The organism is Streptomyces sp. NPDC088254, assembly GCF_044740925.1.
In the GTDB taxonomy this organism is placed as follows: Bacteria; Actinomycetota; Actinomycetes; order Streptomycetales; family Streptomycetaceae; genus Streptomyces.
This window is the reverse complement of the sequence record NZ_JBIURQ010000010.1, coordinates 57,672-113,527: the sequence shown is the minus strand read 5'-3', so window position 1 is coordinate 113,527 and position 55,856 is coordinate 57,672. Positions and strand designations below refer to the sequence as shown.

51 protein-coding genes and 2 pseudogenes (2 of these 53 cut by a window edge) are annotated in these 55,856 nt (G+C 72.2%); 28 read left to right on the top strand and 25 right to left on the bottom strand.

What is annotated here, in order from left to right; all coding sequences use genetic code 11:
• The 3 genes in view from ACIOC0_RS27570 to ACIOC0_RS27560 are tightly spaced (at most 1 nt apart) and all read left to right on the top strand, a layout consistent with a single transcriptional unit that may run on beyond the window.
• Positions 1-705, top strand: the 3' portion of a protein-coding gene (locus ACIOC0_RS27570; protein WP_402158378.1) for a glycine betaine/L-proline ABC transporter ATP-binding protein. It extends 423 nt beyond the left edge of the window; only the last 705 of its 1,128 coding nucleotides appear in the window; its start codon lies beyond the left edge, outside the window; the stop codon is at positions 703-705.
• Positions 705-2,645: an ABC transporter permease gene (locus tag ACIOC0_RS27565; RefSeq protein WP_402158376.1), complete on the top strand. Its 1,941-nt coding sequence runs from the start codon at positions 705-707 to the stop codon at positions 2,643-2,645. The genes ACIOC0_RS27570 and ACIOC0_RS27565 overlap by 1 nt, the downstream gene beginning before the upstream one ends.
• A 1-nt stretch (position 2,646) precedes the next feature.
• Positions 2,647-3,606, top strand: a complete 960-nt coding sequence (locus ACIOC0_RS27560) for an ABC transporter substrate-binding protein (protein WP_402158373.1) — start codon at positions 2,647-2,649, stop codon at positions 3,604-3,606.
• A gap of 689 nt (positions 3,607-4,295) precedes the next feature.
• Here ACIOC0_RS27560 and ACIOC0_RS27555 read toward each other — a convergent pair.
• The 3 genes and pseudogenes from ACIOC0_RS27555 to ACIOC0_RS27545 all read right to left on the bottom strand — a co-directional run bounded on the left by ACIOC0_RS27555 (position 4,296) and on the right by ACIOC0_RS27545 (position 8,993).
• Positions 4,296-5,819 carry an AMP-binding protein gene (locus ACIOC0_RS27555; RefSeq protein ID WP_402158371.1) on the bottom strand — a complete coding sequence of 508 codons (1,524 nt, stop codon included), beginning with the start codon at positions 5,817-5,819 and terminating at the stop codon, positions 4,296-4,298.
• Positions 5,816-8,389 (bottom strand): chorismate-binding protein, encoded by a 2,574-nt coding sequence (locus tag ACIOC0_RS27550; protein ID WP_402158369.1) that lies wholly within the window; start codon positions 8,387-8,389, stop codon positions 5,816-5,818. Before ACIOC0_RS27550 ends, ACIOC0_RS27555 begins: the two co-directional genes overlap by 4 nt.
• A 29-nt stretch (positions 8,390-8,418) precedes the next feature.
• Positions 8,419-8,993 (bottom strand): annotated as a pseudogene (locus ACIOC0_RS27545) (hypothetical protein).
• Between the two features lie 420 nt (positions 8,994-9,413).
• Here ACIOC0_RS27545 and ACIOC0_RS27540 point away from each other — a divergent pair.
• The gene (locus ACIOC0_RS27540) at positions 9,414-10,865 is read left to right on the top strand and encodes a glycine hydroxymethyltransferase (protein ID WP_402158367.1); all 1,452 of its coding nucleotides are present in this window, start codon (positions 9,414-9,416) and stop codon (positions 10,863-10,865) included.
• Positions 10,866-10,891: 26 nt separating this feature from the next.
• On the opposite strand, the gene ACIOC0_RS27535 is transcribed toward ACIOC0_RS27540, so the two are convergent.
• From ACIOC0_RS27535 to ACIOC0_RS27525, 3 genes are all read right to left on the bottom strand, one after another.
• Entirely contained in the window at positions 10,892-11,620 is a 729-nt protein-coding gene (locus tag ACIOC0_RS27535) for a hypothetical protein (protein ID WP_402158365.1), read from the bottom strand.
• Positions 11,621-11,744: 124 nt separating this feature from the next.
• Positions 11,745-12,668, bottom strand: a complete 924-nt coding sequence (locus tag ACIOC0_RS27530; protein WP_402158363.1) for a hypothetical protein — start codon at positions 12,666-12,668, stop codon at positions 11,745-11,747.
• Complete coding sequence (locus ACIOC0_RS27525; protein ID WP_130441263.1) at positions 12,661-13,221, bottom strand: RNA polymerase sigma factor; 561 nt, start codon at positions 13,219-13,221, stop codon at positions 12,661-12,663. Before ACIOC0_RS27525 ends, ACIOC0_RS27530 begins: the two co-directional genes overlap by 8 nt.
• 143 nt (positions 13,222-13,364) lie before the next feature.
• Here ACIOC0_RS27525 and trpS point away from each other — a divergent pair, with 143 nt between their 5' ends.
• Positions 13,365-14,378 carry a tryptophan--tRNA ligase gene (gene trpS, locus ACIOC0_RS27520; protein WP_402158361.1) on the top strand — a complete coding sequence of 338 codons (1,014 nt, stop codon included), beginning with the start codon at positions 13,365-13,367 and terminating at the stop codon, positions 14,376-14,378.
• A 166-nt stretch (positions 14,379-14,544) separates the two neighbouring features.
• Positions 14,545-15,123, top strand: coding sequence for a 2'-5' RNA ligase family protein (locus ACIOC0_RS27515; protein ID WP_130441267.1), 579 nt, complete (start codon positions 14,545-14,547; stop codon positions 15,121-15,123).
• On the opposite strand, the gene ACIOC0_RS27510 is transcribed toward ACIOC0_RS27515, so the two are convergent.
• On the bottom strand, positions 15,124-15,879 hold the full coding sequence (locus ACIOC0_RS27510; RefSeq protein WP_402158359.1) for a decaprenylphospho-beta-D-erythro-pentofuranosid-2-ulose 2-reductase: 756 nt from the start codon (positions 15,877-15,879) through the stop codon (positions 15,124-15,126).
• 212 nt (positions 15,880-16,091) lie between these two features.
• Here ACIOC0_RS27510 and ACIOC0_RS27505 point away from each other — a divergent pair, with 212 nt between their 5' ends.
• Complete coding sequence (locus ACIOC0_RS27505) at positions 16,092-17,045, top strand: YihY/virulence factor BrkB family protein (protein ID WP_402158357.1); 954 nt, start codon at positions 16,092-16,094, stop codon at positions 17,043-17,045.
• Here the strand turns inward: ACIOC0_RS27505 and ACIOC0_RS27500 are convergent.
• Entirely contained in the window at positions 16,999-18,387 is a 1,389-nt protein-coding gene (locus tag ACIOC0_RS27500) for a D-alanyl-D-alanine carboxypeptidase family protein (protein ID WP_402158355.1), read from the bottom strand. The two genes, ACIOC0_RS27505 and ACIOC0_RS27500, sit on opposite strands and share 47 nt — an antisense overlap.
• Before the next feature lie 91 nt (positions 18,388-18,478).
• Between ACIOC0_RS27500 and ACIOC0_RS27495 the strand changes: the two genes are divergently transcribed.
• The 5 genes and pseudogenes from ACIOC0_RS27495 (at position 18,479) to ACIOC0_RS27475 (ending at position 22,620) form a co-directional block, all read left to right on the top strand.
• Positions 18,479-18,718 (top strand): SCO4848 family membrane protein, encoded by a 240-nt coding sequence (locus ACIOC0_RS27495; RefSeq protein ID WP_402158353.1) that lies wholly within the window; start codon positions 18,479-18,481, stop codon positions 18,716-18,718.
• A gap of 39 nt (positions 18,719-18,757) precedes the next feature.
• The gene (locus tag ACIOC0_RS27490) at positions 18,758-20,032 is read left to right on the top strand and encodes a metallophosphoesterase (protein ID WP_402158350.1); all 1,275 of its coding nucleotides are present in this window, start codon (positions 18,758-18,760) and stop codon (positions 20,030-20,032) included.
• A 143-nt stretch (positions 20,033-20,175) separates the two neighbouring features.
• Positions 20,176-20,379 (top strand): annotated as a pseudogene (locus ACIOC0_RS27485) (SDR family NAD(P)-dependent oxidoreductase); the annotation flags it as partial.
• 189 nt (positions 20,380-20,568) lie between these two features.
• The gene (locus tag ACIOC0_RS27480; RefSeq protein ID WP_402158348.1) at positions 20,569-22,122 is read left to right on the top strand and encodes an ABC transporter substrate-binding protein; all 1,554 of its coding nucleotides are present in this window, start codon (positions 20,569-20,571) and stop codon (positions 22,120-22,122) included.
• Positions 22,123-22,212: 90 nt separating this feature from the next.
• Positions 22,213-22,620 carry an ATP-binding protein gene (locus tag ACIOC0_RS27475; protein WP_402158346.1) on the top strand — a complete coding sequence of 136 codons (408 nt, stop codon included), beginning with the start codon at positions 22,213-22,215 and terminating at the stop codon, positions 22,618-22,620.
• Between the two features lie 37 nt (positions 22,621-22,657).
• On the opposite strand, the gene ACIOC0_RS27470 is transcribed toward ACIOC0_RS27475, so the two are convergent.
• The 4 genes from ACIOC0_RS27470 to ACIOC0_RS27455 all read right to left on the bottom strand — a co-directional run bounded on the left by ACIOC0_RS27470 (position 22,658) and on the right by ACIOC0_RS27455 (position 24,926).
• Entirely contained in the window at positions 22,658-23,452 is a 795-nt protein-coding gene (locus tag ACIOC0_RS27470; RefSeq protein WP_402158344.1) for a TetR/AcrR family transcriptional regulator, read from the bottom strand.
• Between the two features lie 11 nt (positions 23,453-23,463).
• The gene (locus ACIOC0_RS27465; RefSeq protein WP_402158719.1) at positions 23,464-23,973 is read right to left on the bottom strand and encodes a thiol-disulfide oxidoreductase DCC family protein; all 510 of its coding nucleotides are present in this window, start codon (positions 23,971-23,973) and stop codon (positions 23,464-23,466) included.
• Between the two features lie 5 nt (positions 23,974-23,978).
• Entirely contained in the window at positions 23,979-24,383 is a 405-nt protein-coding gene (locus ACIOC0_RS27460) for a hypothetical protein (protein WP_130441281.1), read from the bottom strand.
• Between the two features lie 135 nt (positions 24,384-24,518).
• Positions 24,519-24,926 carry a VOC family protein gene (locus tag ACIOC0_RS27455; protein WP_402158342.1) on the bottom strand — a complete coding sequence of 136 codons (408 nt, stop codon included), beginning with the start codon at positions 24,924-24,926 and terminating at the stop codon, positions 24,519-24,521.
• 152 nt (positions 24,927-25,078) lie between these two features.
• Here ACIOC0_RS27455 and ACIOC0_RS27450 point away from each other — a divergent pair, with 152 nt between their 5' ends.
• From ACIOC0_RS27450 to ACIOC0_RS27440, 3 genes are all read left to right on the top strand, one after another.
• A complete protein-coding gene (locus ACIOC0_RS27450) occupies positions 25,079-25,507 on the top strand; it encodes a TM2 domain-containing protein (protein ID WP_402158340.1) in 429 nt (142 codons plus the stop codon).
• 58 nt (positions 25,508-25,565) lie between these two features.
• Entirely contained in the window at positions 25,566-25,967 is a 402-nt protein-coding gene (locus ACIOC0_RS27445; protein WP_402158718.1) for a DUF2752 domain-containing protein, read from the top strand.
• Positions 25,968-26,170: 203 nt separating this feature from the next.
• The gene (locus tag ACIOC0_RS27440) at positions 26,171-26,434 is read left to right on the top strand and encodes a TM2 domain-containing protein (RefSeq protein WP_351095269.1); all 264 of its coding nucleotides are present in this window, start codon (positions 26,171-26,173) and stop codon (positions 26,432-26,434) included.
• A gap of 78 nt (positions 26,435-26,512) precedes the next feature.
• Here the strand turns inward: ACIOC0_RS27440 and ACIOC0_RS27435 are convergent, their stop codons facing one another.
• The 5 genes from ACIOC0_RS27435 to ACIOC0_RS27415 form a co-directional block, all read right to left on the bottom strand.
• On the bottom strand, positions 26,513-27,283 hold the full coding sequence (locus ACIOC0_RS27435) for a succinate dehydrogenase iron-sulfur subunit (RefSeq protein ID WP_351095267.1): 771 nt from the start codon (positions 27,281-27,283) through the stop codon (positions 26,513-26,515).
• Positions 27,283-29,037 carry a succinate dehydrogenase flavoprotein subunit gene (sdhA, locus tag ACIOC0_RS27430; protein ID WP_402158337.1) on the bottom strand — a complete coding sequence of 585 codons (1,755 nt, stop codon included), beginning with the start codon at positions 29,035-29,037 and terminating at the stop codon, positions 27,283-27,285. The genes ACIOC0_RS27435 and sdhA overlap by 1 nt, the downstream gene beginning before the upstream one ends.
• Positions 29,038-29,056: 19 nt before the next feature.
• Positions 29,057-29,539: a succinate dehydrogenase hydrophobic membrane anchor subunit gene (locus tag ACIOC0_RS27425; protein ID WP_130441293.1), complete on the bottom strand. Its 483-nt coding sequence runs from the start codon at positions 29,537-29,539 to the stop codon at positions 29,057-29,059.
• A gap of 5 nt (positions 29,540-29,544) precedes the next feature.
• Positions 29,545-29,925: a succinate dehydrogenase, cytochrome b556 subunit gene (sdhC, locus tag ACIOC0_RS27420; protein WP_130441295.1), complete on the bottom strand. Its 381-nt coding sequence runs from the start codon at positions 29,923-29,925 to the stop codon at positions 29,545-29,547.
• A gap of 258 nt (positions 29,926-30,183) precedes the next feature.
• A complete protein-coding gene (locus ACIOC0_RS27415; RefSeq protein WP_402158335.1) occupies positions 30,184-30,744 on the bottom strand; it encodes a 2-oxo-4-hydroxy-4-carboxy-5-ureidoimidazoline decarboxylase in 561 nt (186 codons plus the stop codon).
• 214 nt (positions 30,745-30,958) lie between these two features.
• On the opposite strand from ACIOC0_RS27415, the gene ACIOC0_RS27410 reads away from it, so the two are divergent.
• The 3 genes from ACIOC0_RS27410 to ACIOC0_RS27400 all read left to right on the top strand — a co-directional run bounded on the left by ACIOC0_RS27410 (position 30,959) and on the right by ACIOC0_RS27400 (position 33,892).
• Positions 30,959-32,602, top strand: coding sequence for a glycoside hydrolase family 20 protein (locus tag ACIOC0_RS27410; RefSeq protein WP_402158717.1), 1,644 nt, complete (start codon positions 30,959-30,961; stop codon positions 32,600-32,602).
• A gap of 150 nt (positions 32,603-32,752) precedes the next feature.
• On the top strand, positions 32,753-33,313 hold the full coding sequence (locus tag ACIOC0_RS27405) for a hypothetical protein (RefSeq protein WP_402158332.1): 561 nt from the start codon (positions 32,753-32,755) through the stop codon (positions 33,311-33,313).
• Positions 33,314-33,460: 147 nt separating this feature from the next.
• Complete coding sequence (locus ACIOC0_RS27400) at positions 33,461-33,892, top strand: hypothetical protein (RefSeq protein ID WP_402158331.1); 432 nt, start codon at positions 33,461-33,463, stop codon at positions 33,890-33,892.
• 97 nt (positions 33,893-33,989) lie between these two features.
• On the opposite strand, the gene ACIOC0_RS27395 is transcribed toward ACIOC0_RS27400, so the two are convergent.
• The 3 genes from ACIOC0_RS27395 to ACIOC0_RS27385 are packed head-to-tail and all read right to left on the bottom strand — an operon-like array spanning position 33,990 to position 37,744.
• Positions 33,990-34,253: an alpha/beta hydrolase gene (locus ACIOC0_RS27395; protein ID WP_402158329.1), complete on the bottom strand. Its 264-nt coding sequence runs from the start codon at positions 34,251-34,253 to the stop codon at positions 33,990-33,992.
• A 45-nt stretch (positions 34,254-34,298) separates the two neighbouring features.
• Positions 34,299-35,351: a LacI family DNA-binding transcriptional regulator gene (locus tag ACIOC0_RS27390; RefSeq protein WP_402158327.1), complete on the bottom strand. Its 1,053-nt coding sequence runs from the start codon at positions 35,349-35,351 to the stop codon at positions 34,299-34,301.
• Complete coding sequence (locus ACIOC0_RS27385; RefSeq protein ID WP_402158324.1) at positions 35,348-37,744, bottom strand: glycoside hydrolase family 2 protein; 2,397 nt, start codon at positions 37,742-37,744, stop codon at positions 35,348-35,350. The genes ACIOC0_RS27390 and ACIOC0_RS27385 overlap by 4 nt, the downstream gene beginning before the upstream one ends.
• A 267-nt stretch (positions 37,745-38,011) precedes the next feature.
• Here ACIOC0_RS27385 and ACIOC0_RS27380 point away from each other — a divergent pair, with 267 nt between their 5' ends.
• The 6 genes from ACIOC0_RS27380 (at position 38,012) to ACIOC0_RS27355 (ending at position 45,597) form a co-directional block, all read left to right on the top strand.
• On the top strand, positions 38,012-39,331 hold the full coding sequence (locus ACIOC0_RS27380) for an ABC transporter substrate-binding protein (RefSeq protein WP_402158322.1): 1,320 nt from the start codon (positions 38,012-38,014) through the stop codon (positions 39,329-39,331).
• Between the two features lie 87 nt (positions 39,332-39,418).
• Positions 39,419-40,372, top strand: a complete 954-nt coding sequence (locus tag ACIOC0_RS27375; protein WP_402158319.1) for a carbohydrate ABC transporter permease — start codon at positions 39,419-39,421, stop codon at positions 40,370-40,372.
• Positions 40,369-41,223, top strand: coding sequence for a carbohydrate ABC transporter permease (locus ACIOC0_RS27370; protein ID WP_351333310.1), 855 nt, complete (start codon positions 40,369-40,371; stop codon positions 41,221-41,223). Before ACIOC0_RS27375 ends, ACIOC0_RS27370 begins: the two co-directional genes overlap by 4 nt.
• A 120-nt stretch (positions 41,224-41,343) precedes the next feature.
• Entirely contained in the window at positions 41,344-43,353 is a 2,010-nt protein-coding gene (locus tag ACIOC0_RS27365; RefSeq protein WP_402158316.1) for a glycosyl hydrolase, read from the top strand.
• Positions 43,354-43,690: 337 nt separating this feature from the next.
• A complete protein-coding gene (locus tag ACIOC0_RS27360; RefSeq protein ID WP_402158314.1) occupies positions 43,691-44,353 on the top strand; it encodes an RNA polymerase sigma factor in 663 nt (220 codons plus the stop codon).
• Complete coding sequence (locus ACIOC0_RS27355; protein ID WP_402158311.1) at positions 44,353-45,597, top strand: hypothetical protein; 1,245 nt, start codon at positions 44,353-44,355, stop codon at positions 45,595-45,597. The genes ACIOC0_RS27360 and ACIOC0_RS27355 overlap by 1 nt, the downstream gene beginning before the upstream one ends.
• Before the next feature lie 227 nt (positions 45,598-45,824).
• Here ACIOC0_RS27355 and ACIOC0_RS27350 read toward each other — a convergent pair whose 3' ends face one another.
• Positions 45,825-46,760, bottom strand: a complete 936-nt coding sequence (locus ACIOC0_RS27350) for a L,D-transpeptidase family protein (RefSeq protein WP_402158716.1) — start codon at positions 46,758-46,760, stop codon at positions 45,825-45,827.
• 164 nt (positions 46,761-46,924) lie between these two features.
• On the opposite strand from ACIOC0_RS27350, the gene ACIOC0_RS27345 reads away from it, so the two are divergent.
• Positions 46,925-48,508 carry a methylmalonyl-CoA mutase gene (locus ACIOC0_RS27345; RefSeq protein ID WP_402158310.1) on the top strand — a complete coding sequence of 528 codons (1,584 nt, stop codon included), beginning with the start codon at positions 46,925-46,927 and terminating at the stop codon, positions 48,506-48,508.
• Between the two features lie 22 nt (positions 48,509-48,530).
• Here the strand turns inward: ACIOC0_RS27345 and ACIOC0_RS27340 are convergent, their stop codons facing one another.
• Positions 48,531-49,940 (bottom strand): FAD-dependent oxidoreductase, encoded by a 1,410-nt coding sequence (locus tag ACIOC0_RS27340; RefSeq protein ID WP_402158308.1) that lies wholly within the window; start codon positions 49,938-49,940, stop codon positions 48,531-48,533.
• Between the two features lie 71 nt (positions 49,941-50,011).
• On the opposite strand from ACIOC0_RS27340, the gene ACIOC0_RS27335 reads away from it, so the two are divergent.
• From ACIOC0_RS27335 to ACIOC0_RS27325, 3 genes are all read left to right on the top strand, one after another.
• Complete coding sequence (locus ACIOC0_RS27335) at positions 50,012-50,677, top strand: TetR/AcrR family transcriptional regulator C-terminal domain-containing protein (RefSeq protein ID WP_402158306.1); 666 nt, start codon at positions 50,012-50,014, stop codon at positions 50,675-50,677.
• A gap of 136 nt (positions 50,678-50,813) precedes the next feature.
• On the top strand, positions 50,814-51,797 hold the full coding sequence (locus tag ACIOC0_RS27330; RefSeq protein WP_402158303.1) for a glycosyltransferase family 2 protein: 984 nt from the start codon (positions 50,814-50,816) through the stop codon (positions 51,795-51,797).
• On the top strand, positions 51,794-53,137 hold the full coding sequence (locus ACIOC0_RS27325) for a polysialyltransferase family glycosyltransferase (protein WP_402158302.1): 1,344 nt from the start codon (positions 51,794-51,796) through the stop codon (positions 53,135-53,137). The genes ACIOC0_RS27330 and ACIOC0_RS27325 overlap by 4 nt, the downstream gene beginning before the upstream one ends.
• Positions 53,138-53,245: 108 nt before the next feature.
• Here the strand turns inward: ACIOC0_RS27325 and ACIOC0_RS27320 are convergent, their stop codons facing one another.
• The 3 genes in view from ACIOC0_RS27320 to ACIOC0_RS27310 are tightly spaced (each overlapping or abutting the next) and all read right to left on the bottom strand, a layout consistent with a single transcriptional unit that may run on beyond the window.
• Complete coding sequence (locus tag ACIOC0_RS27320) at positions 53,246-54,394, bottom strand: acyltransferase family protein (protein ID WP_402158301.1); 1,149 nt, start codon at positions 54,392-54,394, stop codon at positions 53,246-53,248.
• Positions 54,391-55,767, bottom strand: coding sequence for a polysialyltransferase family glycosyltransferase (locus ACIOC0_RS27315; RefSeq protein WP_402158299.1), 1,377 nt, complete (start codon positions 55,765-55,767; stop codon positions 54,391-54,393). The genes ACIOC0_RS27320 and ACIOC0_RS27315 overlap by 4 nt, the downstream gene beginning before the upstream one ends.
• A protein-coding gene (locus ACIOC0_RS27310) for a glycosyltransferase family 2 protein (protein WP_402158298.1) crosses the window boundary here: on the bottom strand, positions 55,767-55,856 show its end. Its footprint extends 891 nt past the window's final position; the window shows 90 of its 981 coding nt (coding positions 892-981); the start codon falls outside the window, past its right edge — the gene reads right to left on this strand; its stop codon occupies positions 55,767-55,769. The genes ACIOC0_RS27315 and ACIOC0_RS27310 overlap by 1 nt, the downstream gene beginning before the upstream one ends.

Here is a 55,856-nt window from a genome sequence, read left to right as displayed (position 1 = left end):
GTCGGCAAGGCCGAGCGCCGCGAACGCGCCCGCGAGATCGTCGCCAAGGTCGGCCTGGACGGCATGGAACAGCGCCGGCCCGGCCAGCTCTCCGGCGGCCAGCAGCAGCGCGTCGGACTGGCCCGCGCGCTCGCCGTCGACCCCGAGGTCCTGCTGTTCGACGAGCCGTTCAGCGCGCTCGACCCGCTCATCCGGCGGGACATGCAGGAGGAGGTGGTCCGCCTCCACCGCGAGGAGGGCCGCACGATGGTCTTCATCACCCACGACCTCAACGAGGCGCTCAAGCTCGGCGACCGCATCGCCCTGATGCGCGACGGCCGCGTCGTCCAGCTCGGCACCCCCGAGGAGATCGTCGGCTCGCCCGCCGACGAATACGTCCGCGAGTTCGTCCGCGACGTGCCCCGCGAACAGGTCCTCACCGTCCGTTCCGCCATGCGCCGGGCCTCCGCCGACGAGGCCGACAGCGGCCCCGCCGTCGCCCCCGACGCCACCGTGTCCGAGGCGATCGAGGCGGTCGCCCGCGCCAAGGCCCCGGCCCGGGTGGTCGACCACGGGCGCTGCGTCGGCGTGGTCGACTCCGAGGCGCTGCTCGGTGTCGTCGCCGGCACGACCGGCGAGACCGGCACTGACGGCACGGGGCGGCACGCCGCCGCGCCGGAGCCGCGTAAGGAGGCCGCCCCCGAGCCGCGTAAGGAGGCCGTGTGATGGCGACGGTCACCGCACCCGCGTTCCGCCCCGGCGTTCCCGCCTTCCTCAAGCACCGGGCCGTGCACAAGCTGCTCGCCCTCGCGGTCGCCGCCGCTGTCCTCGTGCCGCTCGCCGACGCCCGCTGGGCGAGCGGCAGCTGGCCGCAGGCCCTGACCGTCGACCTCACCAAACCGCTGACCGGCGTCAGCGACTGGATCATCGACAACCGGGACAGCCACCCGCTGTTCCTGTATTTCTTCGGCCACATCAGCAACGCCGTCGTGCTGTCCGTGCGCGCCGTCTACCTGGTGCTGCTGGGCGTCGGCTGGGCCGGCGTCACCGCGCTGGGCGCACTCGTCGCCTGGCGGGTCGCCGGAGCCCGGCTGGCGCTGGGCACCGCCGCCGCGTTCCTCGCCTGCGGGGTCCTCGGCATGTGGGTCCCCACCATGCAGACCCTCGCGCTCATGGTGGTCGCCGTCCTGGCCTCCGTCGTCGTCGGCGCCCTGCTCGGCCTCGCCGCAGGGCTCTCCGACCGCATGGAACGGATCCTGCGACCGGTCCTGGACACCATGCAGGTGCTCCCCGCCTTCGCCTACCTGCTGCCCGTGGTCCTCATCTTCGGCATCGGCGTCCCGGCGGCCGTCCTGGCCACCGTCGTCTACGCCGCCCCGCCCATGGCCCGGCTCACCGCGCTCGGCCTGCGCTGCGCCGACAAGGGCGTCCTGGAGGCGGTGGAGTCGCTCGGCGCGACCGCCCGCCAGCGGCTGCTGACCGCGCGGATCCCGCTCGCCCGCAAGGAACTCCTCCTCGGCCTCAACCAGACGATCATGATGGCGCTGTCCATGGCCGTCATCGCCTCCGTGATCGGCGGCGGCGGTCTCGGTGACCGCGTCTACCAGGCCCTCGCCTCGGTCGACGTGGGCGCGGCCCTCGCGGCCGGCATCCCGATCGTGCTGCTCGCCGTCGTCCTGGACCGGGTGACGGCCGCCGCCGGGCAGGGCACCGGCGAGAACCACCGCACCCGGGGCGTCTACGCGCTGCTCGCCGTCGCTGTGGCGGTCGCGGTCGGCGGCCGGCTGATCGGCCGCCTCGACTGGCCCGACGCCTGGACGATCTCCATCGCCGAGCCGGTCAACCGCGTCGTGGACTGGATGACGGCACACCTCTACTCCGGCGTCCCCGTCGTCGGCGGCACCGCCGACTGGGCGGGCCACTTCACCACCTGGGTCCTCGACCCGCTCCGGGACGGCCTGCAGGCGCTGCCCTGGTGGTCGGTGCTGCTCCTGGTCGCCGCGCTGGCCTGGGTCATCGGCACCTGGCGCACCGCGCTCACCGCCGTCCTCGCCATGGCCGCGATCGGCGTGCTCGGCGTGTGGGAACCCTCCCTGGACACGCTGTCCCAGGTCCTCGCCGCAGTCGCCGTCACCCTCGTCCTCGGCTTCGGGACCGCGATCGCCGCCGCCCGCAGCGACCGCGTGGAGCGGCTGCTGCGGCCCGTCATGGACGTCTTCCAGACGATGCCGCAGTTCGTGTACCTCATCCCGGTCGTCGCGCTGTTCGGCGTGGGCCGTGCCCCGGCGGTCGCCGCGGCCGTCGTCTACGCCCTGCCGGCCGTCATCCGCATCACCACCCAGGGGCTGCGCCAGGTCGACCCGGCCGCCATGGAGGCCGCCCGCTCCCTCGGCGCCACCGGCAGCCAGCAGCTGCGGGGGGTGCAGCTGCCGCTGGCCCGCCCGGCGCTGCTGCTCGCCCTGAACCAGGGCGTCGTCCTGGTCCTCGCCGTCGTCATCATCGGCGGCCTGGTCGGCGGCGGCGCGCTCGGATACGACGTCGTCTTCGGCCTCGCCCAGGGCGACCTGGCGACCGGTCTGGTGGCCGGCGCCGCGATCGTCTGCCTCGGCCTGATGCTCGACCGGGTGACCCAGCCGACCGACCGGCGCGCCCAGAAGGGAGCGTGACATGCGACTCCGTACGACGACCGCCGCGGTGAGCGGTGCCTGCGCGCTCGCGCTGCTGACCGGGTGCGGCGCCGCCGACATGACCAAGCAGGCCTCGCCGTTCGCCAACGCCCAGGGCTCCAAGTCCGTCACCCTGTCGGTGCAGTCCTGGGTGGGCGCGCAGGCCAACGTCGCCGTCGCCCAGTACATCCTGGAGCACGAGCTCGGCTACCGCGTCGACACCGTGCAGGTCGACGAGGTCCCCGCCTGGGACGCCCTCAGCCAGGGCCGCGTCGACGCGATCCTGGAGGACTGGGGCCACCCCGAGCAGGAGAAGCGCTACGTCGACGACAAGAAGACCATCGCGCGCGGCGGCGAACTCGGCGTCACCGGGCACATCGGCTGGTTCGTGCCGACGTACTTCGCCAAGCAGCACCCCGACGTCACGAACTGGAAGAACCTCGACAAGTACGCCGAGCAGTTCCGCACGCCCGAGAGCGGCGGCAAGGGCCAGCTGATGGACGGCTCCCCGTCCTACGTCACCAACGACAAGGCGCTGGTGAAGAACCTCAACCTGAACTACCAGGTGGTCTTCGCCGGCTCCGAGGCAGCCCAGATCACCCAGATGAGGCAGTTCGCCAAGGAGAAGAAGCCCTTCCTGACCTACTGGTACGCCCCCCAGTGGCTGTTCGAGAAGGTCCCCATGACGGAGGTCAAGCTGCCCCCGTACAAGGAGGGCTGCGACGCGGTGCCCGACAAGGTGGCCTGCGGCTACCCGCACACCCCGCTGGAGAAGTACCTCAACGCGGACTTCGCGAGGAAGGGCGGCAAGGCGGCGGCCTTCCTCAAGAAGTTCAAGTGGACCACCGAGGACCAGAACGCGGTCTCCCTGATGATCGCCGACCAGAAGCTCGCCCCCGAGGACGCGGCGAAGAAGTGGGTGAAGACCCACGAGTCGACCTGGCGCTCCTGGCTGAGCTGACGCGGACGGGGCCGCCCCACCACGGGCGGCCCCCCGCCGGGTCTTCCGGCGCCCGATAATGCCGAATGAAAAAAGTGCGGGCGTCGAAGTTCTTCTCACCGGAAGTGAAAACGTCCTGTCGTCCGTCCAGCTCGTCACCGGGCGGATGCCGTGCAGCGCGTTCACGAGCCACACCTCCCGGCCGGCCAGCTCGGCCACCGTGCGCCTGCGGTGGGCGACGGGGACCGCCGAGCGGGCGGCCCGCTCCTGGATCAGACCGGCCGTCACCCCGGGCAGCACGGGCGCCCCGTCCGGGGGGGGCAGAGGGTGTCGCCCTCCCACCACAGCACGCTCGCGGGCGCCGACTCCGGCACCGTCCCCGACGCGTCCACGAGAAGCGCCTCCTGGCCCCCTCGGCGACGGCCCGCGCCCACGCCCCGGCCAGGGCGTCCAGGTCAGCAACCCTCTCGCGCGGTCAGTCGTGCAGTCATCCTTGCCTCCCGCTCAGTACTTGCCGCCCGCCACTGCCACCGCCGGCGCCCCGTGCCGGAAACCGTACGGCGCGTGCTCCAGCCACGAACCGCACGACGGCAGCACCGGCGCGAGAGAGGGAACCCGCGGTCGGCGAGCAGGGACTGCTGGGACATGCGGCTGGTTCTTTCACTTCGGTCGTGCGGCTGCCAGGGGGGCGCGCGTCCGGCCGCGCCGGGTCACCACGCGCCCTTGCGGACCAGCTGGCGGCGGAGCTTGCCGGTGGGGGTGCGGGGCAGCGACGGGACGAAGCTGACACTGCGCGGCACCTTGAAGGCGGCCAGCCGCCGGCGCGCCAGCGCGATCAGGTCGTCCTCCAACCCGGACGGCGCCGTGGTGCGCGGGACGACGAACGCCCGCAGCCGGCCGGCGCCGCCGCCGTCGCGCACGGCCACGACCGCGACCTCCCGCACCGACGGATGACCGCGCAGCACCTCCTCGACCTCCAACGGCGAGACGGTGATCCCGCCGACCATCTCCATGTCGTCGACGCGGCCCAGGTACCGGTACGTTCCGTCCGGTTCGCGGCGCGCCCGGTCACGGGTGGCCAACCAGCCGCCGACCAGGGTTCGTTCGCTCTCCTCGGCACGGTTCAGATAGCCGGACGTCACCGTCGGCCCGCGCACCCACAGCTCGCCCTCCGCGCCCTCCGGCAGCGGACGCCCGTCACGGTCGCGGACCTCCACCTCGAAGCCGGGCACGGGACGGCCCACGGTGCCGGGGCGGTTGTGGGCCACGCTGTTGGCGCAGAAGGCGTGCCCGGCCTCGGTCGAGCCGATCTGCTCCAGCACCGGCGCGCCGAGCAGAGCGGCGACCTGTCTCTCCAGTACGGCCGGCATGCCCTCCCCGGCCGACACCGCGGCCCGTACGGAGGCGAAGCAGGCCTCGTGCCCGTTGCCGCGGTCGGCGGCCAGGGCGGCGTACGCGGACGGCACGGAGTAGAGCAGCGTCACCCGGTGCCGGGCCACCAGCTCGTCCACGGCCGCCGGAGTGGGGAGCCGGTCGGTGAGCACCGCGGAGGAACCGGAGAAGAGCGGGAAGACGAAGGCGTTGCCGAAGCCGTAGGCGAAGTACAGCCGGGACACCGACAGGGCGACGTCGTCCTCGGTGATTCTCAGCAGCCGTCTGCCCACCAGCTCGTGGTAGAGGCGCGGGTCGCCGTGCCGGTGCACGACCCCCTTCGGGCTGCCCGTGGTGCCCGACGTGTACTGGACGTACAGTGCGGTGCGCTCGTCGACGGGGTGGGCGGCGGCCGGCTCGGCGAAGGGCGCGAGCGCGAGGAGCTGGTCGGCGCCGAGCTGGGCCCGGCCGGCGAACCGGCTCTCCGGGCCCGGGTCGGTGACGCACAGCACGGCGTCGGTGTCCTCGGCCATGAACGCGTGCTCGCGGGCGGGGAGTTCGGGGTTCACCAGGACCGCGGTGGCGCCCGCTCGGGCGGCGCCGAGGAAGGCGACGATCCAGGCGATGCCGTCCGGCAGGGCGAGCAGCACCCGGTCGCCGGGGCGTACGCCGTGCTCGGCGAGGACGGTGGCCGCGCCGGCGGCGAGCGCGTGCACCTCGCCGTGGGTCCAGGTCCGGTGCCCCTGGTGGAAGGCGGCCCGCTCGTGCCAGCCGCGCTGCCCGGCGAGCACGGCGAGGTGCGCCGCGAGGTTGCCGGGGACGTGGAGGTCGGCCGGGGACAGCGTGGACTGCGGTGACGTCATGGGGCCGGCTCCGGGGCGACGATCTGGGAGGTCTGCGCGGCCCGGGCGTCGGCGCGCATCGTGGACGGGCGCTGCTGGGGACCGCGGGAGGCGGCGGCGACCGGCTCCCGGCGCTGCCGGGCCGGCGGACGCTCGGCGGACGGCCTTACGGGAGGCAGGGCGGCCGGCAGCGCCGACGGCGGGGCCGCCGACCGGGCGGCCGCTCTCGGGGACGGCCGGCCGGCGGGCCGGGGAGCCCGGGCCAGGGCGGCGGCGTGCGCCCACATCTGCCCTGCTGTCTTCAGCAGCATCTCGTCGTACTCCGCGACCGGGTCGGAGTCGAGGACGATCGCCCCGCCGGCCCCGACGCGCATCAGCCCGTCGGCGATCACGGCCGTGCGGATGACGATGCTCAGATCGGCGTCGCCGCCGCAGCCCAGGTAGCCGAGGGCGCCGGAGTAGACCCCGCGGGCCTCGGTCTCCAGGCCGTCGATGATCTCCATCGTGCGGAGCTTGGGCGCGCCGGTCATCGAGCCGCCCGGGAAGCAGGCGCGGACGCAGTCCACCGCGTCCCTGCCCTCGCGCAGCCGGCCCTCGACGGTGGACACGAGCTGGTGCACCGTCGTGTACGTCTCGGTCTCCATGAGCCCGGTCACCCGGACCGTCCCGGTCCGGCAGAGCCGGCCGAGGTCGTTGCGCAGCAGGTCCACGATCATCAGGTTCTCGGCGCGGGCCTTGGCGTCCGTGCCCAGCTCGTCCCGGAACCGGGCGTCCTCCACGGGGTCCTCGGCGCGGCGCGCGGTGCCCTTGACGGGCCTGGCCTCGGCCACGCCGTCCCGGGTGACGCGCAGGAACCGCTCGGGGGAGGAACCGGCCACGTCGAGGTCACCGAAACTCAGGAAGGCCCCGTAGGGCGCCGGGTCGCTTCGGCGCAGCACGCGGTAGAAGTCGAAGGCGTCGGGCGGCGCGGGCAGCCGGGCGGCGTCCGCCAGGCACACCTCGTAGCTGGTGCCGGCCAGCAGTTCCCGCTGGCAGGCGGCGATGTCGGCGAGGTAGGTCTCCCGGTCGCGGACCAGCCAGGGTTCGGCCGCGGCGGGGTCCGGCTCCGCCGTCGGCACGGCCGGCGCGGGCAGGGCGGGTCCGGGGTCCGCGAGCAGGCGGGTCAGCCGGGCCTGCGCCGAGTCCAGCCAGTCGGCGGCCTCCCGCGCACCCTGCGCGGTGTCCTCCGCGAGGCACACGGCGTACGTGACGCCTTCCTCGTGGTCCACGGCGATCAGCCGGTCGGCGAAGAGCCAGCAGGCGTCGGGGACGTCCGAGCTGTGCCGGTTGGGGGAGCCGCAGTCGGCCTTGGTCTCGTAACCGAAGTAGCCGACATAACCGCCGGTGAAGCCGAAGGGCAGCCCGGCGGGGTCGACCCTGCGGCTCGCCAACTGCCGCTTCAGGTAGTCGAAGACGCTCGCGCGGACCTTGCGCGGGGGCCGCCCCGGCCGCTCGATCTCACAGCGCCCGGCGTCGACGTCGTAGCGCACGAACTCCGCGAGAGGGCCGCTGCCGTCCCCGAAGAACGAGAACCTCGACCGCCCCGGCTCGACGAGTGAACTGTCCAGCCAGAACGCCCGCTCGGCGCCCGCGTACATCCGCCCGAACGCCGCCTCGGCGTCGACGGCCCCCTCGACCCGCCGCCACTGCACCCGGTACCCGACCCCTTCGGCCCGCCGGGGGCGGGGGACGAGGGGAACGGCCGGGGCGCCGGCGCCGGTCGCCGCGGAGGCGGTGTGATCCGCCGCCGTGGCCGTGGTGCCCCCCGCGGGGGTCTCCGTGGGCGCGGGGTTCGGCGGGTGGGCCAGGGTGGCCAGCGGGAGCACCGTCGCCGTCGAGGTCACCGGAGCCGGTCCGGGCGGGGCGGGGGCGGTGAACGAGGTGCGCAGGACTCCCGCGGTCCGGGAGGCACCCGCGGGGCGGGCGGTCGCGTTCAGGGGGACCGCCGTGTTCTTCGCGCGTAGCTTGCGCGCCCGCTCGGCCGTCAGATTGCGGAAGTTCACCAGCATGCGGTGGCCGTACTCGGTGAGCACCGACTCCGGGTGGAACTGCACGCCCCACAACGGTCGCGTACGGTGCCGCAGGCCCATCAACACGCCGTCCTCCGCCCAGGCGGTGGCCTCCAAGGCGTCCGGCAACGGCTCGCGCACGGCCAGCGAGTGGTAGCGGACCGCGGTGAAGTCCTGCGGCAGGCCCTGGAACAGGTCACTGCCGTCGTGCCGCACGGTGGTCAGGAAGCCGTGCCGGGGCTCCGGCGCGGCCGCCACCTCGCCGCGCTCCCCGAGCGCGATCCCCTGGTGCCCCAGGCAGACGCCGAGCAGGGGCAGCGGGGAGCCGGCGATCACGCGGGCGGCGATGCCGAAGTCACGCGCGTTCGCCGGGTGCCCTGGTCCGGGCGACACCACCACGTTGTCGAACTCGGCGAGGTCGGGAACCGCTTCCACCGGTGTGTCGTTCAGGATCACCACCGGCTCCTCGCCGTTGACCTCGGCGATCAGCTGGAACAGGTTGTACGTGTACGAGTCGTAATTGTCGATGAGCAGGGTCTTCACCCGCCCACCTCCCTCTGGTCGTTCCCGTCCTACGCGGTGCGTTTGTGCCGTCCGCGCAGCGCCTGAAGCGGTGGATGCAGCCATTTCTTGAAGAATCGCTGGAGGCGCGGCATGAGAATCCAGGTGACGAGTGCCGTCACGCAGAGGCACAGCAACAGCGTACGAATGAGCGGATTGAGCGCGCCGAGATGGGGAAGCACGGCCACATTGAATATGAGCACCGGTGGAAAACGGCGCTCATATTCACGAACCAGAGCTTCTATTTCGACGGCGGAGTCGGTGGGGGGGGCTGTGGGGCCTGGGAGTCGAACCAGGCCTTGCCGCCGCGAACACTCTTGCGGCCCGCCTGCCGGGAGAACCCGACAGCCTCGACGTCCCACTGCCGGCGAGCGCTCGAATCCTCCCGGGCGGCAAGGTCGCGCCGGCCGGCGAAGCGGTGGACCACATGCCATTCCGCCTCTCCATCGACAAGGACGCCACCTCCCAGAAAGCCCGGTTGCCGCGCACTCGCGGCCAGCATGGCCCAGCCCCAGGAGTGGAAGTCCGACTCGTGGCCCGGCACCACGTGGTAGGTCACGGTGACGGTGACGGGATTACTGGTCACGCTTTCGAGTACGGCCGGAAGAACGGCTGTGTTCAAGCTTCAATGTATTTTTTTCGGCCGCCGTGAATGTCGATCTTGTAACGTTTTGGGGTGGGCTCCTTGAATATGTCTGCCGATACTCGGGGTAACGTCCGATGGAATTGGGGAAAGCGCTTGCGGAAGTGGATGGAATAGCGCATCATTCCCGCGCGCCCACGAAAAGGGCCCGGAAAAAGCCCCGATAGGCGTCGCTCGCATGGTGGACGCGCGCCCTTGCCGTCGAGGCCCGGCCGGTAGGCTGACCGACGGGCCGTGACTGGCGCGCTGGGATGGGACGGACCATCGGGGAGCGGCCCGGAGTGAGACGAGTGCCGTGCGCCTGGGCCGAGCCGTGAACCCGTGACCGCTTCTCAGCACCCACGCCACCCGGAGGCCGACGAGATGTCAGAGCAGCAGCCCCTCTCCACCCAGTCCACCGCCTTCCGCGCCGCCCTCGACGTGGTCCGCGCCGTGGAGCCGCGCGTCGCCGACGCCATCGGCCAGGAGGTCGCCGACCAGCGCGAGATGCTCAAGCTGATCGCATCGGAGAACTACGCCTCCCCGGCCACGCTCCTCGCGATGGGCAACTGGTTCAGCGACAAGTACGCCGAGGGCACCGTGGGCCGCCGCTTCTACGCAGGCTGCCGCAACGTCGACACCGTCGAGTCCCTCGCCGCCGAGCACGCCCGCGAACTCTTCGGCGCCCGCCACGCCTACGTCCAGCCGCACTCCGGCATCGACGCCAACCTCGTCGCCTTCTGGGCCGTCCTCGCCGACCGCGTCGAGGCGCCGTTCCTGGAGAAGACCGGCGCCCGCCAGGTCAACGACCTCTCCGAGGCCGACTGGGCCGAACTGCGCCAGGCCTTCGGCAACCAGCGCATGCTCGGCATGTCCCTCGACGCCGGCGGCCACCTCACCCACGGCTTCCGCCCCAACATCTCGGGCAAGATGTTCGACCAGCGCTCCTACGGCACCGACCCGGCCACCGGCCTGATCGACTACGACGCCCTGCGCGCCTCCGCCCGCGAGTTCGAGCCGCTGATCATCGTCGCCGGCTACTCGGCCTACCCCCGTCTGGTGAACTTCCGGATCATGCGCGAGATCGCCGACGAGGTCGGCGCGACGCTGATGGTCGACATGGCCCACTTCGCGGGCCTCGTCGCCGGCAAGGTCCTCACCGGCGACTTCGACCCGGTGCCGCACGCCCAGATCGTCACCACCACCACGCACAAGTCGCTGCGCGGCCCGCGCGGCGGCATGGTCCTGTGCGACGACTCCCTCAAGGACCAGGTGGACCGCGGCTGCCCGATGGTCCTCGGCGGCCCCCTCCCGCATGTGATGGCCGCCAAGGCCGTCGCCCTCGCCGAGGCCAGGCAGCCGTCCTTCCAGGACTACGCCCAGCGCATCGTCGACAACTCCCGCGCTCTCGCCGAGGGCCTCAAGCGCCGGGGCGCGACCCTCGTCACCGGCGGCACCGACAACCACCTCAACCTGATCGACGTCGCCACCTCCTACGGCCTCACCGGCCGCCAGGCCGAGTCCGCCCTGCTGGACTCCGGCATCGTCACCAACCGCAACGCCATCCCCGCCGACCCCAACGGCGCCTGGTACACCTCCGGCATCCGCATCGGCACCCCGGCGCTCACCACCCGCGGCCTGGGCACCGCGGAGATGGACGAGGTCGCCGGCCTGATCGACCGCGTCCTCACCACGACGCAGCCCGGCACGACGAAGTCGGGCGCCCCCAGCAAGGCCTCCCACGTCCTCGACCGGAAGATCGCGGACGAGATCTCCCACCGGGCCACCGACCTCGTCGCCGGGTTCCCCCTGTACCCGGACATCGACCTCGGCTGACCGAAGCCTGAGAGCTCCGTCTCCCGTCAGAGATCGATGAGCTTCTGACGCGGCTCGTGCGGCGGCCCGGACACCTCCGGTGCTGCCGCACGGCGGGCCAGAAGGGTGCGGCCGAAGCCCAGGGCCAGGCCCAGCGCGAGCCCGGGTATCGCCCACCACCAGCCGGCGCCGGGGGCCGGGCTCCCGGCGGCGGCCGACCTCGTGACCGGCTCGCCCGCAGTGGCGGACGGCTCCGAGGAGGCCTTCGCCACCCCGGCCGCGGGTCCCTCCGCCGCGTAGGGCCGGCCGCCGGACCCCGGGCCCGCCGACTCGCCCATGAGCCCCAGCTCGGTGAACAGCGTCCGCAACCGAGCGGGATCCTTCGGCTGGTGCCAGGCCCCCGTCGACGAGGCCTCCAGGGACGTCGATATCCAGATCGCCCGGTCGTCGGACGTCAGCCAGTACACCCGGTCCACCCGCCAAGGGTGCACGTCATGCGCGAGCCACGTGATGTTGATCAGGCGGCCCGTCATCTCGTCCGGCTTCGGGGGCCCCACCCCGCCCGCGCGCGCCCCGCCCGAGTCGTGCAGCAGCGTGTCCAACCGGCTGTAGTCGTCGTCGGTGCTGTACAGCGAGGCCGTCTCCCGGCTCGTGGGCGAGGCCAGCAGCACACTCGTCGGCCCGCCCGCCACCGAGGCCGTGGCGCCGAGCACCACAGCCGCGAAGGCCAGCGCCAACGCGCCCGCAAGAGCGACCAGTTCACGCAACCAGCGCATCCGACACCCCCATGTCCGAACCGGTGCGGCCCGCCCGCACTCGCTGTGTCACTTCTGGTACACCGCTCGGCCCGTCGGGGTTCCCGCCTTTCCGGCCGTTCGAGGACGCTTCCCAGACCGAGCGTCAGGTCACCGACCGGGCGATCTCCAGAGCCCGTTCCCTGGACTCGACGCCCTCCAGACGGAACGTCAACTCGACGCCGCCGGAACCCCGGTGGGTCCACAGCAGCGTCGGTCCGGCCGTGCGCTCCGACCGGGTGAAACGCCCGCCGTCGGGGCCCACCAGCCAGAACGTCAGCACGTGCGGCTTCGGGAACCACAGGGCCTGCTCCGGCACGACCTGGCCGGTCTCCGCGCCCTCCCCGCCCTCGCCCAGGGGCAGGTACTCGGGCTGCTCCTCGACGGTCTTGACGAACGCGAAGTCCAGACCCGCCCGGAACTCGTCGACCCGGATCATGCGCCCGCCCTCCCGCCGGCACAGGCCGACCAGGGACCGGTCCCCCGGCAAGGGCACCACCGTCACCGCGTCCGGCTCCCCGAACGCGCGCGGCACCACGGGCCGGAATCCCGCCCGCCGCGCAGCCTCCCCGAGCGTGACGGACCCCTCGCAGCCCGGCGCCGAACCCCGCGCCGACGGCACCGCGGACGGATCCACCCGCACCTCGACCCCGCCGAAGCCGAACCAGTCCGCCACCGACGCCCGCACAGGAGGAGTGAGCACGAGGACGGCGACCAGCCCGCACAGCCCGGCGGTCACCGCCCGCCACCGCGCCCTCGCCCGGCGGCGCGCCGATCTCAGCCACTCGGCGGGCCCTCGCGGCTCGGCCACCGGCACGGGCACCTGCTCGGCGAGTATCCGCCGGAGCACCTGCTCGACCACGGTCTCGCCCCCGTCGTCCCCCGGCCGGTCCAGCGCCCGCCCGAGCGCCCGCAGTTCCTCCGGCAGCCCGGCGTCCCGCTCCCGCGCCCGCAGTTCCTCCGGCAGCCCGGCGTCCCGCTCCCGCGCCCGCAGTTCCTCCGGCAGCCCGGCGTCCCGGTCCTCACCCATCGTCGTCACCTCCTCCCCGCACCCCGCCCTCCGGCAGCAGCCGCCCCAGTTTGCGCAGGGCCCGATTGAGCCGGGACTTCACCGTCCCCCTCGGCCAGCCCAGCGCCTGGGCCGTCTCGGGCTCGTCCATCTCCAGCAGGTAGCGATACGTGACGACCAGCCGGTGCTCCTCACTGAGCCGTTCCAGCGCGGACAGCAGTGCGAGGCGTCGCTCGCCCGCCACGGCCGCGACCGCCGGATCGACCGACTCCGGTATCAGCGGCTCCGCCCCCGCCATCGCCGCCTCCCGGCCCGCCAGCGTCAGCCGCCGACCCGCCGCCCGCACGGTGTTCCGCGTCTCGTTGGCGACGATCGACAGCAGCCACGGCCGGAAGGACTCGCCGTCCCGGAAGCGCCCCAGCGAGCAGTACGCCTTGAAGAAGGCCTGCTGCACCACGTCCTCCGCGTCCGCGCCCGCGCCCAGCGCGCGGGCCGCCCTCAGCGCGATCCCCGTATGGGCGCGCACCAGGTCCGCGTACGCCTCCGGCTCCCCGGCGCGTACGCGTGCGATCACCGCGGCCTCATCGGCGATGCGGCCCCCCTCCCGCGCTTTCACACCCTTGCTACACCGCCCGGCGCCGATCGGTTCCCACCCGCCGCACATCTGTTTTCCGGCGGATTCCGGAGCGGTCCCCGACACCTGAGACAATGGTGGACATGGCCAATGACCGACCCCGCGTGCTCTCCGGCATCCAGCCCACCGCCGGCTCGTTCCACCTCGGCAACTACCTCGGCGCCGTGCGCCAGTGGGTGGCTCTGCAGGAGTCCCACGACGCCTTCTACATGGTCGTCGACCTGCACGCGATCACGGTCCCGCAGGACCCGAAGGAACTGGTCGCCAACACGCGGCTGGCCGCCGCTCAGCTCCTCGCGGCGGGCCTCGACCCGGACCGCTGCACGCTGTTCGTGCAGAGCCACGTCCCCGAGCACGCGCAGCTCGCCTGGGTGATGAACTGCCTCACCGGCTTCGGCGAGGCCTCCCGGATGACGCAGTTCAAGGACAAGTCCGCCAAGCAGGGCGCCGACCGCGCCTCGGTCGGCCTGTTCACGTACCCGATCCTCCAGGTCGCCGACATCCTGCTCTACCAGGCCGACGAGGTCCCCGTCGGCGAGGACCAGCGCCAGCACATCGAGCTCACCCGTGACCTCGCCGACCGCTTCAACGGCCGCTTCGGGGAGACCTTCACGATCCCGAAGCCGTACATCCTGCGGGAGACGGCGAAGATCTACGACCTCCAGGAGCCGTCGATCAAGATGAGCAAGTCGGCGTCCACGCCGAAGGGCCTCATCAACCTGCTCGACGACCCCAAGGCCACCGCGAAGAAGGTCAAGAGCGCGGTCACCGACACCGACACGGTCGTGCGCTACGACGCCGAGAACAAGCCGGGCGTCAGCAACCTGCTCAGCATCTACTCGACGCTGACCGGCGTGAGCATCCCGGAGCTGGAGCGGCGCTACGAGGGCAAGCTGTACGGCGCGCTCAAGACCGACCTCGCCGAGGTCGTCGTCGACTTCGTGACCCCGTTCCGGGAGCGCACCCAGCAGTACCTCGACGACCCCGAGACCCTCGACTCGCTCCTCGCCAAGGGCGCGGAGAAGGCACGGGCCGTCGCCGCGGAGACGCTGTCCCAGGCGTACGAGAGGGTGGGCTTCCTGCCCGCGAAGCACTGAACGCGGCCGCGCCGAGGGCGCACCACCGCACACGCCGTCCGCCGCGCAGAGCGCTGCACATCACTTCGGCTGCGCCTGCCCAGCGCACAGCGGTGGCCGTACAGTCGATAGACGTACGACTGAGCACGCGTGTGACAGCACGTTTGACACGACGACAGGAGACGACGTGGGGACCGTAACGATCGGAGTGTCGATCGCGGTCCCGGAGCCTCACGGCAGCCTGCTCCAGGAGCGGCGCGCGGGCTTCGGCGACGCCGCCGCGCACGGCATCCCCACGCACGTCACCCTGCTTCCGCCGACCGAGGTCGACTCCGCGAGCCTGCCGGCCGTCGAGGCGCATCTGCTGCGGGTCGCCTCGGCGGGCCGGCCGTTCCCGATGCGGTTGTCCGGCACGGGCACCTTCCGGCCCCTTTCGCCGGTGGTGTACGTGCGGATCGCCGAGGGCCGGACCGACTGCACCCGGCTCCAGCAGCAGGTCCGCGACCCCGCCGGCCCCATCGCACGCGAACTGCAGTTCCCTTACCACCCGCACGTCACCGTGGCGCACGGCATCGACGAGGCGGCCATGGACCGCGCCTTCGAGGAGCTCGCCGACTACGAGGCGCGGTGGTCCTGCACCGGCTTCGCGCTCTACGAACAGGGCGCCGACGCCGTCTGGCGCAAGCTGCGCGAGTACCCCTTCGGCGGCCCGACCGTGCCCCCGCAGACCCCCCACGTCGACCGCGACACCCTGCCCACCCGGTAGCTACAGCGGCAGTCTGCGGAAGAGCCCCCGCGGCAGATGCCGCAACGCCGACATCCGCACGCGCAGCAAACCCGGCGCCCACACCGTCTCCGAGCGGCGGCGCAGGCCCAGCTCGATCGCCGTGGCGACCGCCTCCGGAGTGGTGGCCAGGGGTCCTTCGGGAAGGCCGGCGGTGCTCCTCGTCCGCACGAAACCCGGGCGTACGACCATGACGTGGACGCCCGTGCCGTACAGCGCGTCGCCCAGCCCCTGGGCGAAGGTGTCCAGGCCCGCCTTGCTTGAGCCGTAGATGAAGTCGGCGCGGCGGGCGCGCTCGCCGGCGGCGGAGGACAGCACGACCAGGGAGCCGTGGCCCTGCGACTGCAGCGCGCACGCGGCGACCAGGCCCGCCGACACCGCGCCCGTGTAGTTGGTCTGCGCGACGCGCACGGCCGCCGCCGGATCACGCTCGTCGTGCGCCTGGTCGCCGAGCACGCCGAAGGCGAGCAGCACCATGTCGACGTCGCCCTCCGCGAACACCTTGCCGAGGACGCTCTCGTGGGACCCGGGGTCGAGCGCGTCGAAGGCGACCGTGTGCACCAGCGCGCCCAGGGCGCGCAGCCCGGCGGCGGCCGACTCCAGCGCCGGCGACGGGCGCCCCGCCAGCCACACCGTGCGGGTCCGGCGGGCGATCAGACGGCGTGCGGTGGCCAGCGCGATCTCCGACGTCCCGCCGAGGACGAGGAGGGACCGGGGGAGGCCGGAGGCGTCCTTCACGACAACTCCAGGAGGTCGAGGGCGACGGACATCTCGGCGACCGTACCGCCCTCCCGCGAGGCGGTTCATGGAGAAACATCCCGTGATACCCGAAACGGGTGATTAGTGGGATGTCGTTCGGTGTGCGGCGCGTCCTGACCCCGCGGGCCACTCCAGGCGTATCGCTGCCGATCGGGGAGCATCGGCCGGATCCGCGAGGGCAGAGTCGGAGTATGGACTGGCTGAAAAAGCTCCCCGGGATCGGGCCGCTCGTCACGCGCGCGATGCTCACGCACGCGTGGCGGTCCTACGAACGGCTCGACCGGGTGAAGTGGACCCGGCTGGCCGCCGCGATGACGTTCACCAGCTTCGTCGCGCTCTTCCCGCTGCTGACGCTGGCCGCCACGATCGCCGCCGCCACACTGGGCGCCGAGCGGCAGGGCGAGCTCCAGGACAAGCTCGCCGAGCAGGTGCCCGGCATCTCCGACCAGCTGGACATCGACGGCCTGGTGCAGAACGCCGGCACCGTCGGCCTCATCGCCGCCGCCGCGCTGCTGTTCACCGGCGTCGGCTGGGCGGGCTCGACGCGCGAATGCCTGCGCGCCGTCTGGGAGCTGCCGGACGAGGAGGAGAACCCCGTCCTGCGCAAGGCCAAGGACCTCGGCATCCTCCTCGGCCTCGGCGGCGCGGTCCTCCTCACCCTCGCCGCCTCCGCGGTCGCCTCCGCGATGGTCGGGTGGATCACCCGGCAGCTCGGCATCGACGAGGGCGGCTGGGGCGGCGTGCTGCTGCACGTCGTCGCGTTCCTCGTCGCCGTCCTCGCGGACTTCCTGCTGCTCCTGTACGTCCTCACCCTGCTGCCCGGCGTCGAACCGAGCCGCCACCGCCTGTTCGTGGCCGCGCTGACCGGCGCGGTCGGCTTCGAACTGCTGAAGCTGCTGCTCAGCGGCTATATGCAGGGCGTCGCCACGAAGAGCATGTACGGCGCGTTCGGCGTGCCCATCGCCCTGCTGCTGTGGATCAACTTCACCGCGAAACTCGTCCTGTTCAGCGCCTCGTGGACGGCGACGCCCGCCAAGGAGGCGGACGGGGAGCGCCACGAGGCCGCGCACGACGACGCAAGCGCCGGCACCGGTGAGGTCAGCGGCGGAGGCGCACCAGGTCCGGCAGCGGCCACCGGCGGTTGACCAGGTACGCGGCGCCCGCCAGAAGCACCAGCACCCCGCCGGTGATCGCCATCGCGACGCCGACGCCGCCGGCGCCCTTCCCGGTCACCGCGCCGGCCACCGGCTTCGCGGACTCGTCGCCCGGGCCGCCGGCCCCTCCGGTCGCCGCAGAGTCCTCGCCGGTCCCCTTCGAGGGCTGGGTGCTGGACTGCGCGGCGCCCTTCGGCGGGACCAGCTCGCCGACCGGCCGCACCTTGCCGGCCGCCTGGAAACCCCAGTCGAACAGGGCGGCTGTCTCCTTGTAGACCTCGTTGTGGGCGCTCTTCTCCGGGTTCATGACGGTGACCAGCAGCACCCGGCCGCCCCGCTCGGCGACCCCGGTGAAGGTGGCGCCCGCGTTGGTGGTGTTGCCGTTCTTGACGCCGGCGATGCCCGGGTACTGCGAGATGTCGTAGTCGCCGCGCAGCAGCCGGTTGGTGTTCTGGATCTCGAAGGTGCCGCGGGTGGTCTTGCCCTTCTTGTCCTTCTTCGTCTCGCCCGGGAACGCGGCCCGCACGGTCGAGCAGTACTCCCGGAAGTCCTTCTTCTGCAGCCCGGAGCGGGCGATCAGCGTCAGGTCGTACGCCGAGGACACCTGGCCCGAGGCGTCGTAGCCGTCGGGGGAGACCACGTGCGTGTCGAGGGCCTGGAGTTCCTCGGCGTGCTCGTTCATGGCCGCCACCGTCGGGCCGACGCCGCCGTTCATCGCCGACAGGACGCGCACGGCGTCGTTGCCGGACATCAGGAACACGCCCAGCCAGAGGTCGTGGACCGAGTAGGTCTCGTTCTCCTTTATCCCGACCACGCTGGAGCCGGGGCCGAGGCCTTCCAGGTCCTTCGGGGTGACCTTGTGCCGCGCGGTCCCGGGGAAGCGTGGCAGCACGGTGTCCGCGAACAGCATCTTCAGCGTGCTCGCCGGGGCCAGCCGCCAGTGCGCGTTGTGCGCGGCGAGCACTTCGCCGGACTCGGCGTCCGCGACGATCCACGACCGTGCGGTCACGTCCTTCGGCAGCACCGGGGCGCCGCCCGCCAGGTCGACCTGCGTCCCGGCCTGCCCGAGCCGCACGCCGCCCACGGTCGACATGCCCGCCGGGGGAGTGGCCGTCGCACCCTTCGACGGTGAGGCCCCCGCAGACGGCGAAGCCCCCGCGGACGGGGAGACCCCCGCGGACGGCGAAGCCCCCGCGGACGGGTAGGCGGGCGCGGACGGCGAAGGGATCGGCGGGGCCGCCAGGGACACGGGCGCGGTCAGCGCGAGGGACGCGAGGGTCGCTGAGGTGACCAGCAGGGATCGCCTGACGGTCTGCATCAAGGGTGCGGGCACGACGCAGAACGTACCTGTCCGACGGGGCGAAGTCCCGCGGCCCTCCCCACCCCGGGCACGGAACCGGACATCGTGCGGCGATACTGAAGGCATGAAGCTCAGCCGCCCCGTGTCCTGGTTCCTGCTCGCCTTCGGGGTGTGGAGCTGGGTCATCTGGATCACTTTCGTCAAAAACCTCATCAAGGACGCCAGCGGGCTGGCGTTCGAGGACGGCGACCCCACGGCGTACTTCTGGGTGCATCTGCTGCTGGCCGTCGTCTCCTTCGTATTGGGGACGGTCATCGGCGTCATCGGGTTGCGCGGACTGCGCGCGCTGCGTCGAACGTCATAGTCGCCACCGACCACAGCAGACAGCGGGGACCAAGACACCGTGGCCATCCTTTTCGTGCTGCTCGCCCTGGCCGTCCTGGCCGTCGTCGGGACGGCCAACTGGTACGTGTGGCGGCGGCTGTTCCGGGACACCACCCGTGCTCCCGGCTGGGTCCGCCGCGGTGGCGCGGCCCTCATCGCGGGCGGCTGGGCCATGGCCGTCGGCGCCCTCGTCGCCGAGCGCACCGGCGCCCCCTTCCCGCTCCAGCAGGCCCTCGCCTGGCCCGGCTTCCTGTGGCTGGCGCTGTCGGTGTACCTGCTGCTGGGCGTCCTCGCCGGCGAGGCGGTACGCCCCCTGCTGCGCCGTTACCTGGAACGACGCGACCGCATGTCCGAGCGGACGGCCCCCGCCGCAACCCCCGCCGTCGTGACGGCGCCCGCACTCGCGCCCGCCGAGGACCCGGCCCCTCCCGCCCCTCCCGCGCCGCCCGCGTCCCCTGAGCCTCCCGCGCCCTCGAGGCGTCTGTTCGTCTCCCGGGTCGTCGGCGGGGCCGCGGCGGCAGCCGCCGTCGGGACCGTCGGCTACGGCACGTACGGCGTGCTGCGGGGGCCGAGGGTGAAGCGGGTCACCGTCCCGCTGGCCAAGCTGCCGCGCGCGGCGCACGGTTACCGGATCGCCGTCGTCAGCGACATCCACCTGGGGCCCGTCCTCGGCCGGGACTTCGCCCGGAAGGTCGTCGACACGATCAACGGCACCCAGCCGGACCTGATCGCCGTCGTCGGCGACCTGGTCGACGGCAGCGTCAAGGACCTCGGCCCGGCCGCCGCGCCGCTCGCCGGGCTGAAGGCCCGTCACGGAAGCTTCTTCGTCACCGGCAACCACGAGTACTTCTCCGGCGCCGAACAGTGGGTGGAGGAGGTGCGTCGCCTGGGCCTGCTGCCGCTGGAGAACGCGCGTACGGAACTGCCGTGGTTCGACCTGGCCGGCGTCAACGACGTGGCGGGCGAGAGCGAGGGCCACGGCCCCGACTTCGGCAAGGCGCTCGGCGACCGGGACACCGCACGCGCGTGTGTGCTCCTCGCCCACCAGCCCGTGCAGATCCACGACGCCGTCGAGCACGGCGTCGACCTCCAGCTCTCCGGCCACACCCACGGCGGCCAGCTCTGGCCCGGCAGCATCATCGCCGCCGCCGCGAACCCCACGGTGGCGGGTCTGGAACGCTACGGCGACACGCAGCTCTACGTCTCCCGAGGCGCCGGCGCCTGGGGCCCGCCCACCCGAGTGGGCGCGCCCTCGGACATCACCCTGCTCCAACTGGCGTCACCCGACGCCTGAACCCGCACCGGCGGTGCGAGGGGGCCCTGACAGGGCCTGGCATGCGTCCGCGCGGCGCGGGACGGTGGCCGGGCAAGCCGCCCCGCCCGGGGCCCAGTGCCCCGGCGGGTTGCGGGACCTTCCCGATCCGACGGGAGAACACCGTGAACCCCACCTACGACTTCTCCGGGCAGGCGGCCCGCGTCACCGGCGCCGCGTCCGGCATGGGCCTGGCCGCCTCCCGCGCCGTCGCCGACTCCGGGGCCGCCGTGGTCCTGGCCGACCTCGACCACGACGCCGTCCGCGACGCGGCCGGAAAGATCACCGCCGCCGGCGGGCGGGCGATCGGTGTCGTCTGCGACGTCTCGTCGGCGACCGCAACGCCGGGGGGAGGGCTTGTGAAACCCGGCTGAAACAACCGGTCGGCAAGTACTTTCTCATCTCCGCCCGATCCCTTCCCCCGGCCGAAACCGGTGTGGTTAGGTGAGCCCGCCGCCAAGGGGAGCGGCACTTTTCATGTGCCGGGCGTACGGGCCCGGGGAGGGCAGGGCACACCCATGCGCTCGGTTCGCATGCGCATCCTGGTCACGTCGTCGGTGCTCGCGGCGGTCGCGGTGGGCGGCTGGCAGTTACTGCCCGCCCGGGGCGGCCCGGGCAAGGCGATACGGGTCGGCACGACGGACACCGTCACCTCGCTGGACCCGGCCGGCGCCTACGACGCCGGTTCCTGGGCCCTGTTCAGCAACGTCTTCCAGTCGCTGCTGACGTACGAGCCGGGCGGCACGACACCGGTCCCCGACGCGGCCGAGAGCTGCGCGTTCACCGCCGGCGGCCTCACCACCTACCGGTGCCGCCTCCGCGACGACCTCACCTTCCCCAGCGGCCGCGAGCTGACCGCCGAGGACGTGAAGTACTCCTTCGACCGGGTGAAGAAGATCGACGCCGAGGTCGGCCCCGCGACCCTGCTGTCCACCCTGAAGTCGGTGGACGCCCAGGGCGACACCGTCACCTTCCACCTGTCCGCCCCGGACGCCACGTTCCCGTTCAAGGTGGCCACCGGCGCCGGCTCGATCGTCGACCGCGAGCGCTACCCGGCGGACGCCCTGCGCACCGGCGACCAGGTCGACGGCACCGGGCCGTACACACTCACCGGCTACATCAAGGGCAAGCGCGCCGAGCTCACCCCCAACTCCCGCTACCACGGCGCGGTCAGCACCGGACGACCCGTGCGACTGCGGTACTACGCCGACCCCGAGGCCCTCGACCGGGCGTGGAAGGCCAAGGAGCTCGACGCCGCCACCCGCCAGCTGCCGCCGGACGTCCTCGCCGCCCTGAACAGCAGCGACCCGGACCAGCGCGTCACCGAGGCCGACAGCTCCGAGACCCGCAACCTGTACTTCAACACCCGCGCCGGCTCCCCCCTGCGCCAGGCGGCCGTCCGCAAGGCGGCGGCCTGGCTGATCGACCGCGAGCATCTGGCGAACTCCGTGTACCACGGCACCGTCGACCCGCTGTTCTCACTGATCCCGACCGGCATCACCGGCCACACCACCTCCTTCTTCGACGCCTACCCGGACCAGAACCCCCAGAAGGCGCGCACGCTGCTCCAGCAGGCCGGCGTCGGCGTCCCCGTCGCCTTCACCTACGGCTACGGACTCGGCAGCGGCGCGGCCGAGCAGGAGGCCAGGGAGATCAAGCGGCAGCTGGAGGCCTCCGGCCTGTTCAGGGTGACCGTCAAGGGTTACGAGTGGACCGACTTCCAGAAGCGGTGGGCGACCGGCAAGCTCGACGCGTACGCCGTCGGCTGGGTCGCCGACTATCCCGACCCGGACACCTTCGCCGCCCCGCTCGTCGGCACCGGCTCCACCATGAACACGGGCTACAGCAGCAAGCCGGTCGACGGCTTCATCAAGAACAGCCGCCGCTACGCCGACCGGAGCCGTGTCTTCGACGACTTCCGCGAACTCCAGAAGTTCATCGCCGAGGACGTGCCGGTCGTCCCGCTGTGGCAACGCAAGGAGTACGTCCTGACCAGCGCGGACGTCGGCGGCGGCCAGTATCTGGCGGACGGCGACGGCGTGTTCCGGCTGTGGAAGCTGAACTGGATCTGACTCCGGCAGCCGTGCGTCCGCATGCGTCCGCCGCACACCGGGCAGTCACCCGACGCGGGTCCTGGTGGCGGAGGTGTGTGAGGAGCAGACGTGCTGAGACGCAACTCCTTCCGGCTGCCGCGGCACCCGGCGTCCGTCGGCCTCGCCCGGCGCCGGGTGCGGGACCATCTGGCCCAGTGGGGCCACGGCCCCAACGACCCTGCCCTCGGTGACGCCCTGCTGCTGGTGTCCGAGCTGGCGACCAACGTCGTACGCCACGGGCTGCTGCGGGAGCGGGAGTTCGAGGTCGCCGTGACGGCCCTCGCGGACGGGTCCTGCCTCATCGAGGTCTCGGACGAGGGCCGTCACGAGCCGCGCCCCCGCACGGTCTCCGAGTGGGACGAGCACGGCCGCGGGCTGCACCTGGTGGAGCACGTCGCGGCGGCGTGGGGGGTGTGGAGCCGGGGCCGGCACGGCAAGACGGTGTGGGCGCTGGTGCTCACCGCCGACGAGCCCTGACGGAAAGCCCCCGGCGAGGCCGGCGGACCCGCGTGGCCTACGACTCGTTCCGCTTCTTCGCCGGGTCCGGCAGGGCCCTCGTCATCCCCGGCAGGAAGTCCGTGAACAGCTCGTGCACCTCGTGGACGAGCGGCCGCAGCACCCGGAACCGGGACAGCGTCACCCCGCGCGCGGTGAGGCGCGCGCCCCGCTCCGCGAGCCGGTAGCTGCGCTCACGCCCCTCCGTACGGTCGAAGATCCAGTACAGGACGAGCCCCATCTGGGAGAGCCACATCAACTCGGGCAGCACCTCCCGCAGTTCCTCCGGCACCTTCGCCTTGGACCCGGCGAGCACCTGCCGGTGGACGGAGATCGCCTCCAGGCGCGCGTGCTCCGACTCCGGGGAGAAGGGGCTGAGCGGGCTGTCCGGGTCGGCGGCGTTCTTGAAGAACTGCACGGCGAACTCGTGGTACGGCGTGGCCACGTCCAGCCAGACCCGCAGCACGCCCGCGAGCCGCGCCTCCAGGCTCGTCTCCCGGGCCAGCACGTCCTGGATCGCCACCCGGTGCTCGGCGGCGAGCCGGTCGTAGAAGCCCTGGATCAGGTGCTCCTTGCCCGCGAAGTAGTAGTAGGCGTTCCCCACGGAGACGCCGGCCTCCTGGGCGATGGCCCGCATCGTCGTCTTGTCGTAGCCGCGCTCCTGGAACAGCCGCATCGCGGTCTCCAGGATCAGCGCGCGGGTCTGCTCGGACTTGGACCGTGCGGCCCCCTCGGCCCCCTCGGCTCCCTCGAAGGGCTCGGCGGGCTCGGACGGGGCGGCGCCCTCAGCGGGGCCTTCGTTCTTCGCGGACACGGAAGGAAAGCCTAGTCATCGGCGCACGCGCCGTCGGCACAGGAGGGCGGGGCGTAGGACCAGCCGTCGCGCGGGTGGAAGGACCAGCCGTCGGCCGAGTGGTACACGCCGCCGCCCCAGCCGGTGTCCGTCCGCCGCGCCCCGCGCCACTTGGCGGCGGCCAGGACCGCGCCCTTGGCGAGCTTCGCCCCGGCGGGGGTGCTCAGCCGGTGGGCGAGCGGACGGTGCTCGCGCAGGGCCCACAGGGTGACGATCCAGGCGGCGGAACCCCGGTAGACCTGGCCGCCGTCGCCCACGACGGTGATCTCCTCCAGGCTGGCCCGGTGGTCGAGCCAGGGGAAGCGGGCGCCGGCCTCCGGGGAGGCGGCCGGGACCAGATCCAGCGGGACCAGTTGCGGCTGCCGGGCCAACCAGTCGCGCACGAAGGAGCACAGGGCGCAGTGGGCGTCGTAGAGCACGGTGAGCCGGCGGACCGGGACGCGGGCGGCGTCCCGGTCGTCGGCGGCGCGGTGGGCCGTCACCGCGCTCACGCCCCGGCCGAGGGGGCCCAGCCCTGCGGGGCGACCGGCGGGACCTGCTCGCGCTCCATGACCCCGCGCCGCCGGATCCGGTTGAGCACGTACACGTTGCCCAGGTGCATCACGCCGAGCACCAGCAGCACCACGCCGAGCTTGGTCGACAGGGCCTCGAAGATGCCGCGGGTGTCCTCGATGGTCTCGTCCCCGCTCAGGTACAGGGCGACGAAACCGAGGTTGACGAGGTAGAAGCCGACCACCAGGAGGTGGTTGACGGCGTCGGCGAGCTTCTCGTTCCCGTGCAGCACGTCGGCGAGGAAGATCCGTCCGTTGCGGCTGAGGGTCCGGGCCACCCAGATGGTCAGACCGATGCTGACCACCAGGTAGATGACGTACGCGATGACTGTGCGATCCATGTTCCCCACCTTTTCTGAACGCGTTCAAAACACTGTCGCAAGGTGACTGTAGACCTCTTTCTGAACGTGTTCAACCGCAGAGCGAGTGATGCCGGACGCACCGCCCCGCGGACGGGTGGACGCGCTGCCCAGAGCTCAAGCCCGGCCCAGTTCGGGGCGCTTGGAGTAGTCGGTGAAGCCCAGGACGTTGCCCCACGGATCGGAGATCTCCACGGTCCAGCCGGTGGCCGCGGAGGCCGGCCCCTCCAGCGGGGTGATGCCGGCGGACGCCAGCCGCAGGGCCGCCGCGCGGGCGTCCGGCACCTCCAGCCACAGGCGCGGGCAGGCCCATGGCGGTGGACGGTGCCCCAGGGCGTCCTCCTGGCGCAGCAGGACGCCGGGCGTCTCGCCGCCGACCCTCAGCAGGGCGATGCCGGCCTCGTCGAACCGGTACGCCACCGCGAACCCGGCTCGCTCGTAGAAGTCCACGGCCTCACCGAGATCCCCTACGGGCAGCAGTACGTTGTCGAACCCGAGCAGCTCGTACGACTCATCATCTGACATACCGTCACCATAGGGTCGCAGCGGTCACGAACCGGTCATTGCCCGAGGGTGCTCCGGGCTCGGCTTCTCACCGTCGCCCTTTCTGCTGCAAGATGACCTGCACTCACCTGTTGCGCCGTACATCCGATCATCTGGTCCCGGGAGACATCACCTTGTCCGAACAGCCGCAGTACCCCCAGCAGCCGCCCCAGCAGCCCGGGTACGGCTATCCGCAGGGCGGCGGCCCCTACGGGTACCCGCAGCAGGGCCAGCAGCCGCCCGGCTACCCCCCGCCCGGCGGATACCCCGGCGCGGGCGGCTACCCGCCCCCCGGCGGCGGCTACCCCGGTGACCCCAACGCCCCCTACGGCTACGACCCCTACGGGCGGCCCTACTCCGACAAGTCGAAGATCGTCGCCGGCATCCTCCAGCTGTTCCTGGGCAGCTTCGGCGTCGGCCGGTTCTACATCGGCCACGTCGGCCTCGGCCTCGCCCAGCTCTTCACCTGCGGCGGGCTCGGCATCTGGGCGCTGATCGACGGCATCATCCTGCTGACCAGCAACGACAAGACCGACTCCGACGGCCGGATCCTGCGTGGCTGACCCAGTGCCGCGACAGACGACGTCCGCTCCGTCGCGACGAACGTCGCCTGCCGCGGCACTGGCGGGCCGGGAGCGCGGCTCCCTCCTGCGGCACCCGGCGGCGGCGCCCCTCGCGGTGCTCGCCGCCGGGGCGGCCGGCTCCGCCTATCTGTACGTCACCGACCCGCACGAAGGCGGGCACCTGCTGCCCCGGTGCCCCTTCCGGTTCGTCACCGGGCTGCTCTGCCCGGCCTGCGGCGGCACCCGCATGGTCTACGACCTGATGCACGGCGACCTCGCCCGCGCCTGGCTCGACAACCGTGCCCTGCTGCTCGCCTCGCCGTTCGCCCTCGCGCTGCTGGGGCGGTGGATGTGGGAGGGCCTGCACGGCCGGCGCCGGCAGCTCCGGCTCGGCCGCCCCGCCCAGGCCGTCGTGCTCGGCCTCGCCGTGACCTGGACCGTCGTACGCAACGCTTTCTGACCGATTCGGCTCGGACATGGCCGATTTTGATCACGGAACAGGAACGATCGGTCCCCGCCCCTCCCTTCGGCCTCATCGGCCTCTCTAGGCTCAGGTTTCACAGGGGGGCGTTCTCGCATGTCATGCGCGGCCGACGCGACCGCACGTCGCGTCGCATTCCTCCTGGCGTCCCCGTTCACAGTGAATCCAGGAGCAGCTTCTCCATGACCGTCCCCACCCCTGACGCCCCCTACGGTGTCGACCCGCTGGGCCGTCCGTACTCCGACAAGTCGAAGATCGTCGCGGGCATCCTCCAGATCTTCCTGGGCGGTTTCGGCATCGGCCGCTTCTACGTCGGCTCCGTCGGCGTGGGCGTCGCCCAGCTCCTCACCTGCGGTGGTCTCGGCCTCTGGTCGCTGATCGACGGCATCCTGTTCCTCACCAGCAACGACCGCACCGACAAGCAGGGCCGCGTCCTGCGCGGCTGAACACCCGCCGCCGTACACGCCGACGGCCCCGCTCCGTTCCGGGAGCGGGGCCGTCGGCGTGTACGGGGCGAGGAAGCCTCAGAAGCGGCGCGTGATCAGCGCCCGCTTCACCTCCTGGATCGCCTTGGTGACCTCGATGCCACGCGGGCAGGCGTCCGTGCAGTTGAAGGTCGTGCGGCAACGCCACACGCCGTCACGGTCGTTGAGGATCTCCAGGCGCTGCTCGCCGGCCTCGTCACGCGAGTCGAAGATGAACCGGTGCGCGTTGACGATGGCCGCCGGGCCGAAGTACTGCCCGTCGTTCCAGAACACCGGGCACGACGACGTGCAGGCCGCGCAGAGGATGCACTTCGTCGTGTCGTCGAAGCGCTCGCGGTCCTCCGCCGTCTGCAGGCGTTCGCGCGTCGGCTCGTTGGTGTCCTTCGTGATGAGGAAGGGCATCACGTCGCGGTACGCCTGGAAGAACGGCTCCATGTCGACCACGAGGTCCTTCAGGACCGTCAGGCCCTTTATGGGCTCGACCGTGATCGGCTTCTCCGGGTTGATGTCCTTGATCAGCGTCTTGCACGCCAGACGGTTCTTGCCGTTGATCCGCATCGCGTCCGAGCCGCAGATGCCGTGGGCGCAGGAGCGGCGGAAGGTCAGCGTGCCGTCGACGTCCCACTTGATCTTGTGCAGACCGTCGAGGACGCGCTCCTTGGGGTCGATCTCCAGCTGGAAGTCTTCCCAGGTCGCCTCCGCCGAGACCTCCGGGTTGAACCGGCGGATCCGGAAGGTGACGGTGATGTACGGGGAGGCCGCGGACGCCGAATCGGGGGTCTCGGCCTTGTCCAGAACGGGAGTTGCCATCAGTACTTACGCTCCATCGGCTGGTAGCGGGTCTGGACGACCGGCTTGTAGTCGAGGCGGACGGTCTCGGTGCCGTCGTCGCCGACCTCGCGGTACGCCATGGTGTGACGCATGAAGTTGACGTCGTCGCGGTTGGGGTAGTCCTCGCGGTAGTGACCGCCGCGGGACTCCTTGCGGGCCAGCGCCGACACCGCCATGACCTCGGCCAGGTCCAGCAGGTTGCCCAGCTCGACGGCCTCCAGCAGGTCCGTGTTGAACCGCTTGCCCTTGTCCTGGATCGCCACGTTCCGGTAGCGCTCGCGCAGCTCGCCGATCTTCTCGACGGCCGTCTTGATCGTCTGCTCGGTGCGGAACACCATGACGTTGGCGTCCATGGTCTCCTGGAGCTCGCGGCGCAGCTCCGCCACCCGCTCGGTGCCGGTCGAGTTGCGCAGCCGCTCGATCTGCTCGACGACCAGGGACTCCGGGTTCTCCGGCAGCTCGACGAACTCCGCCTTCTGGGAGTACTCCGCGGCGGCGATGCCGGCACGGCGCCCGAAGACGTTGATGTCCAGCAGCGAGTTGGTGCCCAGACGGTTGGCGCCGTGCACGGACACGCAGGCGACCTCGCCGGCGGCGTACAGGCCGGGCACGACGGTGGTGTTGTCCGCCAGCACCTCGCCCTCGACGTTCGTCGGGATGCCGCCCATCGCGTAGTGCGCGGTCGGCTGGATCGGGATCGGGTCGGTGTACGGCTCGATGCCCAGGTAGGTCCGCGCGAACTCGGTGATGTCGGGCAGCTTGGCGTCCAGCTGCTCCGGCGGGAGGTGGGTGAGGTCCAGGTAGACGTGGTCGCCCTCGGGCCCGCAGCCGCGGCCCTCACGGATCTCGGTGTAGATCGAGCGGGAGACGACGTCACGGGACGCGAGGTCCTTCATGACCGGCGCGTACTTCTCCATGAAGCGCTCGCCGTCCTTGTTGCGCAGGATGCCGCCCTCACCGCGGGCGCCCTCCGTCAGCAGGATGCCCATGCGCCAGATGCCGGTCGGGTGGAACTGGAAGAACTCCATGTCCTCCAGCGGCAGCCCGCGCCGGTACACGGCCGCCTGACCGTCACCGGTCAGGGTGTGCGCGTTCGACGTCACCTTGAAGAACTTGCCGGTGCCGCCGGAGGCGTAGATCACGGCCTTCGCCTGGAAAATGTGGATCTCGCCGGTCGCCAGCTCGTACGCCACGACGCCGGCCGACTTCTTGACGCCGTCGACCTCGGTGATCAGCTGGTCCAGGACGTAGAACTCGTTGAAGAACTCCACGCCCTCCTTGACGCAGTTCTGGTACAGCGTCTGGAGGATCATGTGACCGGTGCGGTCGGCCGCGTAGCAGGAGCGGCGGACCGGGGCCTCGCCGTGGTTGCGGCTGTGGCCGCCGAAGCGGCGCTGGTCGATGGTGCCGTTCGGGGTCCGGTTGAACGGCAGGCCCATCTTCTCCAGGTCGAGGACGGAGTCGATGGCCTCCTTCGCCAGGATCTCGGCGGCGTCCTGGTCGACCAGGTAGTCACCGCCCTTGACCGTGTCGAAGGTGTGCCACTCCCAGTTGTCCTCCTCCACGTTGGCCAGCGCGGCGGCCATGCCGCCCTGCGCGGCGCCCGTGTGGGAGCGGGTGGGGTAGAGCTTCGTCAGGACCGCGGTGCGGCTGCGCTTCGTCGACTCGATGGCCGCGCGCATGCCCGCGCCACCGGCGCCGACGATGACGGTGTCGTACTTGTGGATCTTCATGATTCTCGCAGCCCCGTGCCTAGCGGATGTTCGGGTCGAAGGTGAAGATCACCAGCGTGCCCAGCAGGATGGTGAACACCGTGGCGGTGTAGAGCAGGCCCTTGAGCCACAGCCGGGTGTTCGCGCGCTCCGCGTAGTCGTTGATGACCGTGCGCAGACCGTTCGCTCCGTGCAGCATGGCCAGCCACAGCATCAGCAGGTCCCAGACCTGCCAGAACGGGGACGCCCAGCGGCCGGCCACGAAGGCGAAGCCGATCTTCGAGACGCCGCCGTCCAGCACCAGCTGGATGAGCAGGTGACCGATGACCAGCACGACGAGCACCACGCCGGACAGGCGCATGAACAGCCACGCGGCCATCTCGAAGTTGCCCCGGGTCGACTTCGGGGACTTCTTGGTGCGCTTGCGCGGGGCCTCGATCAGCGGGGCCGGGTTGTCGACGCTGTAGCCGGAACCGCCCTCGACGGGGCCGATGCCGGAAGCGGTGGTTTCAGTGGTCGCCATCTGTCTCAGCTCCCGAGGACTTCACGAGCGGCGTGGCCGAGGACGGGGTAGATCGCCCCGAGCATCAGCACGACCCAGATGCCCACGACGGTCCAGAGCATCTGCTTCTGGTAGCGCGGGCCCTTCGACCAGAAGTCGACGGCGATGACACGCAGGCCGTTCAGCGCGTGGAAGAGGATGGCGGCGACGAGGCCGTACTCCAGCACGGCCACGATCGGCGTCTTGTACGTGGCTACGACCTTGTCGTAGTCCTCGGGGGAGACACGCACGAGTGCGGTGTCCAGCACGTGTACGAACAGGAAGAAGAAGATGAGGACGCCGGTGACTCGGTGAGCCACCCAGGACCACATTCCTTCCCGGCCGCGGTACAGCGTTCCAGCCGGCACGGAAGTCCCTCCGGGAGCGGGGTATCGGGGCCTGCCGGCTTGTGCTGTCGGTCGGGCCCGGCCGGGTACGGTCCACCGGCCCCCAGCATCGTAGCGACGTGTGCCTGCGGCGCTGAGCGGGGGTCTCGCGGTGTGATCAAAGTGGCACGCGTTCGGGTGAACCGTCGGCGGCGGCGGGGGTGGTTTGTTCGGTTATCCGCCGACTTCGGGTGCGCCGTGGCTGCTGGTCGCGCGCACGAGGTGGTAGCCGCACATCGATTACAGCCCCGCGCCCCTGAGGTGGGTCATCAGACGATGCCTCGCCAGGCGGCGGAGTTGCTCTGCCGCCACCTCCCGCTCCTTCTCCGGATCGTTAGTCCATCGTGACCGGATCTGTTCCAGGATGCGGTCGGGGGTCTCCGCCGGAGGCGTGTCGCCGAGGTAGAGGACGAAGGCGTGGCCGAAGCGGGACTCGTAGGCGGCGTGGGCCGCGCTGAGGGCGGTGTGGGCGGCTCCGTAGGCGTCGGCCGGGAGGGCGGGGAGGGCCTCCGCGGCCAGGGCTTCCGCCAGGTCGGCCGGGGTCAGGTCGTACGCCGCCTCGTCGGACGCGGCCAGCAGGGCGTCCGACGTGGGGTAAGGGCGGTGGTCCGCGACGCTGCGGGCCCAGCGCGGGCTGTGCAGGACGGTCAGGAGGGTGCGGCGGGCCTCGTCGTCCGGCGCCCCGTTGAACCTGTCCAGGGCGGGCGAGGGCATACGGGTCTGCTCGGGGAGCGCCGGTATGGCGACGCCGCCCGGGAGGCGGGAGATACGGTGCGCAGACAGCGTGGGTCCTCGCGTCACGTGTGAGATGTCAGGGGATCTTGTGAATGGTGTGACCACGTTATCGAGAGTGGTCATGACCTGTCCGAGAGATGCCCGAATTTCACCCGCACGGGAGAGTTTCGGAATCGGGAGTAGACCCCTTCGGCGCGCTTGACCCGTGCTCGGGTCGTAGGTTGGCGGAGTGAGCAGGCACAGGCACCGGCGCAGGGCGCCGGAGAAGAACCCGCAGAAAGTGACGCGGCGGGCCCTGTTGGCCGGCGGTCTCGTCGTCGTCCTGGGAGCCGGGGTGGGCGTGTGGGCCTCCGGCGACGGGGACGACGGAGCACCGGCCGGAGCGGCGGCGCGGCGGACCGGCGGCGACAGCCCGGCCCCGGGCGGCGGCAAGGCGGCCGGCGGCAGGTCCGCAGGCGGCCCCGCGGCGGCCGCGAGCCCGTCGCCCAGCCGTTCGTACCCGCTCTCGCAGCCGCCGCGGACCATACCCGCGGTCCGCTCGCACACCGCCGAGCGCGGCCCCGGCTGGCGTCCGGCCGCCGGTCACCGCGTGGTGGTGGGCGACGCGGGCCTCGCCGACGAGGGGAAGCTGATAGCCGGCGAGCTGAAGATGACGTACGCGGGCGTACGGGGCGACACCCGCGCGGGGGACCTGCGGCTGACGCGGAACAAGGGCGCGGGCGCGAACCCGGAGTCGTACACCATGACCGTGCGGGGCGGGCAGGTGACCGTCAGCGGGCCGTCCGACGCAGGGGTGTTCTACGGCACGCGCACGCTGAAGCAGGAGGTGCACGGCGGCGGCACGGCCCCCGAGGGCGTCGTCCGCGACGAGCCGGCCAAGCCGCGGCGCGGGTTCATGCTCGACATCGCCCGCAAGAACTTCACGCCCGACTGGATCGAGGACCGGGTACGCGAGCTGGGCGACCTGAAGTACAACGAGATCGGGCTGCACTTCTCCGACGACCAGGCCTTCCGGATCCAGTCCGACACCCACCCCGAGATCGTCTCCGCCAAGCACCTCACCAAGGCGCAGGTCAAGCGGATCGTCGACCTCGCGGCGAGCCGGCACATCACCGTCGTCCCCGAGATCGACTCGCCCGGCCATCTGGGCGCGGTCCTCGCCGCCCACCCCGAGCTGCAACTGCGCAACGTTCGGGGCACGGCCACCCGCGGGGCGATCGACATCTCCAAGCCCGCCTCCGCCGCCCTCCTGGACGACCTGCTGAACGAGTTCGCCGGACTGTTCCCGGGAGCGCAGTGGCACCTCGGCGGTGACGAGTACCAGGCCCTGACCGTGTCCGACCCCGAGGCCTCCTACCCGCAGCTCGCCGCCGCCGCCCGCAAGGCCTACGGCCCCGGCGCGGGGGTCGCCGACCTCGCCACCGGCTGGCTGAACGCCCGCGCCGACACCGTCCGCGCCCACGACCGGACCATGCGGGTGTGGAACGACGGCTTCTTCCGGCAGACGACGGTGAAGGCCGCCGGCGACCTGGAGGCCGCCTACTGGACCGGCAAGGAGATCGGCGCCCGGCAGCCCCTCGCCTACCTGAGCACCGGCCGCAAGGTGATCAACTACAACGACGAGTACCTGTACTACGTCCTCGGCGAGCCCCAGACCTTCGTCTACCCGACGGGGCAGCGGATCTACGAGCAGTGGACCCCGCGGGTGCTGCGCGGCAGCACGGCGGTGCCCGCGAAGTACGACGGCCGGATACTCGGCGGGACCTTCGCCGTCTGGTGCGACCTCGCGAACTCCCAGACGCAGGACCAGGTCGCGGCCGGCATCCGGATGCCGCTGCGGGCGACCGTCCAGAAGCTGTGGGACCCGGGCGCGCCGAAGCTGTCCTGGACCCAGTTCAAGGCGCTGGCGAACCGGCTGGGCTGACGGGGCCTCAGCGGATCGGCGCAGGGTGATCGTGGCTGAATCCTTGCGTTGATCCGTTTTGCCGTGCACCCTTTGACACTCCCTGACTGTCGCACGCAGTGAGGGGAACTGCGGGCTCCGTAAGGATGAGCCCGGGGGAGGGAGGCGTGCATGAGCGTGGTGGACCTCATCGCCACGGCGGACGATCGCGGCCTGGCGGCGAGCGGACTGGCTTGTTTGGATCGGTGCGTGCCGCTGCTGGGCGGCGACGACGAGATCCTGCGCCCGCTGTGGGCGAACCTCACCGACGACTCCGACCCGGCGGGCTGGGGCGCGCTGGTCGAGCAGGTGCGGGCGAAACTGGACTCCGGCTCCGACGCGGACTCCGGCGACGAGCCCGTGCGGCTGGCGCGGCGCATGCTCGACACGGCTCCCGCCGGGCGCTCCGCCGCCGCGCTGCGGGAGTGGGCCGAGGCCTGCTCGGTCGCCTCCCTCGGCATCCACCGGCTCCTCGACCCGGCCGACGACCCGACCCCGCTCGACGCGCGCCGCGCCGGCGACACCGAGGGCATGCCCCCGCTCGCCGCCGCCGAGCTGCGCCGCCAGCTCACCGTCCTGGAGGTCCTCGCCGCACACGGCGCGGGCGGCCTGCGGCAGGCCCTGGGCCTCACCACGGAGGGCCGCCGCGTCCTGCGCGCCGCGATCTCCCGCCGGGCCCGCGCCGCGGGCTGAGGTTTCCCGAGGCACGCGCTGCCTATGGGCGTCGTGTGGGCGTGCTGCGGGGGAGGCGGGGTGGTCCTGCACCGGTCCGGGAAAACACCCGCGTCCGGGCGCTCGACCCGGTGACGAACGCGGCCCCTTCCGCACATGATCGCTGGTATGACCAGCACGACGACAGCCTTCCCGCAGACCCCGCAAGCCCCCGAGGGACGCCCCCACGCCGCCGCGAAACCCGTGCGGTGGGCGTCCGACGCCGTGGCCACCCTGCGCGAGGGCGCGCGGTTGCGGCTCGACTACTCGGCGCGGAGCCTGTGGCGCGTCGACCGGCTCATCGAGGACCTGCGGCGCGAGGGCACGCCGTACGCCGCCGTGGACGGCGTGCTGCGCGGGCTCGGCTCGTACGCGGGCGAGGTGCTCGCCCGTGAGACGGGCGGGGAGTGGTGGGCGACGGGCGGCGACCACTGGGTCCGCACGCCCGACGGCCGCCTCTGGGACCCGATCGACGAGGCCCACCGCTGCTTCGCAGGACACGGCTCGCTGCGCCTGCTGTGCCGGGACGCGACCACCGGCGGCCCCGCCTCGCCGAGGTGACGTCACCTGGGGCTGCCGGCGGATCACGCCGCAGCCGCGGGGTCCGGCCCTGGGATCACCCACCCCTGTGCTCGCCGTGGACGCCGGCCCGCGCCACTCAGCCGGCGGACCGGGCGCAGGTGACGTCGGTGGACGGCAGGCGGCCGGTGGCCAGATAGGTGTTCACCGTCGTGTCGACGCAGTCGCTGCCGAACACGCCGTACACGGCGTGCGCCGCCCCATGATCACTCCGGCAGGCAGGTGCTTGCGCGGTGCCGCCGGCCCGAGCGGCGAGCCGGGAGCCGGCCCCCTGGACGGGGTGGGCCGACCGCTGGTAGCGGCGGCCGGTTCCGACGGTCGTACGTGTTGTCCGCTGGAGCATCGAGGAGTGCTTCGAGGCCGCCCGAGGCCAGGTCGGACGACGACGCTACTTTCGGGACACGCCCTGGCCCTGCGGCGGCGCCGTCGAGCCGCGGGGCGTGAGCGAAGGGGTGGCGACCTGGTGGGATGGGGCTTCCTCGTCGTCGATGACCGCGAACAGGGTCCGGGCGACGTCCGCGCCGAACCCGTGCACGTCGTGGCTCATCGCGGACAGCGGCGGGTGGGTCAGCCGGCACAACTGGGAGTCGTCCCAGGCGAGCAGGGAGAGGTCACGCGGCACCGACAGGCCCAGTTCCGCGGCGACGGCGGTCCCGGCGACGGCCATGATGTCGTTGTCGTAGAGGACGGCCGTGGGCCGCTCGGCCATGAGCAGCAGGGAACGGGTGGCGCGGGCCCCCTCCTCGCCCTCGTAACCGGTGGCGATCTGAAGATCGTCGGCGAGGCCCAGTTCGCGCGTGGCCTCGGTGAACGCCTTCGCGCGGATGGCGCTGTGCCCGAGTCCGGCGGGCCCGCCGACCCGGGCGATGCGGCGATGGCCGAGCGCCGCGAGATAGCGCACGGCCTCCGTGGCCGCGGTGGCGTCGTCCGTCCACACCGAGGTGAAACCGCCCGTCAGCGACGGGTGGCCGACCGCCACCGCGGGGAGCCCGATGGCCCGCAGCGCGGGCACGCGGGGGTCGTTCTCACGGAAGTCGACCAGGATCGACCCGCCGACCTGCCGGCCCTGCCACCACCGCTGCTGGAGCGCGATCTCCTCTTCCACGTCCCGCACCAGGTGCAGCAGGAGCGAGCAGGACCGCTCGGCCAGCACGCTCTCCACCCCGGAGATGAACTCCATGTAGAACGGCTCGAGGCCGAGCAGCCGGGCCGGCCGGCAGATGGCGAGGCCGATGGTGTCGACCCTGGCCCCGGACGACAGGCCGCGGGCGCGGACGTTGGGGGCCCAGCCCAGGTCCCGGGCCGCCTGGAAGATGCGGTCACGGGTGGCGTCGGACACGCCGGGCCTGTCGTTGAAGGCGAGCGACACCGCTCCCTTCGACACGCCGGCCCGGGCCGCCACGTCCTTGATGGTGACGCGCCGGGGAGGTGCTGCGCTCACGTCGGTTCCACGCAGAAGACGGCCGCCCGGGCCGCCGAGGCATCAGGCTCGGGCCAGCCGCCCACCCGGATCCTGGCCCGCTCGCCGGGAAGCAGGGTGACGAGACCTGTGTCGGCCGTCGCGTCGGGGGCGAGGCGGTCGGGTTGCAGGAGGAGGTCCCGTACGAGGGTGTGCGCTGTGACCACGACGTCGACTGTATCCGCAGCGCCGGCGACCGGTTCCACGCGCACGTCGAACCGGGGACGCGGGTAGGGGAAGGCGCGGTCCGGCACGGGGAAGTGCACGGCGCGCAGCCCCTCCACGTCCGCGACCAGGAACTCTCCCTCCCCGGTGACGCCCAGCGCGTCCACGGCCAGCGGTGTCCGGACGGCGTCACGCGCGGCCACCTCCACGGTGAGCGGCACCCGGGCCGACACGCTTCCGTCGGCGGTGATCCGGCGGACGGTGACCTCCGCCCGCCACGGGGCGGCCGACTGGTTGACCAGCCCGAGCACGACCCCCTCCGGGGCGGGCTGGAGGGTGAGCAGCCGGTCGGCGTACAGGCGCCGCAGCTCGTGGTGGAGCGGCTTGAGCCGGCCGTCCCCGTCGACGGCGGACCAGGAACTGACCGGCCAGCAGTCGTTGAGCTGCCACACGATCGTGCCCGCGCAGCGGGGCCAGTGGGAGCGCCAGTGCTCGACGCCCGCGGCGATCGCCCGTGCCTGGACCACCTGGGTCAGGTAGTGCCAGCGGTCGAAGTCGCCCTCGGGGAGCGCGAAGTGGCGTGCCACCCCGCGGTTCAGCTTGCCGTTGCCGTCCTCGGCCTTCTGGTGGTGCAGCATGCCGGGCGAGTCGGGCGCCAGGTCCTCGCCCGGCAGGGCGCGGCGCAGGGTGGCCAGGGCGGGCGGCGCCTGCCAGCCGAACTCGGCGACGAACCGGGGCACGCTGTCGCGGTACTCGGCGAAGTCGCGGCGGTTCCACACCTCCCAGGAGTGGTGGGTGCCGTGCGCCGGGTCGTTGGGGTGGTGGTCCCAGGAGCCGGACCAGGGGCTGCCCGCCGTGTACGGCCGGGTCGGGTCCAGCTCGGCCACGACCCGCGGCAGCAGGCCCAGGTAGTACCCCTCGCCCCAGGAGTCCCCGGCGAGTTCGGGCTCCCACCCCCAGTCCCGGAAGCCCCACAGGTTCTCGTTGTTGCCGTTCCACACCACCAGCGAGGGGTGCGGCATGAGACGTACGACGTTCTCCCGCGCCTCGGCCTCCACCTCGCCGCGCAGCGGCTGCTCCTCGGGGTAGGCGGAGCAGGCGAACAGGAAGTCCTGCCACACCATCAGGCCGAGTTCGTCGCAGGCGTCGTAGAAGGCCTCGTCCTCGTAGATGCCGCCGCCCCAGACGCGGACGAGGTCGACGTTCGCGTCAGCGGCCTGGGTGAGGCGGTGGCGGTAGCGCTCGGGGGTGACGCGGGAGGGCAGGACGTCGTCGGGGATCCAGTTCACGCCGCGGGTGAAGAGGCGCACGCCGTTGACGACGAGGGTGAAGCCGGTGCCGTGCTCGTCGGCGGTGCGGTCGAGTTCGATCGTGCGGAAGCCGATCCGGCGCCGCCAGGTGTCCAGCGCGCCGTCACCGTGGGCGAGGGTGACCGTCAGGTCGTGGAGCGGCTGCTCGCCCAGCCCGCGCGGCCACCACAGCTCCGGCTCGGGAACGTCCAGGACGAGCGTCGCCTCCGTGCCCTCGACGGCGACTTCGGTGTCGACGCCGGCCACCGAGGCCCGCGCGGTCAGCGGCAGCCCGGCGCCGGTGGCGGTGCGCTCCACGGTGAGATGGACCTCCACCCGTCCGTGTGTCCCGGCGACCGTGACCGCGGGCCGGACCTGGGAGATCCGCGCGGTCGACCAGTGCTCCAGGCGGACCGTCCGCCACATTCCGGCGGTGACGACGGTGGGGCCCCAGTCCCAGCCGAAGGCGCAGGCCATCTTGCGGATGTACTGGGACGGTTCGGGATAGACGTTGGGCCGGTCGCCGACCGCCTTGCGCACCGCCTCCGCCTCCTCGCGGGCCGGGGCGAAGAGCACCCGGAGCTCGCCGCCGCGGCCGGTGACGTCGAACCGGTACGAGCGGTGCATGTTGCGGGTGCGGCCGAGCACCTCGCCGTCCAGGGTGATCTCGGTCGCGGTGTCGAGGCCGTCGAAGACCAGGTCCGTCCGCTCGTGGGCGCTCTCGGCGGTGAGCCGGGCGGTGTACGTCCAGGCGCGGTCGCCGACCCAGGCCACCTCGTGCTCGTGGGCGCCGATGAAGGGGTCCGGGATGAGCCCCGCGTCCAGGAGATCGGCGTGCACGCAGCCCGGCACCCGGGCGGGCAGCACCTCGTCCCCGTGGCACAGCCCCCACCCGTCGCTGAGCAGGGTGACGTCCTTCATGTGCGGCTCCCCTCACGGAGGTCGGTCTTGGTCGCGGCGCAGGCCAACCTAACCGTCCGGGCAAGCGATGTCCATAAACCGGTATAGCTCCGCCCTGTGTGCGGCTTATGGCGAGTTTTACCTTGATATAGCCCCGGTGTAATCGTCGACCGTCCGGGGTCGGGGTAACGATTTTGTCTCTTGAGCTTTACCGGTTCAATTCAGCGGTGCCATAGTGCCGACAGCCCGAAGGAGGGTCAGAGCCGCACACTGGAGGGAGCTGGGCGTATGGGGAGGAAAGCGTTAACTGCCGCCGCGCTGATCGCCGTCACGGCGGTCACCGCGACGGGATGCACGGGAGCGGCGGCACCGAAGGGCGAGTCGGCCGCCGCGGCGTCGGACCCGGGCAGCGTGTCCGGCACCATCACCGTCCTGACGCACCGTACGGACCTGGTGCAGAACGGGACCCTGAAGAAGTACGCCGCCGAGTTCAACAAGGTCTATCCCGAGGTGACGGTGAAGTTCGACGCCCTCACCGACTACGAGGGCGAAGTCAAGATCCGCATGAACACCGCCAACTACGGTGACGTGCTGATGATCCCCAACGCGATAGCGAAGAAGGACTACCCCTCGTTCTTCGCCTCCCTGGGCAGCGCCACCGAGCTGAGCAGGAAGTACCGCTTCACCGACAAGGCGAACGTCGACGGCAAGGTCTACGGCCTCGCCACCGTGGGCAACTCCGACGGCTTCGTCTACAACAAGGCCGTCTGGAAGAAGGCCGGCATCACCTCCTGGCCCACCAGCCCGGAGCAGTTCCTGGCCGGCCTCAGGGCCGTCAAGGCCAAGACCGGCGCGGTGCCGTACTACACCAACTTCAAGGACCAGTGGCCGGTGACCGCCGGCACCGCGAGCATCGGCTCGGTCACCTGCGACGCGCGGGCCAACGACAAGCTGGCGACCTCCACCGCCCCCTGGGCCGCGGGCGGCGACCTCAACGTCATCGACACCCTGCTCTACGACGTCGTCCACGAGAAGCTCATCGAGAAGGACCCCACCACCACCAACTGGGAGAACTCCAAGGGCATGATCGCCCGCGGTGAGATCGCCACCATGCAGCTCGGCTCCTGGGCCATCAGCCAGATGCAGAACGCGGCGAGGACGGCCGGGACGAACCCCGACGACATCGGCTTCATGCCGTTCCCCGCGCAGACGAACGGCAAGTTCTGCAGCATGCTCTCCTCCGACTACCAGGACGCGGTGAGCATCCACTCCAAGAACAAGCCCGCCGCCCGGGCGTGGGTCGACTGGTTCACCGACAAGTCCGGCTTCGCGCAGAACGAGGGCTCGATCCCGACGCTCAAGTCCGGTGCCCTGCCGGCCACCCTGAAGCCGTTCCAGGACAACGGTGTCAGCATGCTGGAGCGCTCCGAGGCCAGGAGCAGCCAGGTCAACGCCATCGACAACGCGGCCGAGATCGGTCTGGCCAAGCCCGACTACCGGCAGAAGCTCGTCGACATGGCGCGAGGCGTCCAGGGCGGAAGCCTGAAGGACTACTTCGCCGACCTGGACGAGAAGTGGAGCCGGGCTGCGAAGTCCGCGGGCAGCTGACGGGGAGCGACACCCGGGCCCGGGGCCGCGTGCCTTCCGGCCGGCCCCGGCCGCCGACCGCGTCAAGTGGACGACCGAAAGGCCGACATGACCCACACCGTTCACACGTCCACCGCGCGCGTGGACAAGGAGGGCGCCGACGCCCCTACGGCGGCGAGCGGTTCCCCCTCCGGCCGGGGGGTGCTGCGCGGGGCGACCCCGTGGCTGTTCCTGCTGGCACCGCTGACCCTGCTGATCACGTTCACCTACGTGCCCGTGGCGAACATGGTCTACTACAGCTTCACCGACTGGGACGGCGTCAGCCCCGAGATCCACCTCACCGGGACCGACAACTACGTCGAGCTGTTCACCCGGCCCGAGCTGTTCCGGGTGTTCCTCGTCAGCCTGTACTACCTGGCCGCGTCCGCCGTGCAGATCGTCGTCGCCCTGTACTTCGCGACCGTCCTCAGCTTCGACGTGCGCCTGCGCAACCTCTTCAAGGGCATCCTGTTCTTCCCGTACCTCATCAACGGTGTCGCCATCGGGTTCGTCTTCCTGTACTTCTTCCAGGACGGCGGCACCCTCGACTCGGTGCTGTCCTGGTTCGGCGTGGGCGCCGACCGCGCCTGGCTCGGCACACCGACGTCCGCGAACGTCTCCCTGGCGGGCGTGTCCGTCTGGCGTTTCACCGGCCTGAACTTCGTGCTCTTCCTGGGGGCGATCCAGTCCGTCCCGGGTGAGCTGTACGAGGCGGCCCAACTCGACGGCGCCACCCGGTGGCACCAGTTCAGGTACCTGATCCTGCCGAGCATCCGGCCCGTGGTCAGCCTGAGCGTGATCCTCGCCGTGTCCGGGTCGCTGTCGGTGTTCGAGATCCCCTACATCATGACCGGCGGCGCCACCGGCACCATGACCTTCGTCATGCAGACGGTGAAGCTCGCGTTCCAGTTCAACAAGACGGGCCTGGCCTCCGCCGCCGCCGTCGTCCTGCTCCTGATCGTCCTGCTGATCACCTGGATCCAGCGCCGCCTCGTGCCCGACGAGAGGGTCGACCTCGTATGACCACCGACGCCGTGGACGGCCGCCGTCCCCGGGGCATCGCCTCGGTCCTCATCCATCTGTCCCTGGTCCTGGCCTCGCTGGTGGTCCTGGTCCCCCTGGCCGTCGTCTTCCTCACCTCGCTGAAGACGGCGAAAGAGGCGACGGACGGCGGCGGCGCCTTCCGACCGCCGGGCGACTGGCTGAACTTCTCCAACTACGCCACGGCCTTCCGGGACGGCCAGATGCTGTCGGCGTTCGGGAACACCGCCTTCATCCTGCTGTTCTCCATCACCGGCACCGTGATCATCGGCTCGATGACCGCGTACGCCGTCGACCGCTTCCGCTTCCGGGGCAGGAAGCCGGTCATGGGGCTGTTCCTGGTCGCCACCCTGGTACCGGGCGTGACCACGCAGGTGGCCACCTTCCAGGTGGTCAACAGCTTCGGTCTCTTCGACACCCGGTGGGCGCCGATCCTGCTGTACATGGGCACCGACATCGTGTCCATCTACATCTTCCTGCAGTTCATCCGCTCCATCCCCGTCTCCCTCGACGAGGCCGCCCGGCTCGACGGCGCCAACGCGCTCACCGTCTACTGGCGGATCATCTTCCCGCTGCTCAAGCCGGCGATCGCCACCGTCGTCATCATCAAGGGCATCACGGTCTACAACGACTTCTACATCCCGTTCCTCTACATGCCCTCCGAGGACCTCGGCACGATGTCCACCGCCCTGTTCCGCTTCAAGGGCCCCTTCGGCGCCCACTGGGAGGCCATCTCGGCCGGCGCGATCCTCGTCATCGTGCCGACGCTCGTCGTCTTCCTCTTCCTCCAGCGCTACATCTACAACGGGTTCGCACGCGGCGCCGGCAAGTGAGGCCGGGGACAGGCCACTTGTCCGCGCGACCCGCCAGGCCGGTTCACGGCTCGAAGCGAGCCGCCCCTTACGCACGCTGCCCTTCCGGCACGAGGAATCGCCACGTCAAAGGAGACGTACATGACCGACTCGCCGCTGAACCGCCGCACGTTCCTCGTCATCGGCACCGCGGTCGCCATGACGGCCGGCACCCGGTCGTCGGCGGCCGCCGCCCCCTCTGCGGCGCCCGCCGGCACGGCGACGCCGGTCCGGATCGTCGACGACGAGGCGACCCCCGCCACCCGGTCACTCTTCGCGTATCTGAAGAGGCAGCAGGGCAGGGGCATCCTGTTCGGTCACCAGCACGACCTCACCTACGGCTTCACCTTCACCGCCCCCGACGGCAAGGCGTCCGACACCCTGGCGGCGGTGGGCGACCACCCCGCGGTCTTCGGCTGGGACACCCTCATCCTCGACGGCCGCGAACGCCCCGGCAGCACGGACGCGACCGAGGCCGAGAACATCGCCGCGCTCAGCCGGTGCATCCGGCAGGCCGACGCACGGGGCGGGATCAACACCCTCAGCGCCCACATGCCGAACTTCGTCACCGGCGGGGACTTCTACGACACCTCGGGCCGGGTGGTCGCCCAGATCCTCCCCGGCGGTGCGAGGCACGCCGAGTTCAACGCCTTCCTCGACCGCGTCGCGGCGGCGGTCAAGGGTGCGCGGCGGCCGGACGGCACCCTGATCCCGGTGATCTTCCGACCCTTCCACGAGAACAACGGCGACTGGTTCTGGTGGGGCGCGGGCCACACCTCGTCCGCCGAGTTCGTCGAGGTGTACCGCTACACCGTCGAGTACCTGCGCGACACCCGGCGCGTCCGCAACCTGCTCTACGCCTACTCGCCCAACTCCGGCTTCGGAGGCGACCCGGCGGGCTACCTCAAGACCTACCCGGGCGACGAGTTCGTCGACGTCCTCGGCTACGACGCCTACGACGAGTCAGCGGGCTCGACGGCCTGGCTGGACGGTCTGGTGAGGGATCTGGCGACGGTGGTCCGGCTGGCCGACGAACGGGGCAAGGTGCCCGCCTACTCCGAGTTCGGGGAGAGCGGCACCGAGAACCGCGACCCGGGCTGGTTCACCCGGCTCCTGGCGGCCGTCAAGGCGGACCCGCAGGCCCGGCAGGCGACCTTCATGCTCACCTGGGCCAACTTCGGCGGCGCCAACCGCGCTTACGTCCCCTACCCGGGCCGGCCCCTGCTGCCCGATTTCCTCAGGTACCACCAGGACCCGTACACGGTGTTCGCCGCCGACCTGGGCGCTGTGTTCTCCCTCCGGACCACGGCCACCAGGAACGCCCCGGTCCTGCACCTCGTGACCCCCACGGACCGGCAGCGCGTGACGGTCCCCCGGACGACCGTCCGGGTGCGGGTCACCTCCGGGAAGGCGAGCCGGGTCACCTACTCCGTGAACGACGGCCCCGCCCGGCCGCTGCGCCTCGACGCCGACGGCTTCTGGTCGGGCGTCTGGCCGATCTCCCCGGCGTGGCCGGACAACCGCTCGGTGACCGTGAAGGTGAGCGCGCGGGTGGGAGGCAGGACGTTCACCGACTCGTCCCTGGTCTTCCTCGGCGAGGCCGTGTCCCTGCCGGCCGGATGGGTCGACGACTTCGAGGGGTACGCCGGTGACGACGTCAGCCTGAGCGAGGCGTACAGCCATGTCAACGCCAACACCACCACGCTGACGGCCGAGCACAAGTCCTCGGGCTCCCACGGGCTGGCCTACGCCTACGACTTCACCGGCGCCGAGTACACCGGCATCGGCAAGCCGGTCGACGCCGACTGGTCGGCCTTCACCACCATGGCCCTGTGGCTGCAGGGCGACGGTTCCGGAAACGGGGCCGCGCTCCAGATCGTCACCGGCGGCGCCTACTTCGAGTACAGGGTCTCGCTGAGCGACACGAGCGGGAAGCAGGTCAGGGTGCCGTTCAGCGCGTTCGAGCCCGCCCCCTGGGACACCGAACACGCCGGCGCCGTGCTCGACGCGGCCCGTCTCGCCAAAGTGACCGCGTTCAACCTGTACCTCGGCCACGGAAACGACGCGGCGACCAAGGGAGTCGTCTACGTGGACGACATCAGAGCCGAATGAGCCCGGACGATTCCCTCAGCGCCCGGGCTTCAAGATGCGACGACGGCCGGGGCCGCCACCCCCCACAGGAGAGGCCCCGACCGCCGCGCGGCACGGGCCGCGCGGCGGCCCGTACTCTCCTCAGCGCCGGGAGTGCGTTTTTTGTCACTCCGGAGGCGAGCCCCCGCGTCACGACTCGGTTGCATTTTGTACGGACATGGACGACCGGCGGTTTCAGGTCGTAACGTGCCTTTCGCGCCGGACGGCGGAGCGGCCGGAACACCGCGATCACCCGCGGACCAGTCGCGGACCATCCGTGGATCGGTGAGACCGCCATCATCAATCGAGGAACCACGACGTGGGGGACGACGCGGAGCTGACCGCCGCGGTGCTCGCGGCACAGCGCGGGGACGAGACCGGGTTCCGTGCTGTGTACCGCGCGGTGCACCCTCGGCTCCTCGGCTATGTCCGCTCACTCGTCGGCGACCTCGAAGCGGAGGACGTCACCTCCGAGGCCTGGCTCCAGATCGCCCGCGACCTCGAACGCTTCAGCGGGGACGCCGACCGGTTCCGCGGCTGGGCCGCCCGGATAGCCCGCAACCGCGCCCTCGACCACATCCGCATGCGCGGCCGGCGGCCCGCCGTCGGCGGCGACGAGGCGGAGCTGACCGGCCGGCCCGCCGAGTCCGACACCGCCGGCGAGGCCATCGAGGCCCTCGCCACCGGCCGCACGCTCGACCTCATCGCCCGGCTGCCGCAGGACCAGGCCGAGGCCGTCGTCCTGCGGGTCGTCGTGGGCCTCGACGCCAAGACCGCCGCCGAGACCCTCGGCAAACGGCCCGGCGCGGTGCGCACCGCCGCCCACCGGGGGCTGAAGAAGCTCGCCGAGCTGCTCGGCGACGACCCCGAGACGGCCGGCGTCCTCGACGCGCTGCCGCCCCAACGCGCGACGCGCTCCCGCGCGGTGACGACGTCCGCCGGTGTGACGCATGCGTACGCACGGACGCAGAAGGACATGTGATGGCCGACGAGCGCTGTGCCCACCCGGGGGACGACGAGCCCTCCGGCGACCCCGCCGCACGCCGGCGGCCCGGCCGGTGGCTGGACGGCCGTACGGCGGACCGGCTGCTGGACGGGGACACGCCGGACAACGCTGTCGCCCCCGCCCACCGTGACGAGGCCGAACGCCTCGCGCGCACCCTGAACGCCCTGGCCGCCCTCGCCGACCCGCCGGTCCCCCCGGACGAGGAACTCCCCGGCGAGGCGTCGGCCCTGGCGGCCTTCCGCAAGATCCACGCGGACCGCACCACACCCACCACCGCCTACGTCGACTCCCGCGACCCCGCCGCCGACCCGGCGGTGCTCGCGTTCCGCGCGGCCCGGGCCGACCGGGGCGACGCCTCCGGCGCACAGGGCGCGCCCGCGCCTGACGAGGGGGCGGACGCCCAGGTGGTGCGGATCGGCGCGGGGCGGCCCGAGCGGACGCGGTCGCGCCGGGGCCGGTCCGTGCGCCTGGGCGCGGCGGCCGCCCTGGCCGTCGGCATGGCGGGCGGGGTGGCGGCCGCGACCGGTGTCGGCGGGTTCCCCGCCCCTTTCCACGCCGCCGAGCCCGCCCCCGTCACCTCCGTCTCCGCCGCCGCCACACCTGGACCTCCCAGCCCGCTCGACTCCCCGTCGCCTCCGCCGTCCCCCTCACCCGCGCCGGGCGCGGGCGACGGTGGCCAGGCCGGCCCGGGCACCCCGGGCGGCACGGCGAGCGGCGGCCCGGCCTCCCCGAGCGCCGGCGGCAAGGCCAAGGGCGACGGCGGCGGTCCCGGTGTCGGGAACCGCCGCGCCTGGCCGAGCGGCGTGCCCGCGGCCTGCCGGGACCTGCGGGACGGCAAGACCCTGAACCAGCAGCGCCGCCGCTCCCTGGAGAGCGCCGCGGGCGGCGTCCGGCGCGTGCCGGTGTACTGCGCGCACGTCCTCACCGCGCCCGACGGCCCGTCCGGCACCGGCACCGGCACCGGCACCAGCGCCGGCACGGGGAAGCCCGGCGTCCGGGGTGGGACCGGTGGCCACGGCCAGAACGGCTGGGGCGGGCGGTACGGCGGCCCCGGCGGCGGCGAGGGCACAGGCTGGGGCGGCGGCAAGGCCGGCCTCGGCGACGGCCACGGCCCTGATCACGGCCACGACCGGGGCAGGGGCCAGAAGCGCGACAAGGGCGCGGACGGCGGCCACGGCGACGAGGACGGCGACGGCGGCGCGAGCGGCGACGGCGACTAGCGAGCCCCTCTGACCTGGGGTTTCTCCCGCCGTCGAAAATTCTCCGGCTCAGGTGTGACGTTTTTGCCGGGCCCGGCGCAGTGAGAAGTGAGCCGACTGGTCATCGGCCTCGCACGGAGCCGGGGTTCCCCCCGTACCTACGGCTTCGTGCACCCGGCGCGGGCGGGACACGTTCCCCCGGTCCCGCCCGCGCCCCCGGGACGTCCCCCGGACGTCTCACCGTCGCCTCACCAGGAGACGACGACCTTGTCGCCGTTCCTCACCTGCGCGAACAGCTTCGCGATCGCCCCCTCGTCCCGGACGTTGACACAGCCGTGCGACGCGCCCGCGTATCCCCGCATCGCGAAGTCGGACGAGTAGTGCACCGCCTGGCCGCCGCTGAAGAACATCGCGTACGGCATCGGCGAATCGTAGAGCGTGGACACATGGTGGCGGGACTTCCAGTAGACCTGGAACACACCTTCACGGGTGGGCGTGTACTGCGAGCCGAATCGCACCGACATCGTCGACACGGTCCGCCCGTCGATCATCCAGCGCAGCGTCCGGCTGGTCTTGTCCACGCAGATCACCCGCCCGGTCAGGCACCGGGGATCGGGCGCGGCGGCGGGCTGGCCGCCCAGCAGATACAGCTCCCAGCGGCCCGGCTCGTGGGTCATGGCCAGCAGCCGCTGCCAGGTCACGGTGTCCGTCTGCCCCGTGCGCGGCAGCCCGCGCTTGCCCTGGAACCCCTTCACGGCCTCCGCGGTCGCGCCGTCGTACGTCCCCGTCGGCCCGTCGTGCAGCCAGTCGACCTGCCGCAGCCGCGCCTGGAGCTCGCGCACGTCCCGCCCGTAGGCCCCGCGCGACCACAGGACGGCGGGAGGCGTGGCCGCCGCCGAGGCCGTGGGCGTGGGCCTCTGCGTGGGCGACGACGTCCCGGGGCCCTCGTCGGCCGGGGTCGCCGTCGGAGCGGGAGCGCCCGAGACGTCGCCCGCCCCCGGGCTGACGCGCACGTGGACCGGCGCCCGCCCCTTGGGGTCGCCGGGGGAGGGCTGCACCGTGCAGCCGCACACCGTCACCAGAGCCGCCGCACCCACCGCGGCGGCGACCGCTCTCACCCGGCCGCGCCTGCCCGTGAAGCCCCTGGAGCCGGTGAAGCCCCTGGAGCCCGCGGCGTCCGTCATTGCCGTCATGCCCGTACTACGCACTCGCGACCCCCGTCGTCTCACCGTCGTCCGTCCTCGGTCCCTGAATGGTCCACGGAGTTGTTCCCCGCGGATGACGACGCGCGAACGGCCCGGCATTGTTGGGACCGAAGGCGTGACAGTGCGGCGGAAGGTGTCACCCCATGGCACGCGAGTCGGAATCAGGGCTTCCCATCGAGCCGGTGTACGGGCCGGACAGCCTCACGAGCGGCTGGGACCCGGCGGAGAGACTGGGCGAGCCGGGCTCGTACCCCTACACGCGGGGCGTGTACCCGACGATGTACACCGGGCGGCCCTGGACGATGCGCCAGTACGCCGGCTTCGGCACGGCCGCCGAGTCCAACGCCCGCTACAAGCAGCTCATCGCGCACGGCACGACCGGCCTGTCCGTCGCCTTCGACCTGCCCACCCAGATGGGCCACGACTCCGACGCCCCGCTCGCGCACGGCGAGGTCGGCAAGGTCGGCGTCGCCGTCGACTCCCTCGACGACATGCGGGTCCTGTTCGACGGGATCCCGCTGGACCGGGTCTCCACGTCGATGACGATCAACGCCCCGGCCGCCCTGCTGCTCCTGCTCTACCAACTGGTCGCCGAGGAACAGGGCGTGGGCGGCGACCGGCTCACCGGCACGATCCAGAACGACGCGCTCAAGGAGTACATCGCGCGCGGGACGTACATCTTCCCGCCGGGGCCCTCGCTGCGCCTGGTCGCCGACACGTTCAGGTACTGCCGGGCCGAGATCCCCCGGTGGAACACCATCTCCATCTCCGGCTACCACATGGCCGAGGCGGGAGCCTCGCCCGCGCAGGAGATCGCCTTCACCCTCGCCGACGGCGTCGAGTACGTCCGCACGGCGGTCGCGGCCGGCATGGACGTCGACGACTTCGCGCCGAGGCTCTCCTTCTTCTTCGTGGCCCGTACGACGCTGCTGGAGGAGGTCGCCAAGTTCCGTGCCGCGCGCCGCATGTGGGCGCGGCTGATGCGGGACGAGTTCGGCGCGCGCGACCCCAGGTCGCTGATGCTGCGCTTCCACACGCAGACGGCCGGCGTGCAGCTGACGGCCCAGCAGCCCGAGGTGAACCTCGTCCGGGTGGCCGTCCAGGCGCTCGGGGCGGTCCTCGGCGGCACCCAGTCCCTGCACACCAACTCCTTCGACGAGGCGATCGCGCTGCCCACCGACAAGAGCGCGCGCCTGGCCCTGCGGACGCAGCAGGTGCTCGCGTACGAGACGGACGTGACCGCGACGGTCGACCCCTTCGCCGGGTCGTACGCCGTGGAGCGGATGACCGACGACGTGGAGGCGGCGGCGCTGGAGCTGATGCGGAAGGTCGAGGACCTGGGCGGGGCGGTGGCGGCCATCGAGCGTGGCTTCCAGAAGCGGGAGATCGAGCGCAACGCCTACCGCATCGCCCAGGAGACCGACTCGGGGGAGCGGGTCGTCGTCGGCGTCAACCGCTTCCGCCTCGACGAGGAGGAGCCGTACGAGCCGCTCCGCGTGGACCCGGCCATCGAGGCCCGGCAGAAGGAGCGGCTGGCCCGGCTGCGCGCGGAGCGCGACCGGTCCGCGGTGGACGCGGCGCTGACGGCCCTGTGCAAGGCCGCCGAGGGCGAGGACAACGTCCTGTACCCGATGAAGGAGGCGCTCAGAGCGCGGGCGACGGTGGGCGAGGTGTGCGGCGCCCTCCGGGGGGTCTGGGGGAGCCATGTGCCGACGGAGGCGTTCTGAACTCCTCGACGGCGACGACTAGCTAGCGCTGCCCGAACCGGCTGAGGTAGTCCACGACCCCGGCCGCCCGGGCCCCGGCCCAGCCGACATGCCCGTCCGGCCGGACGAGGAACAGTCCGGAGCCGTACGTCCCCCGCACGCCCTCGCCGTGAACCACCCGCACGGCGGCCGGAACCGCGTCCGGCGTCTGCGCGCCCACCGCGACCAGGGTCCAGTGCGGTCCCCGGAAGGCGTCGAAGAGACGGACGCCGCCGACCGTGCCGTCCGGCGCGCGGTCCCCGGCCCGTACCGCTCCCGGCGTCTCCCGCGTCTCCTCCGTCAGGCTCGACTCCCGGTAGCCGATGCCCAGTTGACGGGTCGCCGCTCCCCGTCGGGCCTCCCCGCGGTGCACGCGCGTCGACAGGCCCAGCATCTCGGCCGCGACGGGCCGCCGTTCCTCCTCGTAGGTGTCGAGCAGGGTGGCCTCCGCCCCGTCCCGCAGCACCGCGCCCAGCTTCCAGCTCAAGTTGTAGGCGTCCTGCACGCTGGTGTTGAGGCCCTGGCCGCCGGCCGGCGAGTGGACGTGCGCAGCGTCCCCGGCCAGGAACACCCGGCCGGCCCGGAACCGGTCCGCCAGGGCCGCCCGCGGGCGGAAGTCGGACGCCCAGCGCACCTCGGTCACGTCCTCGGGCGCGAGGTGCGAGCGGGCGGCGACGAGCTTGCGGACGCCGTCGAGGGAGAGGTCCACCTCGGCCCCCTCGGGGAACTGCGCCACCGCCTGGAAGTCCTCCGTGCCCGCGAGCGGGCAGATCACCAGGAAGCCGTCGTCCTCCCCGCGCGCGGGGAAGATGTGCCAGTTGTCGCGGTCGAGCCCGGTGATCCGCAGGTCCGCCACCAGCGTCGGCCGCGGGTCGACGCTCTCCCCGGTCATGCCGACGCCGAGCGCGCGGCGCACGCCGGAGCGGCCGCCGTCCGCCGCGACGAGGTACCGCGCGCGGACGTCCGGCCCGGACGCGAAGTGCGCCGTCACGCCCTCCTCGTCCTGAGCGATCCCGGCGACCTCCCGCCCGAAGGCGACCGCCCCGCCCAGCTCCTCCAGCCGCGCCCGCAGGATCTCCTGCGTCCGCCACTGCGGCACCAGCAGCGGCTCGGCGTAGGGCGAGTCCTCGGTCGCCTCCGCCGGGTCGAACATCCGGTGCTCGCCCATCCGCCGCCCGTCCCGCCAGATCATCCCGGCCGGGTAGCCGCCCCCGGCCGCGCGGATCGCGTCCAGTACGCCGAGGTCGTCGAAGACCTCCAGCGTCCGGGGCTGCAGACCCTTGCCGCGCGAGCCCGGGAACAGCGTGTCGCCCCGCTCCACCACGAGCGCGTCCACCCCGCGCCGGGCGAGGTCGACGCCCAGGGTCAGCCCACAGGGGCCCGCGCCCACGACCAGTACGTCCGTCGTGATCATCACCGATCTCCTTAACGCTGTTAAGTCCGCCTGGCGTGAAGCGTGGCCTTAACGCCGTTAAGCTGTCAAGCGTGAACACGGAACGACGTGCGCCCCTCGACCGGAAACGGGTGGCCGACACCGCGCTGAGGCTCCTCAACGAGGTAGGCCTCGAAGGGCTCACCCTGCGGGCCATCGCCAAGGAGCTGGACGTCAAAGCACCTGCCCTGTACTGGCACTTCAAGGACAAGCAGGCCCTGCTCGACGAGATGGCGACCGAGATGTACCGCCGGATGGTCGCCGCCGCCCCCCTCGGCCCGGACGACACCTGGCGCGAACGGATGCTCAAGGCCAACCACGGCCTGCGCACGGCGCTGCTCGGCTACCGCGACGGCGCGAAGGTGTTCAGCGGCTCCCGCTTCACCGGCATCGAGCACGCCGGGCAGATGGAGGACAACCTGCGCCTCTTCACGGCCGCCGGCTTCACCCTCGCCCAGGCCGTCCGCGCGATCACGACCACGTACCTCTACACGCTCGGCTTCGTCACCGAGGAACAGGGCGTCCAGCCCCTGCCCGGCGAACGGCGCGAGGGCTTCGACGTCGACGAACGGGCCCGGCTGATGGCCGGCTTCCCGCTGACGGCCGCGGCCGGCGCGGAGATCTTCGACCACTACGACCGGGGATTCGCGGAAGGACTCGAACTCCTCCTGGCGGGCATCGAGGCGCGGTACGAGCGCCCGCACGGCCCGGACGACTGAACCCGAGGGCCCCGCGTGGCCGGTTCACCGGCTCTTCATCCGAGCTTCCCCTCGCCCAGGCGCGCAGTTACCCGCCGCTCAAGCCTGCCCTTCCTACGATCGTGCGACCTCCCGCTCAGAATTCAGGTGCGCACACGTGGCCAACAGAATCACCCTGTCCGTCGTCGTCCCCTGCTACAACATCGAGCCGTACGTCGCCGAGACCGTGACCAGTCTGGTCAACAACGCCCGGGACGACTTCGAGTTCCTCTTCGTCGAGGACCGCTCCACCAAGGACAGGACCTACGAGGCCCTCCTCGAACTGACCGGGAAGCTCCCCCGCAGCAGGCTGATCCGGCACGAGCGCAACGGCGGACTGGCGACCGCGCGCAACACCGGCATCGACGCCGCCGAAGGCCGCTACCTCACCTTCCTCGACGGCGACGACTGGCTGGCCCCGGGCCACCTGGCCCGGGTCGTGGACGTCGCCGAACGGTTCGACGTCGACTTCGTCCGCACCGACCACGTCCAGGTCACCGGCGTCGAACGGGCCGTCCACCGCGCGCCCGAGGGCCGCCGCCACACCCCGCTCGACCCACGCGACTCCATCCTCCCCGTCGACGACACCACCATGGTCGACTACCCCTACGCCTGGGCCGGCGTCTACCACCGCCGACTCCTCGACAGGGGCCTGCTCCGCTTCCACGACGGGCTGCGCACCGCCGAGGACCGGCCGTGGATCTGGGACCTGCACCGCAGGGCGGACTCCTACGTCGTCGCGAGCCTGCACGGCGTCTTCTACCGCCGGGGGCTCACCGGTTCGCTCACCCAGATCGGCGATGTGCGCCAGCTGGACTTCTTCCGCGCCTTCGACCTCGTCCTCGCCGAACTCGCAGCCGACCCCGAGGCCGGCCGGCTGCGCCGCAAGGCGCTGCGCGACTACTGCGTCGTCATCGCCCACCAGCTCCTCGACCGGCGACGCTTCGAACGCGGCGTGGCCGCGCGGCTGAGGCAGCTGGCCGCCGAGGCGCTCGGCGCGATGAGCGAGGAGGAACTGGGCGAGGCCGTGGTGGGGATGGGCGAGGAACGGGTCCGGGTGCTGCGCCGGGTGCGCGGCGGCATGAAGGGAGTGGCCGCGTGATCCAGATCTTCTGCTCCGCCACCCAGTACGCGGCCGCGACGGTCACCGCCGCGATCCGCGCCGGCCTGTTCGGCCCGCGCGAGGGCGTGCGCCGCGTCCTCGTCGTCAGCGACACCTCCGCCGTGCCGGAGGTCGGCACCCCGCTGGACCGGATGCCCGGCTTCGAGGCGCTGCGCGGCGAGTTCGACGAGGTGCGCTCCTGGAACGCGTTCATCTCCCCGCACCACCCGGCCGGCTGGTCGCCGCGCGCCCAGGACGCCCGGCTCTGGGAGAAAGCCGTACGCCTCGCCTGGGACCTCGGCGACGAACCCGTCGAGGTCGCCTGCGAGTCCCTCCAGGCCAACCCCTCCCGTGCGATCGCCGACATCTTCGCGGACAGCGCCCTCCACGTGTACGCGGACGGCTTGATGAGCTACGGCCCCACCCGCAACCGCATCCCGCACGGCGTGAGCAGCCGCATCGCGCGCGTGCTCCACCTCGACCTCGTCCCCGGGTTGCGGCCGATGCTGCTGTCCGAGTACGGCGTCCCCTCCGTGGCCGTGCCGGACGCGGCGATCGTCGACGTCCTCGCCCGGCTCGGGGAGTCGAACGCCCGCCTCCTCGCCGAGCGGCTCCCCGCCGGCCGCCCGCCCACCGCCGTGCTCCTCGGCCAGTACCTCTCCGCGATCGATCTGATCAGTCAGGACGAGGAGGAGCGGCTGCACGTCCGCATGCTGCGGGCCGCCGCCCGCGCGGGCCACGAGGACGTGCTGTTCAAGCCGCACCCGAGCGCGCCCGCCGGCTACGGCGATGCCCTTCGGACGGCCGCCGCGGAACTCGGCGTGCGGCTCACCGTCCTGGCCGAACCCGTCCTCGCCGAGACCGTCTTCGCGTATCTGAAGCCGAAGCTCGTCATCGGCTGCTTCTCCACGGCGCTGACGACCGCCGCCGCGTTCTACGGCATCCCCGTCGCCCGCGTCGGCACCGAACTGCTGCTGGAGCGCATCACGCCGTACGAGAACAGCAACCGGATCCCGCTCACGATCATCGACGCCGCCCTGCCCGACGCGGAACGCGACCCGCTGGGCGAGCCGGTCGAACTGGCGGGGCTGGCCGGCGAGTTGACGCCTCTGGTGCGGGCGGTGGCCTACTGCATGCAGTCCCGCAGGCATCACGCTCTGCGGCCCGAGGCGGTCGCCTGGCTCGCCGTCCATCTCGCCGACCGCGAGCGGTACTTCAAGCGGCGGCGGTTGACCAACCTGCGGTTGCCCGGTGGGGCGCCGGTGCGGGGCGCCGCGCTGCGGCGGCATCCCGCCGTGCGGCGGGCGGTACGCAGGCTGCGGGCCACAGCGGCGCATTAGGGGTGCCGCGTGATGTCGTCCTGCGTCCGCGGCTGCGTTGTGGCTGGTCGCGCAGTTCCCCGCGCCCCTGGCAGGGGCGGGGCGCTGCGCGCCTCCGCCCCTGCCGCCCTAGTCCCGGCGGACCTTCAGTGACTTCTTCAGGCGGGGGCCGAACGGTTTCTCCACGAAGCGGTGCAGCAGCCAGGCGACGGCCAGCATCGACAGGACCGTCGCGGCGAGCGTGGCGTACGGGTCCAGGTGCAGGCCGCGGTACAGCACGCGGATGAAGAACCAGCCCAGATGCTCGTGGACCAGGTAGAACGGGTACGTCAGCGCGCCCGCCACGGTCAGCCAGCGCCAGTTCGCCCGGCTCGTCCAGCCCACCGCCACCGCGGCGACGGCGGCGAAGGCGAGGAAGGCGATCGCCTGGACGACGTAGGGGTTGCGGTGGAAGTCGCCGTGCATGCCCGGGTGCCACAGGGCGGTCACCGAGTAGCGCTGGCCGAGCAGGAAGCTCACGCCGACGATCCCCCACAGCAGCAGGTCGCCGCCGAAACGGTGGATCAGGTACAGGGCGAGACCGCCGATGAAGTACGGCGCGTGGTCGCGCATCACCAGCTCGTCGGTCAGCGGATGGTCGGCGACCCGGGCGAACACCCCGGCCAGCGTCCACAGGACGCAGAACACCACCACCCGCCGGTAGGTGACACCCCGCCAGACCACACACAGCGCGAACAGGGCGTAGAAGCGGACCTCCACCCAGAGCGTCCAGTCCACGCCCAGCACCCGGTGGGCGCCCATCGGCTGCTGCAGCATGGTGAGGTTGACGAGGAGCTCGTCCGAGCGCAGCGGCGCGGACACCACCGGAAGGATCAGCCCCGCCGCGGTGACCAGCACGATCGCCGCCCAGTACGCGGGGTAGAGCCGGGCGACCCGGGAGCGGAAGAAGTCGCCCGGGGTCCGGCCCCAGCTGCTCATGCAGATCACGAAGCCGCTGATCACGAAGAAGAACTGCACGCCCAGGCTGCCGTACGTGGCGAACTGCGACAGCGTCGGGAACTTCACGCCGGGGGACTGGTGCCAGGACTGCGCGACCTCGCCGTTCTTGCCGGCGTAGTGGTAGAAGCACACCATCAGGGCCGCCAGCAGGCGCAGGCCGTCCAGGGCGCGCAGCCGGCCCTCCGCCCGGGGCCGCACGGTCGAGCGGTCGGGGAGGGAGAGGGCAGGCCGGGGGGCCGGTCTCGTCGCCGGCCCCGGGGCCTGGTCGGTCGCGCTCATCCTGGAGGCCTTCCTTGGAGGGGCAGTCGGGTTCGTATGCGGATGCGGGAGACGGGTCGGCCGCGCAGCGCCCTGGCCCGGCGCGCCAGCCTGCGCACGGTCGGGTTGCGGGGGAGGAATGCCAGTCCCGTCGGGAGGCCCCCGGGCAGGGCCAGTGACGCCAGCCGGCGGCGGGTGAAGTAGCGCGAGGTGTGCCGGCCGGGGTGCGCGGACAGGTACCGCTCCGCCTCACCCCGCAGCTCCGGATGGATCCGGGGCCGCATGGCGAAGCCCACCGCCCGCAGGAGCACGGCCAGTTCACGCACCCGCTCCCGCGCCGGCGGCGTCCACCCGGCCACCTCCGCGGGGTCCTCCAGGTCCGGCAGCAGCGCGTCGACGACGGTGAGCGGCACCCGCTCGGCGTTCCCGTACGGCGTGAGCCCGGCCAGCGCGTCATTCGTCCCGGCCCGCGCGACCGGCAGGCCGTACAGCACGGCGGCGGTCAGCAGCGCGGGGGAGGAGCAGCCGACGACCAGGGCGGGCCGCAGCCGCTGAATGGCGACCTCCGCGAGCACGGGCCTTTCCAGGACGGTGAGTTCGGCGCCCATCCGGCTCGCCTCGTCCTTCAGGACCCCGAACCGGCGTGCGGACGCGGCCGGGTGCGGTGCGAAGACGAGCGCCCGGTGCCCGAGCGCCACCGCGCCGCGCACCATGCGCAGATGCGGCTCCTGTTCCACGTCGGAGCCGCACTGCCCGAGCAGCAGCACGGGCCGCTCGGAGGGATCCGGCAACTCCTGTTCCACGTCGGCGAGTTCGCCGGTCACCTTGAGGAACGCCTCGGACGGCACCGGCACCGCCGGCACCCCGAACTCGGAAAGCAGCAGCGGGGTGAGACCCGGCACCAGATCGAGGTGCAGCAGCCGGCCGACACGGGTGCCGATCAGCGGGTCGAGCTTGTCGGGGCTGGGGCCGTAGCTCAGCAGACCGTCGGCGTAGACGTCCACGGGGGCCCCGGTGAACACCTGGCACAGCGCCGACGCCGGGTCGGTGTGCACGGACTCCACGACGAGGTGGACCTCGTCGTCGCCGAGCCCCCACAGCAGCCGCAGGTGCCGCTCCCACAGCGGGACGTCGTCCGGGCGCGGCGTCCAGCCGGCCGGGTGGAAGGGGGAGATGGTCTCGTTCCAGGAGCGCACCTCGTCGAAGCGTTCCCGGACGCGGGCGAAGCCCGGCACGGCGGCGACGGACGGGGTGGTCTCGGGGTTGGCCGCGGTGTCGGCGATCAGCAGCAGCCGGCGGTCGGACGGATCGAACAGGCCGGCGTCGAGAGCGGCGGCCAGCAGCGCCGCGCCGCGCGCGGTGGAGACGCAGAAGATCCGGGCGGTGCGCGGCATCAGAGGGCCACCGCCCCCGCCGTGACCGGCCGACGTCGTACGCTGCGCAGCGTGCCCGCCCGCCGGGCGTCCATCGACTCCATGACCTC

What these genes read in the sequence shown, in the direction of transcription:
- ACIOC0_RS27565 (WP_402158376.1), top strand. Translation starts at nt 705, where the DNA reads ATGGCGACGGTCACCGCACCCGCGTTCCGCCCCGGCGTTCCCGCCTTC.
- ACIOC0_RS27560 (WP_402158373.1), top strand. Translation starts at nt 2,647, where the DNA reads ATGCGACTCCGTACGACGACCGCCGCGGTGAGCGGTGCCTGCGCGCTC.
- ACIOC0_RS27555 (WP_402158371.1), bottom strand. Translation starts at nt 5,819, where the DNA reads ATGACGTCACCGCAGTCCACGCTGTCCCCGGCCGACCTCCACGTCCCC.
- ACIOC0_RS27540 (WP_402158367.1), top strand. Translation starts at nt 9,414, where the DNA reads ATGTCAGAGCAGCAGCCCCTCTCCACCCAGTCCACCGCCTTCCGCGCC.
- ACIOC0_RS27535 (WP_402158365.1), bottom strand. Translation starts at nt 11,620, where the DNA reads ATGCGCTGGTTGCGTGAACTGGTCGCTCTTGCGGGCGCGTTGGCGCTG.
- ACIOC0_RS27530 (WP_402158363.1), bottom strand. Translation starts at nt 12,668, where the DNA reads ATGGGTGAGGACCGGGACGCCGGGCTGCCGGAGGAACTGCGGGCGCGG.
- trpS (WP_402158361.1), top strand. Translation starts at nt 13,365, where the DNA reads ATGGCCAATGACCGACCCCGCGTGCTCTCCGGCATCCAGCCCACCGCC.
- ACIOC0_RS27505 (WP_402158357.1), top strand. Translation starts at nt 16,092, where the DNA reads ATGGACTGGCTGAAAAAGCTCCCCGGGATCGGGCCGCTCGTCACGCGC.
- ACIOC0_RS27495 (WP_402158353.1), top strand. Translation starts at nt 18,479, where the DNA reads ATGAAGCTCAGCCGCCCCGTGTCCTGGTTCCTGCTCGCCTTCGGGGTG.
- ACIOC0_RS27480 (WP_402158348.1), top strand. Translation starts at nt 20,569, where the DNA reads ATGCGCTCGGTTCGCATGCGCATCCTGGTCACGTCGTCGGTGCTCGCG.
- ACIOC0_RS27460 (WP_130441281.1), bottom strand. Translation starts at nt 24,383, where the DNA reads ATGGATCGCACAGTCATCGCGTACGTCATCTACCTGGTGGTCAGCATC.
- ACIOC0_RS27455 (WP_402158342.1), bottom strand. Translation starts at nt 24,926, where the DNA reads ATGTCAGATGATGAGTCGTACGAGCTGCTCGGGTTCGACAACGTACTG.
- ACIOC0_RS27440 (WP_351095269.1), top strand. Translation starts at nt 26,171, where the DNA reads ATGACCGTCCCCACCCCTGACGCCCCCTACGGTGTCGACCCGCTGGGC.
- ACIOC0_RS27435 (WP_351095267.1), bottom strand. Translation starts at nt 27,283, where the DNA reads ATGGCAACTCCCGTTCTGGACAAGGCCGAGACCCCCGATTCGGCGTCC.
- sdhA (WP_402158337.1), bottom strand. Translation starts at nt 29,037, where the DNA reads ATGAAGATCCACAAGTACGACACCGTCATCGTCGGCGCCGGTGGCGCG.
- ACIOC0_RS27425 (WP_130441293.1), bottom strand. Translation starts at nt 29,539, where the DNA reads ATGGCGACCACTGAAACCACCGCTTCCGGCATCGGCCCCGTCGAGGGC.
- ACIOC0_RS27405 (WP_402158332.1), top strand. Translation starts at nt 32,753, where the DNA reads ATGAGCGTGGTGGACCTCATCGCCACGGCGGACGATCGCGGCCTGGCG.
- ACIOC0_RS27400 (WP_402158331.1), top strand. Translation starts at nt 33,461, where the DNA reads ATGACCAGCACGACGACAGCCTTCCCGCAGACCCCGCAAGCCCCCGAG.
- ACIOC0_RS27395 (WP_402158329.1), bottom strand. Translation starts at nt 34,253, where the DNA reads ATGCTCCAGCGGACAACACGTACGACCGTCGGAACCGGCCGCCGCTAC.
- ACIOC0_RS27385 (WP_402158324.1), bottom strand. Translation starts at nt 37,744, where the DNA reads ATGAAGGACGTCACCCTGCTCAGCGACGGGTGGGGGCTGTGCCACGGG.
- ACIOC0_RS27380 (WP_402158322.1), top strand. Translation starts at nt 38,012, where the DNA reads ATGGGGAGGAAAGCGTTAACTGCCGCCGCGCTGATCGCCGTCACGGCG.
- ACIOC0_RS27375 (WP_402158319.1), top strand. Translation starts at nt 39,419, where the DNA reads ATGACCCACACCGTTCACACGTCCACCGCGCGCGTGGACAAGGAGGGC.
- ACIOC0_RS27370 (WP_351333310.1), top strand. Translation starts at nt 40,369, where the DNA reads ATGACCACCGACGCCGTGGACGGCCGCCGTCCCCGGGGCATCGCCTCG.
- ACIOC0_RS27365 (WP_402158316.1), top strand. Translation starts at nt 41,344, where the DNA reads ATGACCGACTCGCCGCTGAACCGCCGCACGTTCCTCGTCATCGGCACC.
- ACIOC0_RS27355 (WP_402158311.1), top strand. Translation starts at nt 44,353, where the DNA reads ATGGCCGACGAGCGCTGTGCCCACCCGGGGGACGACGAGCCCTCCGGC.
- ACIOC0_RS27350 (WP_402158716.1), bottom strand. Translation starts at nt 46,760, where the DNA reads ATGACGGACGCCGCGGGCTCCAGGGGCTTCACCGGCTCCAGGGGCTTC.
- ACIOC0_RS27345 (WP_402158310.1), top strand. Translation starts at nt 46,925, where the DNA reads ATGGCACGCGAGTCGGAATCAGGGCTTCCCATCGAGCCGGTGTACGGG.
- ACIOC0_RS27340 (WP_402158308.1), bottom strand. Translation starts at nt 49,940, where the DNA reads ATGATCACGACGGACGTACTGGTCGTGGGCGCGGGCCCCTGTGGGCTG.
- ACIOC0_RS27320 (WP_402158301.1), bottom strand. Translation starts at nt 54,394, where the DNA reads ATGAGCGCGACCGACCAGGCCCCGGGGCCGGCGACGAGACCGGCCCCC.
- ACIOC0_RS27315 (WP_402158299.1), bottom strand. Translation starts at nt 55,767, where the DNA reads ATGCCGCGCACCGCCCGGATCTTCTGCGTCTCCACCGCGCGCGGCGCG.